50 protein-coding genes (1 of these 50 running past the window's edge) are annotated in these 57149 nt (G+C 68.7%); 27 read left to right on the top strand and 23 right to left on the bottom strand.

What is annotated here, in order from left to right; translation table 11 throughout:
- Together VLK61_RS28985 and VLK61_RS28980 are read left to right on the top strand one after the other, a co-directional pair.
- Positions 1–2384, top strand: partial view of a DEAD/DEAH box helicase gene (locus VLK61_RS28985; RefSeq protein ID WP_325426637.1) — the 3' portion only. 379 nt of this gene lie to the left of the window's left edge; only the last 2384 of its 2763 coding nucleotides appear in the window; its start codon lies off the left edge, out of view; its stop codon occupies positions 2382–2384.
- A gap of 34 nt (positions 2385–2418) precedes the next feature.
- Positions 2419–3507, top strand: a complete 1089-nt coding sequence (locus VLK61_RS28980; RefSeq protein WP_325426635.1) for an SWIM zinc finger family protein — start codon at positions 2419–2421, stop codon at positions 3505–3507.
- 67 nt (positions 3508–3574) lie between these two features.
- Here the strand turns inward: VLK61_RS28980 and VLK61_RS28975 are convergent, their stop codons facing one another.
- The 12 genes from VLK61_RS28975 to recA form a co-directional block, all read right to left on the bottom strand.
- Positions 3575–5326 (bottom strand): PglL family O-oligosaccharyltransferase, encoded by a 1752-nt coding sequence (locus tag VLK61_RS28975; RefSeq protein WP_325426634.1) that lies wholly within the window; start codon positions 5324–5326, stop codon positions 3575–3577.
- A 58-nt stretch (positions 5327–5384) separates the two neighbouring features.
- Positions 5385–6158 carry a TfpX/TfpZ family type IV pilin accessory protein gene (tfpZ, locus tag VLK61_RS28970; protein WP_325426632.1) on the bottom strand — a complete coding sequence of 258 codons (774 nt, stop codon included), beginning with the start codon at positions 6156–6158 and terminating at the stop codon, positions 5385–5387.
- Positions 6159–6296: 138 nt separating this feature from the next.
- Positions 6297–6734 (bottom strand): pilin, encoded by a 438-nt coding sequence (locus tag VLK61_RS28965; RefSeq protein ID WP_325426630.1) that lies wholly within the window; start codon positions 6732–6734, stop codon positions 6297–6299.
- Positions 6735–6919: 185 nt separating this feature from the next.
- Positions 6920–7708: a 3',5'-cyclic-nucleotide phosphodiesterase gene (locus VLK61_RS28960; RefSeq protein WP_325426628.1), complete on the bottom strand. Its 789-nt coding sequence runs from the start codon at positions 7706–7708 to the stop codon at positions 6920–6922.
- Between the two features lie 346 nt (positions 7709–8054).
- Positions 8055–8747, bottom strand: coding sequence for an FHA domain-containing protein (locus VLK61_RS28955; protein ID WP_325426623.1), 693 nt, complete (start codon positions 8745–8747; stop codon positions 8055–8057).
- 72 nt (positions 8748–8819) lie between these two features.
- Positions 8820–9605, bottom strand: a complete 786-nt coding sequence (locus VLK61_RS28950; RefSeq protein WP_325426621.1) for a Stp1/IreP family PP2C-type Ser/Thr phosphatase — start codon at positions 9603–9605, stop codon at positions 8820–8822.
- 102 nt (positions 9606–9707) lie between these two features.
- On the bottom strand, positions 9708–10559 hold the full coding sequence (locus VLK61_RS28945; protein WP_325426619.1) for a serine/threonine-protein kinase: 852 nt from the start codon (positions 10557–10559) through the stop codon (positions 9708–9710).
- A 148-nt stretch (positions 10560–10707) separates the two neighbouring features.
- Positions 10708–11415: a TerC family protein gene (locus tag VLK61_RS28940; RefSeq protein ID WP_325426617.1), complete on the bottom strand. Its 708-nt coding sequence runs from the start codon at positions 11413–11415 to the stop codon at positions 10708–10710.
- Between the two features lie 137 nt (positions 11416–11552).
- Positions 11553–12446 carry a succinate--CoA ligase subunit alpha gene (gene sucD, locus VLK61_RS28935; RefSeq protein ID WP_325426615.1) on the bottom strand — a complete coding sequence of 298 codons (894 nt, stop codon included), beginning with the start codon at positions 12444–12446 and terminating at the stop codon, positions 11553–11555.
- 9 nt (positions 12447–12455) lie between these two features.
- Positions 12456–13616: an ADP-forming succinate--CoA ligase subunit beta gene (gene sucC / locus VLK61_RS28930; protein WP_325426613.1), complete on the bottom strand. Its 1161-nt coding sequence runs from the start codon at positions 13614–13616 to the stop codon at positions 12456–12458.
- 171 nt (positions 13617–13787) lie between these two features.
- Entirely contained in the window at positions 13788–14297 is a 510-nt protein-coding gene (locus VLK61_RS28925; RefSeq protein WP_325426611.1) for a regulatory protein RecX, read from the bottom strand.
- 39 nt (positions 14298–14336) lie between these two features.
- Positions 14337–15377, bottom strand: a complete 1041-nt coding sequence (recA, locus tag VLK61_RS28920; protein ID WP_325426609.1) for a recombinase RecA — start codon at positions 15375–15377, stop codon at positions 14337–14339.
- Between the two features lie 172 nt (positions 15378–15549).
- On the opposite strand from recA, the gene VLK61_RS28915 reads away from it, so the two are divergent.
- Together VLK61_RS28915 and VLK61_RS28910 are read left to right on the top strand one after the other, a co-directional pair.
- Positions 15550–16221, top strand: a complete 672-nt coding sequence (locus tag VLK61_RS28915) for a response regulator transcription factor (RefSeq protein WP_325426607.1) — start codon at positions 15550–15552, stop codon at positions 16219–16221.
- Positions 16222–16333: 112 nt separating this feature from the next.
- Complete coding sequence (locus tag VLK61_RS28910; protein ID WP_325426605.1) at positions 16334–17827, top strand: sensor histidine kinase; 1494 nt, start codon at positions 16334–16336, stop codon at positions 17825–17827.
- Here the strand turns inward: VLK61_RS28910 and VLK61_RS28905 are convergent.
- The 6 genes from VLK61_RS28905 to VLK61_RS28880 are packed head-to-tail and all read right to left on the bottom strand — an operon-like array spanning position 17794 to position 24573.
- A complete protein-coding gene (locus tag VLK61_RS28905) occupies positions 17794–18705 on the bottom strand; it encodes an NAD(P)-dependent oxidoreductase (RefSeq protein ID WP_325426603.1) in 912 nt (303 codons plus the stop codon). The genes VLK61_RS28910 and VLK61_RS28905 overlap by 34 nt on opposite strands.
- A gap of 2 nt (positions 18706–18707) precedes the next feature.
- Positions 18708–19862, bottom strand: a complete 1155-nt coding sequence (gene rodA / locus VLK61_RS28900; protein ID WP_325426601.1) for a rod shape-determining protein RodA — start codon at positions 19860–19862, stop codon at positions 18708–18710.
- A gap of 58 nt (positions 19863–19920) precedes the next feature.
- Entirely contained in the window at positions 19921–21999 is a 2079-nt protein-coding gene (gene mrdA, locus VLK61_RS28895; RefSeq protein WP_325426599.1) for a penicillin-binding protein 2, read from the bottom strand.
- A gap of 16 nt (positions 22000–22015) precedes the next feature.
- Positions 22016–22537 carry a rod shape-determining protein MreD gene (gene mreD / locus VLK61_RS28890; RefSeq protein ID WP_325426597.1) on the bottom strand — a complete coding sequence of 174 codons (522 nt, stop codon included), beginning with the start codon at positions 22535–22537 and terminating at the stop codon, positions 22016–22018.
- Positions 22534–23484, bottom strand: a complete 951-nt coding sequence (gene mreC / locus VLK61_RS28885; protein ID WP_325426595.1) for a rod shape-determining protein MreC — start codon at positions 23482–23484, stop codon at positions 22534–22536. The genes mreD and mreC overlap by 4 nt, the downstream gene beginning before the upstream one ends.
- Positions 23485–23529: 45 nt before the next feature.
- Positions 23530–24573, bottom strand: a complete 1044-nt coding sequence (locus VLK61_RS28880; protein ID WP_325426593.1) for a rod shape-determining protein — start codon at positions 24571–24573, stop codon at positions 23530–23532.
- A 211-nt stretch (positions 24574–24784) separates the two neighbouring features.
- Between VLK61_RS28880 and gatC the strand changes: the two genes are divergently transcribed.
- Genes gatC through gatB form a run of 3 tightly spaced genes read left to right on the top strand, consistent with a single transcriptional unit; the run spans position 24785 to position 28010 of the window.
- Positions 24785–25084 carry an Asp-tRNA(Asn)/Glu-tRNA(Gln) amidotransferase subunit GatC gene (gene gatC / locus VLK61_RS28875; RefSeq protein WP_325426591.1) on the top strand — a complete coding sequence of 100 codons (300 nt, stop codon included), beginning with the start codon at positions 24785–24787 and terminating at the stop codon, positions 25082–25084.
- A complete protein-coding gene (gene gatA / locus VLK61_RS28870) occupies positions 25081–26562 on the top strand; it encodes an Asp-tRNA(Asn)/Glu-tRNA(Gln) amidotransferase subunit GatA (protein ID WP_325426589.1) in 1482 nt (493 codons plus the stop codon). Before gatC ends, gatA begins: the two co-directional genes overlap by 4 nt.
- Complete coding sequence (gene gatB / locus VLK61_RS28865; protein WP_325426587.1) at positions 26559–28010, top strand: Asp-tRNA(Asn)/Glu-tRNA(Gln) amidotransferase subunit GatB; 1452 nt, start codon at positions 26559–26561, stop codon at positions 28008–28010. Before gatA ends, gatB begins: the two co-directional genes overlap by 4 nt.
- Here the strand turns inward: gatB and VLK61_RS28860 are convergent.
- Positions 27979–28707 (bottom strand): DUF4124 domain-containing protein, encoded by a 729-nt coding sequence (locus tag VLK61_RS28860; RefSeq protein WP_325426585.1) that lies wholly within the window; start codon positions 28705–28707, stop codon positions 27979–27981. The two genes, gatB and VLK61_RS28860, sit on opposite strands and share 32 nt — an antisense overlap.
- Positions 28708–29388 carry an orotate phosphoribosyltransferase gene (gene pyrE, locus VLK61_RS28855; protein WP_325426583.1) on the bottom strand — a complete coding sequence of 227 codons (681 nt, stop codon included), beginning with the start codon at positions 29386–29388 and terminating at the stop codon, positions 28708–28710.
- 10 nt (positions 29389–29398) lie between these two features.
- Here pyrE and VLK61_RS28850 point away from each other — a divergent pair, with 10 nt between their 5' ends.
- The 3 genes from VLK61_RS28850 (at position 29399) to VLK61_RS28840 (ending at position 30951) form a co-directional block, all read left to right on the top strand.
- Entirely contained in the window at positions 29399–30190 is a 792-nt protein-coding gene (locus VLK61_RS28850) for an exodeoxyribonuclease III (RefSeq protein WP_325426581.1), read from the top strand.
- 127 nt (positions 30191–30317) lie between these two features.
- Positions 30318–30545 carry a DUF6364 family protein gene (locus VLK61_RS28845; protein ID WP_325426579.1) on the top strand — a complete coding sequence of 76 codons (228 nt, stop codon included), beginning with the start codon at positions 30318–30320 and terminating at the stop codon, positions 30543–30545.
- A complete protein-coding gene (locus VLK61_RS28840; protein WP_325426577.1) occupies positions 30538–30951 on the top strand; it encodes a PIN domain-containing protein in 414 nt (137 codons plus the stop codon). Before VLK61_RS28845 ends, VLK61_RS28840 begins: the two co-directional genes overlap by 8 nt.
- A 48-nt stretch (positions 30952–30999) precedes the next feature.
- On the opposite strand, the gene VLK61_RS28835 is transcribed toward VLK61_RS28840, so the two are convergent.
- The gene (locus VLK61_RS28835) at positions 31000–31656 is read right to left on the bottom strand and encodes a TetR/AcrR family transcriptional regulator (protein ID WP_325426575.1); all 657 of its coding nucleotides are present in this window, start codon (positions 31654–31656) and stop codon (positions 31000–31002) included.
- 127 nt (positions 31657–31783) lie between these two features.
- Here VLK61_RS28835 and VLK61_RS28830 point away from each other — a divergent pair, with 127 nt between their 5' ends.
- From VLK61_RS28830 to VLK61_RS28795, 8 genes are all read left to right on the top strand, one after another.
- Positions 31784–32635, top strand: a complete 852-nt coding sequence (locus VLK61_RS28830) for a hypothetical protein (RefSeq protein ID WP_325426573.1) — start codon at positions 31784–31786, stop codon at positions 32633–32635.
- Between the two features lie 69 nt (positions 32636–32704).
- On the top strand, positions 32705–33904 hold the full coding sequence (gene pncB / locus VLK61_RS28825; protein ID WP_325426571.1) for a nicotinate phosphoribosyltransferase: 1200 nt from the start codon (positions 32705–32707) through the stop codon (positions 33902–33904).
- Positions 33905–33980: 76 nt separating this feature from the next.
- A complete protein-coding gene (locus VLK61_RS28820) occupies positions 33981–34241 on the top strand; it encodes a hypothetical protein (protein WP_325426569.1) in 261 nt (86 codons plus the stop codon).
- Positions 34238–34663, top strand: a complete 426-nt coding sequence (locus VLK61_RS28815) for a TA system VapC family ribonuclease toxin (protein ID WP_325426567.1) — start codon at positions 34238–34240, stop codon at positions 34661–34663. The genes VLK61_RS28820 and VLK61_RS28815 overlap by 4 nt, the downstream gene beginning before the upstream one ends.
- Positions 34664–34792: 129 nt before the next feature.
- Positions 34793–35212: a VOC family protein gene (locus VLK61_RS28810; protein ID WP_325426565.1), complete on the top strand. Its 420-nt coding sequence runs from the start codon at positions 34793–34795 to the stop codon at positions 35210–35212.
- A gap of 88 nt (positions 35213–35300) precedes the next feature.
- Positions 35301–36881, top strand: a complete 1581-nt coding sequence (locus VLK61_RS28805; RefSeq protein ID WP_325426563.1) for an ABC transporter substrate-binding protein — start codon at positions 35301–35303, stop codon at positions 36879–36881.
- A gap of 30 nt (positions 36882–36911) precedes the next feature.
- A complete protein-coding gene (locus tag VLK61_RS28800) occupies positions 36912–38900 on the top strand; it encodes an OPT family oligopeptide transporter (RefSeq protein WP_325426561.1) in 1989 nt (662 codons plus the stop codon).
- Positions 38901–38935: 35 nt separating this feature from the next.
- Complete coding sequence (locus tag VLK61_RS28795) at positions 38936–40687, top strand: hypothetical protein (protein ID WP_325426559.1); 1752 nt, start codon at positions 38936–38938, stop codon at positions 40685–40687.
- 13 nt (positions 40688–40700) lie between these two features.
- On the opposite strand, the gene VLK61_RS28790 is transcribed toward VLK61_RS28795, so the two are convergent.
- Together VLK61_RS28790 and VLK61_RS28785 are read right to left on the bottom strand one after the other, a co-directional pair.
- Positions 40701–41720 carry an aldo/keto reductase gene (locus VLK61_RS28790; RefSeq protein WP_325426557.1) on the bottom strand — a complete coding sequence of 340 codons (1020 nt, stop codon included), beginning with the start codon at positions 41718–41720 and terminating at the stop codon, positions 40701–40703.
- 47 nt (positions 41721–41767) lie between these two features.
- Positions 41768–42379, bottom strand: coding sequence for a helix-turn-helix domain-containing protein (locus VLK61_RS28785; RefSeq protein ID WP_325426556.1), 612 nt, complete (start codon positions 42377–42379; stop codon positions 41768–41770).
- 192 nt (positions 42380–42571) lie between these two features.
- Between VLK61_RS28785 and VLK61_RS28780 the strand changes: the two genes are divergently transcribed.
- The 9 genes from VLK61_RS28780 to VLK61_RS28740 all read left to right on the top strand — a co-directional run.
- On the top strand, positions 42572–43294 hold the full coding sequence (locus VLK61_RS28780; RefSeq protein ID WP_325426554.1) for an SDR family NAD(P)-dependent oxidoreductase: 723 nt from the start codon (positions 42572–42574) through the stop codon (positions 43292–43294).
- The gene (locus tag VLK61_RS28775) at positions 43291–44427 is read left to right on the top strand and encodes an S-adenosylmethionine:tRNA ribosyltransferase-isomerase (protein WP_325426552.1); all 1137 of its coding nucleotides are present in this window, start codon (positions 43291–43293) and stop codon (positions 44425–44427) included. The genes VLK61_RS28780 and VLK61_RS28775 overlap by 4 nt, the downstream gene beginning before the upstream one ends.
- 168 nt (positions 44428–44595) lie before the next feature.
- Entirely contained in the window at positions 44596–46074 is a 1479-nt protein-coding gene (locus VLK61_RS28770; protein WP_325426549.1) for a sensor histidine kinase, read from the top strand.
- Positions 46064–46492 carry a response regulator gene (locus tag VLK61_RS28765; protein ID WP_325426547.1) on the top strand — a complete coding sequence of 143 codons (429 nt, stop codon included), beginning with the start codon at positions 46064–46066 and terminating at the stop codon, positions 46490–46492. Before VLK61_RS28770 ends, VLK61_RS28765 begins: the two co-directional genes overlap by 11 nt.
- 16 nt (positions 46493–46508) lie before the next feature.
- Positions 46509–49424, top strand: a complete 2916-nt coding sequence (locus tag VLK61_RS28760; RefSeq protein ID WP_325426545.1) for a response regulator — start codon at positions 46509–46511, stop codon at positions 49422–49424.
- A gap of 114 nt (positions 49425–49538) precedes the next feature.
- Entirely contained in the window at positions 49539–50669 is a 1131-nt protein-coding gene (locus VLK61_RS28755) for a WG repeat-containing protein (RefSeq protein ID WP_325426543.1), read from the top strand.
- Positions 50670–50732: 63 nt separating this feature from the next.
- Positions 50733–52367 (top strand): DUF2138 family protein, encoded by a 1635-nt coding sequence (locus VLK61_RS28750; protein WP_325426541.1) that lies wholly within the window; start codon positions 50733–50735, stop codon positions 52365–52367.
- Positions 52364–53017, top strand: a complete 654-nt coding sequence (locus VLK61_RS28745) for a DUF1175 family protein (RefSeq protein ID WP_325426539.1) — start codon at positions 52364–52366, stop codon at positions 53015–53017. The genes VLK61_RS28750 and VLK61_RS28745 overlap by 4 nt, the downstream gene beginning before the upstream one ends.
- A gap of 15 nt (positions 53018–53032) precedes the next feature.
- The coding region (locus tag VLK61_RS28740) for an MG2 domain-containing protein (RefSeq protein ID WP_325426537.1) at positions 53033–57149 on the top strand (4117 nt) is incomplete at its 3' end.

The following is a 57149-nucleotide window of genomic DNA, read 5'->3' as shown; positions in this document are numbered from 1 at the left end:
TCGGTGCGGAGTACCTGGCCACTGGCGTGCTCGAAGCCTGGTGGGGCGAACTGCTGCCGGCAGCGCGCGAGCAGATCGCCGCCCAAGGGGGCGACGTGAGCGCCTGGCTGCAGAGCCAGCACCCCAGCTGGAGCCTGGTCGGCCGGGTCTGTTTTCACCTGGCGGAGAACAAGGGCAACGAGCAGGCGCCGTTTGCTTTTCTCGCCACCTGCGCGAGCCATGTCTCGCGGGATGCGCGTGTCCAGCATGTGCCCTTGGGTCGGGCGCTGCGCCAGTATGCGGACGCCCAGGACCGCGCCGGGATGTTGAAGCTGCTGCTGCCGGTGCACAAGGCGGCCGGGCAGAGCCCCTGGCTGCAGGCGATGGTCGATGCGGGCACGGTGTTCCAGCCGCAAGCCTGGTCGCCGGCCGAGGCTCACCGGTTCCTGCGCAACGTGCCGGCGTTCGAAGCCAGCGGGTTGGTCGTGCGCATTCCGGACTGGTGGCAGCCCCGCCACCCGCCGCGCCCGCAAGTGCGGGTGAACCTCGGTCAGCAAGCGGCGGGCCTGGGGCTCGACACGATGCTGGATTTCGATGTGCAGCTCACGCTCGATGGTGAGGTGCTGACGGCCGAGGAGTGGCAGCAGTTGGCGACCGCCGGCGAGGGCCTGGTGCGCCTGAAGGGCCGCTGGGTCGAACTCGACCGCGACAAGCTCGACGCCGTGCTGGCGCATTGGAAAGAAGTGCAGCGCTCGGCCGCGGACGACGGTGTGTCGTTTCTCGAGGGCATGCGCCTGCTGGCGGGCGCCAGCCTCGAAGCGGGTGCCGATGCCACACTGGCCGAGACCACCGCCGAGTGGTCGAGCGTCGTGGCCGGTGACTGGTTGCGCAATACGCTGGCGCAGATGCGTGAGCCGGGCGAGTCGGCAGCGTCCGATCCGCAGCCCGAACTGAAGGCACACCTGCGGCCCTACCAGCGCAGCGGCGTGCACTGGCTGTGGTGGCTGCATCGCCTGGGGCTGGGCGGCTGTCTGGCCGACGACATGGGCCTGGGCAAGACGGTGCAGGTGCTGGGCCTGCTCTCGCTGGCCAAGCGTGAAGGCGACGCAGGGCCGCACCTGCTGGTCGTGCCTGCCTCGCTGATCGCCAACTGGCAGGCCGAGGCCGCGCGCTTCGCACCGCAGCTGCGCCTGCTGATCGCGCATGCCTCAGCGATGCCGGCCAAGGAGCTGGCGGCATTGCCTGCGCAGCGGCTGGCCGATGTCGATGTTGTCGTGACCAGTTACGGCAGCGTCTCGCGACTGGCCTGGCTGGCGCAGCAGCGCTGGTCGCTGCTCGTGCTGGACGAAGCGCAGGCGATCAAGAACCCCGGCGCGCAGCAGACGCGCAAGATCAAGGCGCTGAAGAGCCGCGTGCGCTTCGCGCTGACCGGCACACCGGTGGAGAACCGGCTCGGCGACCTGTGGTCGCTGTTCGATTTCATCTGCCCGGGCCTGCTGGGTTCGGCCGCCACCTTCAACGGCTTCGTGCGACGGCTGGCGGCCAATGAGCATGCCGACTACGCGCCGCTGCGCCGCCTGGTGCAGCCCTACATCCTGCGGCGCCTGAAGAGCGACAAGCGGGTCATCGCCGACCTGCCCGACAAGGCCGAGCTCAAGGCCTACTGCGCGCTGAGCAAGGTGCAGGCAAGCCTGTACCAGCAATCGGTGGACGCGCTCGCCGAGCAGATCGCAACGCTGGACGGCATGGCACGGCGCGGCGTGGTGCTGGCCTTCCTGATGCGCTTCAAGCAGATCTGCAACCATCCGTCGCAATGGCTGGGCGACGGCCGCTACGCGCCGCCGGACAGCGGCAAGTTCGCGCGGCTGCGCGAGTTGGCCGAAGCGGTCGCCGCACGCCAGGAGAAACTGCTGGTGTTCACGCAGTTCCAGGAAGTGACCGGGCCCTTGTCGGCCTTTCTGCAGGGCGTTTTCGGGCGTGCCGGCCTGGTGCTTCACGGCGGCACAGCGGTGAAGGCCCGCGCGGCGCTGGTCGAGGCGTTCCAGCGCGAGCAGGGGCCACCGTTCTTCGTGCTATCACTCAAAGCCGGTGGCACCGGCTTGAACCTCACCGCCGCATCGCATGTCGTGCATTTCGACCGCTGGTGGAACCCGGCCGTGGAGAACCAAGCCACCGACCGCGCCTATCGCATCGGGCAGAAGAAGAACGTGCTGGTGCACAAATTTGTCTGCCGCGGCACGGTGGAGGAGAGAATCGATGCACTGGTCGAGGCCAAGCTGGGCCTGTCTAAGCAGATCATCGAGGGTGGTGGCGAGGCCTTGTTGACGGAGCTGAGCAACGACGACTTGCTGCGTCTGGTCGCACTCGATATCGGCAGTGCGATGGACGAGGGCAAGGCCGCTTGAGGCCAGGCGGGGTGCGCAAACAGGAGGGCAGGCGATGGCGCGAAACGACTACTACGACGGCTGGGCGCCTTACGTTCCGGTGGCGCAGCGGCGGCAGCAAGCCCAGCAGAAGGCGGCGGCGCTGAAGAAGAAGGGGCACGAATGCCAGTCGGTGGCGATCGAAGGCCGCACCATCGCCAAGAGCTTCTGGGGCAAGGCCTGGTGCGACAACCTGGAGTCCTACAGCGACTACGCGAACCGGCTGCCGCGGGGTCGGACTTACGTGCGCAACGGCTCGGTGATCGACCTGTGCATCGAGACCGGCCGTGTGCAGGCGCTGGTGTCCGGTTCGGCGGTGTACCGCGTCGAGATCGGCGTGCAAGCCCTGCCGGCGCCACATTGGGAGGCGATCGTCCGGACCTGTTCAGGCCAGGTGGCCTCGCTGATCGAATTGCTGCAGGGCCGCTTGTCCAGCGCGGTGATGGAGACGGTAACCCGGCGCGGTGAAGGCTTGTTCCCGCTGCCCCAGCACATCAGCCTGAGCTGCAGCTGCCCGGACTCGGCATCGATGTGCAAGCATGTCGCGGCGGTGCTGTACGGCGTGGGCAATCGCCTGGACAAGGAGCCGGCACTGCTGTTCCAGCTGCGCCATGTCGACCCACTGGCGTTGACGCGACAGGTCGGCCAGCTGCCGGCACTGGCGTCGGCCGACGCGCGTGAAGCGCTGGATGGCACCGATCTGTCGGCCTTGTTCGGCATCGATCTGGTGGACGATGGGCTTGCCGCAGCGAACCCGCCGGCGCCGCCCGACGCGGCACCGGCCCGGCAGAAGCCGCCTTCCCGGCGCGCGCGGGAAGCCCAGGCTGTTGAGCTGCAGCCGGCGCCAGGGCCGGCATTGCGTCCGGCGCTGTCAGGCGCGACGGCGAAGACCCAGCCGCTTGCGCCGTCGGGTCAGCCGCGCGGCAAGACGGTGACCGCGGCCGACTTGATCGCGCGCGGGGTGGCCCGGCACATGATCCCCGGCTGGATCGCATCAGGCGTCTTGCTGCGCACCGAGCAGCGGGGCGTGTACCGGACCAGCGCGCAAACGGAAGCGCGCATCCGCGCCTATGTCGCCACGCGTTGGGCGGTCGGGTTGCCGTAGGTCTTTCCTTCCGCCGATCACCTCAGCTTGCGTCGAGCAGACGCTCCGGCCGAATTGGCCAGGCGCATCACTCTGCCGTGAACTCCCGCCAGCCATGCGGCGCCTGCGGCGGCTGGCATTGGAAGGCCTGGGTGTCGCCGGCCTGGCAGGGCGCGAAGAACTCGTCGCTGTCGGCATTGCGGAACTCACGCAGCCGCGCGGCCAGCGCTCGGGCGCGGTCGAGCTGGCCGTTGGCGGCCAGGTGGCGGGTCCAGGCCAGCATCAGCCGGGTGTCCATCAGGTAGTGCGGCGCGCGGCGAAAGGCCAGCAGGCTGCCGGGCAAGGGGTCGGCGCTGGTGGCTGCGGCGTAGTCGGCATGGTGGGCAAACAGCACGCTGTGCTGGCCACTGCCGATGCGGGCCTGCAGCGGCCCGGCGTTGGTGCCCGGCGCGTAGATCGCCACCACGCGCATGTAGTCGAGCATCGCCAGGGCGCCGCCCAGCACCAGCAGGCCTCCCACCACGGTGCCTGGCCAGGCGGTGGCCTTGGGCCGCGCGGCGCTGGCGGCTTCACCGCTCGGCGCGCCGAGCGCAAAGCCCCAGGCAAAGGCCACCGGCAACAGGAAGTAGGCGTACCACAGCGGGTACTCGAACAGGCTGTGCAAGCCGGTCAGCAGCACCAGCATCCAGGCCGAGCGCGCGGCAACGCCGGCATCGCCATCGGCGCGCTGGCTGCGCTGCCAGGCCTGCCACAGCGCGAACACCATCAGGCCGAGCACCAGCGCGGCCAGCGGCACACCAAGCTCGACGGCCAGCTGCAAGGGCAGTGTGTGCGTGTGGTCGAAGAAGGCGGTCGGCCGGCCCGGAAACGGCGTCAGCGACCAGGCCAGGTTGAACTCGCCGAAGCCGACGCCGAACCACGGCTGCTGAGCGATCAGCGACAGCGCATTGGCCCAGATGCGTGGGCGGGAGTTCGGGCTGTCGATGCCGGTGGCTTCGCCCGCGGCGATGCGTGCCTCGGCGCCGATGGCCTGGTGGCTCCACTGGCCATACAAGGCCATCGCGCCATACGACAGGCCATAGATCAGCGGCGTGGCGATCAGCAGCACGCGCGCCGTGCCGGACAGCCGACGGTCCAGCAGGCCCCACAAGGCCAGCAGCACCAGGCCCAGCGCACCGGTGCGCGAGGCGCTGAGCTCGACCGCGAACACCAGCAGCACGACCAGCGCGATCGTCGCCGCGCGGCCCAGCCCCCTTAGCTCGAACAGGCCGATCGCGCCGACCACGCCCCACAGCAGCAGGCTGCACAGATGATTCGGCTGGCGCAGGTTGCCCACCGCGCGGCCGACCAGGCCCGAGTGCGCGATGACGTTGCCGTCGGTCCAGTCCGGCGCGAACACCTGCACCAATGCGACCCCCGCGCTCAGCAGCCCGGCTGCCGCCAGGCCAGCGGCGAAGCAGCCGAAGATGGCGGGGGCATCAGGCCGGCGTGCGGCGTCGCTGCCGGCCCAGGCCAGGGCCGCGGCGCCGGCCAGAAGGGCCAGCGCGGACAGCGTCAAGGCCGAGGGCAGCGCGCCCGCGGTGCCGGACCAGAGCACGGCGGCGGCCATTACTGCAATGGCGGCGAAGAGGGCGCGGCCGCGCAGCGGCAGCCCGCCGGGCATCAGGGCGATGACAAAACCACCCCACAGGGCGACGGCCAGACACTGGTTCAGCAGCGTCGGCGAAGGTGGCAGGTTGTAGGCCAGCAGCGGCGGTAGGGTACCGGCCAGCAGGGCAGCCATCAGCCGGCCAGGCGCAGCGGCGATCATCCCGCTGCCCGTCGTGGGGGTGCGATGCATCCGCCGATTCTAGGGAGCCGCCCTGCGTGGCCCGCAGCCGGGCGGCTGAAGCTGCGGCTCAGGCAGGCCCGAAGATGGCGAAACCCAGGACATTGCCGGTTTGGGCATCGACCAGCACGACGCCGGCCACGTACCGCGATAGCAAGGGCAGGAAACGCACCTGCGCCGCGGGTGCACCGGTCTTGGCAACGGCCGCCGCGAGCACGGCCTGGGAGTGGTACTGCGGACCTTGTTCCGGCACTTGGGCCAGCGGCTTGGCGTTGGTTCGAACCTCCTGGCGGGCGATGTCGTCCCAAGGCTGCCAGTACTTCGGGCGTGTGCCGAGGTCATTGCCCGTGATGGCGCGCTTGAGGGCTTCGAACTTTGCGGCCGGATCCGTGGGCATAGTTGTGCGCAGCAGGCGCGGACCGGTCAGCGACAGTGACTGCAACGGGGCAGGCGCCAGCGGCAACTCCTCGTGGACCACATCGACGGCCGGCACCACGCGAAACCGGTCTTCTTCCAGCGCCAGGGCCACCGGGCGGGCCAGGTACATCGTGTGCAGGCCATAGGCCAGGGCCGCCAACTGCATCAGTACCACGATGGCCAGGTCGCGCCGCAATTCGGTGACCGGCTTGCGCCGGTTGAACACGGCAAAGGTGATCAAGGGGCCCATCACGATGTCGACGCTGATGATCAGCACGAACAGGCCCAGCCCGCCGGCCATGGCCTCGTACGGGTTGGGGAACCACAACAGGAAGACGAGTGCCGCAGCCAATGCAGCCACCGCGGCGCTGCCGCTGAAGTGAATCAGCGCAGCACGTGTGCGCGAATGCAGGTCGAACGAAGCCATGTCGCTGATGATGCCCGAGCTGTGCGCGGCGATGGCGGTGCCGGCGCGGGGACTGCAACGCAAAACGCCTGGAGGTCCAGGCGTTTTTGCGAGTTGTCGATCAGACCCGGCGCATTGCGCCGAGGATTGGATCAACGATCAGGGCGTGCAGGACTTCGGCACATACTTGGCGTTGGCGGCCACCAGGCTGGAAGAGCAGGCCCAGGTGACCGAGCCGGCATTCAGCGTGGGGACCATCGTGAACGTGGCGCTCTGGATGGCTGTGACGACTGGTGCGGCGGCGCCCATCGTTGCTGTGACCGAACCCGTGGCCAGAGGCGTCGCGACAGTGGAATACTTGCCGGTAGCCGCAGGCAACAAGAGGGCGTTCGTCAAGCCCGCGCAGGCGCCCAGCGTCTGGCACTCTTCGGCGATCGCCGTCTTCGAGCCTTCCATCAGCGTGAACGGCTCCGAGGTCTGGGCCTTGGCCACGTAGTCCTGGTAGGCCGGCAGTGCAATCGCGGCCAGGATGCCGATGATCGCGACGACGATCATCAGTTCGATGAGGGTGAAACCTTTTTGGATGCTGCGCTTCATGGGGAGACTCCTGACAGTGAGGGGTGGGGTGGGGGACTCGGTATCCCTTATTTGCAGGGGTCGTGCCAGGCTTCGAAACGGGCCGGATGGGGCCAAAGCCGGTGATTGTTCACGCTTGGCTGAGGGCGCCTGTCAGTTTGTGTCGACCGAAGCGGTTGGCGGGTGACGGAAATCGTCACCCGCTGTCAATCACCGACAGTGATCACCTGGCCTGCCGTCAAGGCATGGATCGTGTGGCGGTCGCCCAGCGCGCCGATCTCGCTCATCACCGGGTCCAGCTCGCCCGGCTTGATGTGCGTGATGTAGACCTGCACGCCCGCCGCCAGGTGAGCCAACTCGCGACCCAATGCAGCAGGGTGCATGTGTCGGCTGATCGTCGCCAGTTGCTGCTCTTCATTGCGGAAGGCGGTCTCGATCACCAGGCTGGCCACCGGCAGGTTCTGCAGGCGCTGCCACAGTGCCGGGTGGGGGGCCGTGTCGCCGGTATAAACCCAGGCACCACGGGCCGAGCCGGCCGGCGGCAGCACCGCAAAGCCAACCGCGGGCACGGTGTGCAGCGCCGGCAGCACCTCGATGCGTCGGCCATCGCTCAAGGCGAGCACATCGCCCAGCTCGAAAGGCTTGAGCGCCAGCACCGGGTGCTCGGCGGAGGGCAGGCGGGTGAAGTCGGGCCACAGCGCGCCGTTGAACAGGTGCGTGCGCAGCGTCTCCAGCGTGGCCGGCAGCGCATGCACCTGGATAGGCGGGCGGCCGGCGCGCCGGCGCATCACGCTGTCGGCCAGCAAGGGCACGGCCAGCACATGGTCCAGGTGCGAATGGCTCAGCAGGATGTGGTCGATGCGCTCCAACTGCTCGAGCGCCAGGTCGCCGACGCCGGTGCCGGCGTCGATGAGCACGTCGTCATCGAGCAGGAAGGCGGTTGTGCGGCAACCTGCAGCGATCGAGCCGGAACAGCCCAGGACCCGGATTTGCATGAGACGCTTGTGCGCCGGCGGGGAACACCCTCCGGTCATCGGACAAAAGCTGATGGTGGCCGCAGTGCCGCGTGGCCGCAAGCTTGCTTTTGCGCAGTTCTCTGGATGTTCGAGGTCCGCACCGCAAGCGGGCGCGTCAACTGTGAACAAGATCACACTTGATCCGGCTCAAGTTCGGTTCGCATGGCGGTGTGTCACCACCAAGTTGTGCGCTTTCCACTGCATGCGCGGCCTGAATTTGTCCCCGGAAAGGGACAGGCCGCGCAGCGTCAGTCGAAAGGCCAAACCCGATCCGGGCTTCCCGGTCGGGTTTGGTCAGCCCCTCAGGGCAGCCAGGGCGCCAGTTCTAGAACTGGATGAACTGCATCTGCGTGCCGGCCAACTCGATCAGGTCGCCGTTCTTCAGCGGCGCGATGTCGCCGGCCAAGGGCATGCCGTTCACGCTGGGACGCACCAGCCCTTCCACGTGGGCAATGACATAGCCACCGGGCCGCTTGGTGATCGAGGCCACCTGCACGCCGGGTTTGCCGACGGTGGTGACCACCTTGGTCAGTGTGACCTCGCGGCCGGCGGCCGCGCCGCTGAGCACCTTGATCGAGGCCGGCAGTGTGCTGACCGGGGTGGCGCCCGCCATCGGCATCGGCCGCGGCGTGGTGGCGGTCGCATTGAACGGTGCATGCGGCGCGGGCGCGTGATGCGTCGGAGCCGCGGCGCCGGGCCGCATGATCATGGTCTTTTCGTAGTCGCCGCTGTCTTCGACCAGGTACTTGATCTTGTACTTGCCGATCTCGACCGTGTCGTTGTGCGCCAGCAACTGCTTCTTGATGGCCTTGCCATTGATGTAGGTGCCGTTGGTGCTGTTCAGGTCTTCGATGAAGACATCCTGGCCCACCATCTGCAGCACGGCATGCTCGCCGCTGACGGCGAGGTTGTCGATGACGATGTCGTTGTAGGGTCGACGGCCAAGGGTGGTCTTGTCCTTGGTGATCTGGACTTCCTTGATGACCACACCATCGAGCGACACCACCAGTTTGCCCATGCTTGCCCTTATCTTGTCTGTCGGACCATCCCCCAGTCCGGAGCTTGGTCTGTGCTTTTTTACGCCGGGTCGCTAGCGTCCGAAACGCCACCAGGGTTTGTTCGCGGAAACCGGGTTGCCTGCCACGCGCACAAGAACCAGCGCAATATTATCCTTTCCGCCTGCATCATTGGCGGCATCGATCAGCGCCTGCCCCGCAAGAGGTAACGCGTCGTGCATCTGCAACAGCTGCGCCAGCGTCGCGTTGTCGAGCATGTCCGACAGGCCGTCGGAACACATCAGGTACAGGTCGCCGGGCTGCACGTCGTGCACGTGGGTTTCCAGCAGCACGGTGTCCTCGACACCGACCGCGCGTGTCACCAGGTTCTTGTTGGCCGAGAACGCCGCCTGTTCGGGCGTGATCAGGCCGGCGTCGATCTGCTCCTGCAGCAGTGAATGATCGCGGGTGATCTGCACCAGCTGGCCGCTGCGCCAGCGGTAGGCGCGTGAATCGCCGACATGGCCCAGGCGCAGCTGGCCTTCGCGGAACACCGCCACCACCAGTGTGGTGCCCATGCCGGCGTATTGCGGGTTGGCGTTGGCGGCGTTGAAGATCGCGCGGTTGGCGTTGTCGACACAGATGTCCATCGCGCGGCGCACTTCGGCATCGTTGGCCTTGCCGCCGGCTTCGTGCAGCCAACGGCCGAGTTCGCTCTTGATGAACGAGGTGGCCATGTTGCTGGCCACCTCACCGGCGTTGTAGCCGCCCATGCCGTCGGCGAGCACGGCCAGCGCATTGGCGTCATCGACTGCCACTGAGTCTTCGTTGTTCGAGCGCGCGCGGCCCGTGTCCACGGCGTGGAAGAACTCGAAGCTCATGCGGCGTGAGGGCTCGGTGGCAAGGTTCGGAAGGGTGGCAACTGATTGTGCCTTGTTGCGCAGCCGCTTCGTGCTGGGGATCGACCCCAGCCGTGGGGGAGATCACGCATGCGAAGAATCCTGCAGTGCAAGGGCCCAGCGCTCCAACTCCGTCGCCAGCGCGAGCAGATTCTGCGGGCGCAGGCCGGGCGCGCGCTGCAGGATCTGGGCGATCAGCGCGTCCAGGCCGGCGGGCAGCTCGGGCCGCCAATGCCGCAGCGGCGCGGGGTCACCCGCGGCCACGGCACGCAGCAGTTCGCCCAGGGTGGTGGCCGGGAACGGCAGCCGGCCGGTCAGCAGTTCATAAAGCATCACGCCGAGCGCGTAGGTGTCGGTGCGTGCATCGGCCGGCTCGCCGGTCAGCTGCTCGGGCGCCATGTAGGCAGGCGTGCCCAGCGTCACGCCGGTGCGGGTGACCGCAGCATCCTGCAGGCGTGCGACGCCGAAGTCGACGAGCTTCAAGCGGTCGGTGGCCAGATCGATGCGCACGTTGGCGGGCTTCAAGTCGCGGTGCACGACGCCATGGCCATGGGCATGCGCCAGTGCCCGTGCGATGCGTGCGCCGAAGCGCAGCACCAGCGGTTCGGGCAGCAAGCGTTGTGGGCGGGTGTAGCGCGACAGGTCGGTGCCGGGCGCCAGCTCCATCGCGATCCAGGGCTCGCCGTTGCGCTCGCCGCCGTCGAGCACCGCCACGATGTCCGGGTGCGACAGGCTGCGCAGCACTTCGGCCTGGCGCAGGAAGCGCTGCCGCTGGTCGGCCTGTTCTGCCGCAGGCAGTGTGGCGGCCAGGGTCAGCGTCTTGATCGCGACCTGCTGCGCACCGGCCTGCGCCAGGAACACCGGCCCGGATGCGCCCTGCCCCAACACCGCGCTGGCCAGGTAAGGACCGAAGCGCAGTTCAGGCGCCGACGCCACGGGTGGCGACGCAGCGCTGCGTCGCCACCAACGGTGCCACAAACGGCGCCACAAAGGCGTTGCGGCAGGATGCATCGGGCGAGGGCCGGGGTGGGTGGATCCACCGCAAGCTATCACATCCCGCGCGTGGCGCGGCGATCGCGGGAAACTACGCGGCGGTGCGACGTTTCTTCACAGCCCAGCCGATGGCCAGCACCAGCAGTGCGCCGGCGATGCCGGCCGAGTAGTGCCAAGCCGCCGGCGCCGCACCGGCCGCCTGCGGGATGGTGCTGCCCAGCGCCGGATCCGACACCGCCATCGTGCCGGCAATCCATCCCAGCAGCATGCCGCCGAGCGTGATGACGACCGGGAAGCGGTCCATCAGCTTGATCACGAACTGGCTGCCCCAGACGATGATCGGGATGCTGACCAGCAGGCCGAAGATCACCAGCGGCATCTTGTGGTCACCGCCCGCGCCTTCGGCCGCTCCGGCGATCGCGATGACGTTGTCCAGGCTCATCACGAAGTCGGCCACGATCACGGTGCGAACCGCGGACCACAGCTTGTCGCTGGCCTTGATCTCGTGATCCCCTTCTTCATCGGGGGCGAGCAGCTTGACGCCGATCCACAACAACAGCGCCGCGCCGACGATCTTCAGGAACGCGATCTTCAGCAGGGTCAAGGCAAAGAAGATCAGCACGACGCGCAGCACGATGGCGCCAACCGTGCCCCAGATGATGCCCTGGGTGCGCTGCTTGGCGGGCAGCTGCCGGCAGGCCAGCGCGATTACCACCGCGTTGTCGCCGCCGAGCAGGATGTCGATCATGATGATCTGGCCAACGGCAACCCAGAATTCGGCACTCAGAAATTGATCCATTGAACGGTCCCTCTAACGAGCGCAGCGAGTTTAGGTCGACGGCGCCCGCTGTTTGCTGCGGAAACTACATAACGGGCCCCGGAAACACAGCAGGCCACCGTGAGTGGCCTGCTGAACCGCGCGGTCGGGGGGAAGGATCAGAGCATGGACTTCAGCAGCCTGGCCATCTCGCTGGGGTTGCGGGTGACGGTGAAGCCGCACTCTTCCATGATCGCCAGCTTGGCATCGGCCGTGTCGGCACCGCCTGAGATCAGTGCGCCGGCGTGGCCCATGCGCTTGCCTGCCGGCGCCGTGACGCCGGCGATGAAGCCGACGATCGGCTTCTTCATGTTGGCTTGGCACCAGCGCGCCGCTTCGGCTTCATCGGGGCCGCCGATCTCGCCGATCATGATCACCGCGTCGGTGTCCGGATCGTCGTTGAACAGCTGCATCACATCGATGTGCTTCAGCCCATTGATCGGGTCGCCACCGATGCCGACTGCACTGGATTGGCCGAGGCCGATCTCGGTGAGCTGCGCCACCGCTTCATAGGTCAGCGTGCCCGAGCGCGAGACGACGCCGATGCGGCCCTTGCGGTGAATATGGCCGGGCATGATGCCGATCTTGATTTCTTCCGGCGTGATCAGGCCCGGGCAGTTGGGGCCTAGCAGCAGGGTCTTCTTGCCGCCGGCGGCTTCCTTGGCCTTCATCTTGTTGCGCACTTCCAGCATGTCGCGCACGGGGATGCCTTCGGTGATGCAGATCGCTAGGTCCAGGTCGGCTTCCACGGCTTCCCAGATCGCGGCTGCGGCGCCGGCGGGCGGCACATAGATCACGCTGACGGTGGCGCCGGTGTTGGACTTGGCGTCCTTCACGCTGGCGTAGATCGGGATGCCTTCGAAATCTTCGCCGGCCTTCTTCGGATTCACGCCGGCGACGAAGCAGTTCTTGCCATTGGCATACGCGACACAGCCGCGCGTGTGGAACTGACCGGTCTTGCCGGTGATGCCCTGGGTGATGACCTTGGTGTCCTTGTTGATCAGGATGCTCATGACGGTTCCTTACTTGACGGCTGCGACGATCTTGGTGGCCGCCTCGGCCATGGTGTCGGCTGCGATGATCGGCAGGCCGGATTCAGCGAGCATCTTCTTGCCCAGGTCTTCGTTGGTGCCCTTCATGCGCACCACCAGCGGCACGCTGAGGTTCACCGCCTTGCAGGCCGTGATCACGCCTTCGGCGATGGTGTCGCACTTCATGATGCCGCCGAAGATGTTGACCAGGATGCCCTTCACGGAGCTGTTCTTCAGCATGATCTTGAAGGCCTCGGTGACCTTCTCGGCGGTGGCGCCGCCACCGACATCGAGGAAGTTCGCCGGCTCGCCGCCGAACAGCTTGATGGTGTCCATCGTCGCCATCGCCAGGCCGGCACCGTTGACCAGGCAGCCGATGTTGCCGTCCAGGCTGATGTAAGCCAGGTCGAACTTGCTGGCCTCGATTTCCGCCGGGTCCTCTTCATCGAGGTCGCGGTAGGCCACGATCTCGGGGTGTCGGAACAGCGCGTTCGAGTCGAAGTTGAACTTCGCGTCCAGTGCCTTGATGCCGCCGCCGCCTTCGAGGATCAGCGGGTTGATCTCGGCCAGCGACGAATCGGTGTCCATGTAGGTCTGGTACAGCTTCTTCAGCACGTCCACCGTCTGCGCCTGCGAACCTTCGGGCACGCCGATGCCCTGGGCCAGTTGCAGCGCCTGCGCGTCGGTGAGGCCGGTCGCCGGCTCGACGAAGACCTTGATGATCTTCTCGGGGGTGGCGTGCGCGACCTCTTCGATGTCCATGCCGCCTTCGCTGCTGGCCATCATCGCGACCTTCTGCGTCGCGCGGTCGGTGACCGCGGCGACGTAGTACTCCTTCTTGATGTCGGCGCCTTCTTCGATCAGCAGGCGGCGCACCTTCTGGCCTTCGGGGCCGGTCTGATGGGTCTTCAGCTGCATGCCGAGGATCTGGCCGGCGAGCGTCTTGAGCTCGTCCAGCGAGCGCGCCAGCTTCACGCCGCCGCCCTTGCCACGGCCACCAGCGTGGATCTGGGCCTTGACGACCCAGACGGCGCCGCCGAGCTTTTGTGCGGCTTCGACCGCTTCCTGCACGGTGAACGCAGGATAGCCCCGCGGTACCGGCACGCCGAATTGGCGCAAGATTTCTTTGCCTTGGTATTCGTGGATCTTCATCGGGGGCTCACTGCGAAGGGTCAGAAAAATTCTGCCGCCCGGCAGCAAGCCGATGCGGCGGCGAGCCGGAACAGCCGGCGGGGGGAAGCAAACCTTCGCAATTTAGCATGTTGCGCTGCGGCAAAGCGGACAGGACCTGCGCAGGCCTTCCCAGGCCCTTGCGCCGGCGGCTCAATCGTCGGGGTCCTGGCTCGACGATTCTTCCGGCATGTCGCCCTCTTTCACGACGCGCCGGATCACCTCGGGCGTGAAGCCGCGACCGCTCAAATAGCGCATCTGCCGCACGCGGGCGGCGGCATCGGCGGGCACCTGGCCGCCGGCCATAGCGCCGTATTTCTTGCGCCAGACTTCGCGGGCGCGGTCCAGTTCGGTGTCTCGCAGCGCCTGCCTGGCCGATGCATCGAGCGAGGCGCCGTGCATCTGCAGTTCGCGCTGAATGCGCAGGTTGCCGAAGCGCGATTGCCGCGCGTTCACCCGGCTCTCGACAAAGCGCTCTTGCGAGAGGTGGCCGTGCGTGGACAGCCAATCGAGCAGCGCATCGACTTCCGATGCTGCTTCCGCAGGTTCGGTGTCCTCGGGCATCAGGCGCAGCAGCTTGCCGCGCAACTCGATGCGGCTGTGCTCCCGCTGCGCCAGCCACTGCAGCGCTCGCACCTTGATCGACGCCGGCTTGGGCGCCATGCCGCGTGACCTGATGTGCTTCAGCCGCTAGGGCGCCAGTTACTCGGCCGTCGCCGCGCCCGGCAACAGCGGCACGCCCATGGCGGCGCGCACCTTGTTCTCGATCTCGAACGCCAGGTCGGGGTTCTCGCGCAGGAACTCGCGTGCGTTGTCCTTGCCCTGGCCGATCTTCTCGCCGTTGTAGGCGTACCAGGCGCCGGACTTGTCGAGGATCTTGGCCTCCACGCCCATGTCGATGATCTCGCCATGGCGGCTGGTGCCTTCGCCATAGAGGATGTCGAACTCGGCGGTCTTGAACGGCGGTGCGACCTTGTTCTTGACGACCTTGACCTTGGTTTCGCTGCCGATCACTTCTTCACCGCGCTTGATGCTGCCGGTGCGGCGGATGTCCAGGCGCACTGACGAGTAGAACTTCAGCGCGTTGCCGCCGGTGGTGGTTTCGGGGTTGCCGAACATCACGCCGATCTTCATGCGGATCTGGTTGATGAAGATGATCATCGTGTTGGTCTTCTTGACCGTGGCGGTGAGCTTGCGCAGCGCCTGGCTCATCAGCCGGGCTTGCAGGCCGGGCAGTGAATCGCCCATCTCGCCTTCGAGTTCGGCCTTGGGCGTGAGGGCCGCGACCGAGTCGATGATCACCAGGTCCACCGAGCCGGAACGCACCAGCGCATCGACGATTTCCAGCGCTTGTTCGCCGGTGTCGGGCTGGCTGATCAGCAGTTCCTGCAGGTTGACGCCGAGCTTCTGCGCATAACCGGTGTCCAGCGCGTGTTCGGCATCAATGAAGGCGCAGGTGCCGCCGAGCTTCTGCATTTCGGCCACCACCTGCAAGGTCAGCGTGGTCTTGCCCGAGGACTCCGGGCCGTAGATTTCGACCACCCGGCCGCGGGGCAGGCCGCCGACACCCAGCGCGATGTCCAGGCCCAGCGAGCCGGTGGAGACGACCTCGATGGCTTCGACCACCTCGCCATCACCCAGGCGCATGATCGAGCCTTTGCCGAACTGCTTTTCAATCTGTGACAGGGCGGCCTGCAGGGCCTTGGCTTTTTCGGTGTTCAGCGCTTTGACGGGTGCATCCATGGGGCTCTCCTCGGGGTGGGCGAACTATAAGATGAAAGCTGGATGTTTGTACAGTTGCTTCACGGTCCCGGCGCGCTTGAGATTCATCAAGCGGAGGGATGCGGCGGCTGCCTAGAATGCATCACCCCCAGCACCCGTTCGAGGCTGCATTGCGCTGCGCCAGGAGACAGACATGCGGATTCTGATCGCCGAAGACGACCAGGTGCTGGCCGATGGATTGCTGCGTTCGCTGCGGGCTTCGGGCTATGCGGTCGACCAGGTGGGCAGCGGCAGTGAAGCCGATGCGGCGCTGTCCTCGCATGAGTTCGACCTGCTGATCCTCGACCTCGGCCTGCCGAAGATGCATGGCTTCGAGGTGCTGCGCAAGCTGCGCAGCCGCGGCTCGTCGGTGCCGGTGCTGATTCTCACCGCGGCCGACAGCGTCGAGCAGCGCGTCAAGGGCCTGGACCTGGGCGCCGACGACTACATGGCCAAGCCCTTCTCGCTGCAGGAACTCGAAGCCCGCGTCCGCGCACTCACGCGGCGCGGCCTGGGCACGGCGTCGAGCCTGATCAAGCATGGCCCGCTGACCTTCGACGCCACCGGCCGCGTGGCCTACATCAGCGACCAGATGATCGAACTCTCGGCACGTGAACTGAGCCTGCTCGAAGTGCTGCTGCAGCGCGCCGGCCGCCTGGTCAGCAAGGACCAGTTGGTCGACCGCCTGTGCGAATGGGGCGAAGAGGTCAGCAACAACGCCATCGAGGTCTACATCCATCGTCTGCGCAAGAAGATCGAACAGGGCCCGATCCGCATTGCCACCGTGCGTGGCCTCGGATACTGTCTGGAGAAGATCCAGGCGTGAGGCATGCGTAGAGACCCCGGTCGGACACACTTGACTGTGGGTGCCTGGCGAAGGGCCGACCGCCGGCGGTCGGCGCGGCCTGCAAGGCGCCGCCAGACGGCCGGGGGTCCACATGGCCCATGAACAGAGATCGCTGTTCGGCGAGATCCTCGACTGGATGCTCGCACCGCTGCTGTTGTTGTGGCCAATGAGCGTAGCGCTGACCTGGCTGGTGGCGCAGAGCATCGCCAACCGGCCCTTCGACCGCGACCTGGCGGAGATGGCCCGCACCATCGCGCGACAGGTGGTCGTGGAGCCCGGCGAGCCAGGCAAGCCATCGCGCATCCGCCTGCGGCTGCCCGAGGTGGCGACCGAAGTGCTGCGCGCCGACGATGCCGACCACGTGTACTTCCAGGTGCTCGGTGCCCGCGGCGAGTACGTGGCCGGCGACCGCTCGCTGCCGGTGCCCGACGAAGCACCGGCACCGGCCCAGGAGCTGCGCTACCGCGACGACGACGTGCAGAGCGATGCCGTGCGCGTGGCCTACCTGTGGCTGCCGCCCACCGGCGTGCCCGGCGAACTGCCGCCGCTGGTGCAGGTGGCCGAGACGCTGGACAAGCGCTCGCGCCTGGCCACCGAGATCATCAAGGGCGTGATCGTGCCGCAGTTCGTCGTGCTGCCGCTGGCCGTGCTGCTGGTCTGGTTCGCACTGGCCCGCGGCATCAAGCCGCTGAGCGAATTGCAGCAGCGCATCCGCCGTCGCGAGAGCCATGACCTGAGCCCGCTGGAGGAGCGCGACGTGCCCGAAGAAGTCGCGCCGCTGGTCGGCGCGATCAACGACCTGCTGGCGCGGCTGGACCGTTCGATGAGCACGCAGAAGCACTTCCTGGCCGACGCGGCGCATCAGCTGAAGACACCGCTGGCGGGCCTGCGCATGCAGGCCGAGCTGGCGCAGCGCGAGATCGACGCCGGCGAGCAGGACCCGAAGGCGCTGAAACGCTCGCTGCAGCACATCGCCCATGCCAGCCAGCGCGCCGCGCACATGGTGAACCAGTTGCTGGCGATGGCGCGGGCCGAGGACAAGGAGAGTGCGCGCCAGGAGCAGGAGGTGAACCTGGCCCGGTTGGCGCGCGAGACGGTGCGCGACTTCGTGCCCAAGGCCTTGGACAAGCGCATCGACATCGGCTACGAAGGCCCGGACGAAAAGCAGGCGCTGCATGGCCGCCTGTTCGGCCAGCCGCTGCTGATCCGCGAGCTGATCCGCAACCTGGTCGACAACGCGCTGCAGTACACGCCGGCCGGCGGCAGCGTCACCGTGCGGGTGATGGACGATCCCTTCGGGCAGGTGCTGGTACTGCAGGTCGAAGACACCGGCCCCGGCATCGTCGAGGCCGAGCGTGAACTGGTGTTCCGGCCGTTCTACCGCTCGTTGGGCACCGATGTCGACGGCAGCGGCCTGGGCCTGGCCATCGTGCAGGAGATCGTGCAGCGCCACCGGGCGACGATTTCGATCGCCGACGCGCGGGCGCGGGCCAGCGCATCGGCCCAGGGCCAGGGGCCGGGCGCGCTGATCACGGTGCGTTTCACGCTGCTTCAGCGCACAGAAGACCAGCAGCCGGCGACGTAGTTCAGCAGGCTGCCATCATCTTCGTCGGCATGGCCGGCTTCGCAGGCGGCGCGGAACATCGCCGCGGCCTGCGTGCCGAGTTGCGGATCGATGCCGGTTTGCTGCGCCATCGCGATGGCCAGCGCCGAATCCTTGGCCAGCAGCGTGGTGTGGGCCCGTGGCGCCAGGTCGCCGGCCAGCGCGCGCGCCATGCGGTCGCTGCCGATCCAGCTCTGGCCGCTGGACTGCTCGATGACCTGCAGCGTCTTCACGGCGTCCAGCCCCAGGCGCTGCGCCAGCGCGATGGCCTCGGCCGCGCCGGCCAGGTTCACCGCGGCCAGCAGGTTGTTCACCAGCTTGGTCCGCGCGCCATCGCCAGGCTTCGGGCCGACATGGAACAGCTGCGCACCCAGGGCTTGCAGCAGGACGCGATGTTGTTCGAACAGCGCCTGCTCGCAGCCCACCATCAGGCTCATGCTGCCGTCGCGTGCCCGTGCCGGGCCGCCGGACATCGGCGCGTCGATGCAGGCGATGCCGTGCTCGGCCAAGCCGCACGCCATCTGCTCGACATCGGCGGGGGCGATGGTCGGGCACAGCAGCACGGCCTGCGGCCGCCGCGCCGCCTGCACGACACCGGCGGCGCCGAACAAGACCTCGTGTGCCTGCGCTGCGTTCACCACCACCACCGCGACGACGCTGCAGTGCTGCGCCAGCGCGGCCGCGCTGGCTGCCCGTGAGGCACCGGCCTGCACGGCCAGCACTTCGCGCTCGGGCAGCAGGTCGTGCACACGCACCGCATGCCCGGTGTCGAGCAGGCGCAGCGCCATGCCCAGCCCCATGTTGCCGACACCGATCACACCGACGCTGGGCTGCGTGAGGCCGCCGCTGCCGTCGCTCATGGTCAGCGTTGCATCAAGCCGCGGCTGCGCGCGATCGACATCAGGATGCCCAGCGCCAGCCCCAGCGTCACCATCGCCGTGCCGCCGTAGCTGATGAAGGGCAACGGGATGCCGACCACCGGCAGGATGCCGCTGACCATGCCCATGTTGACGAAGGCGTAGGTAAAGAAGCTCAAGGAGATGGCACCGGCCAGCAGCCGCGAGAACACCGTCGGCGCCTGCGAGGCGATCAGCAGCCCGCGCAGGATCACGAAGGCAAAGGCCACCATCAGCAGCGCCGCGCCGAGCAGGCCGAACTCCTCGGCATAGGCCGCGAAGATGAAGTCGGTGGTGCGTTCGGGAATGAACTCCAGGTGCGTCTGCGTGCCGTTCATGAAGCCCTTGCCGGTGAGGCCGCCGGAGCCGATGGCGATCATGCCCTGGATGATGTGGAAGCCCTTGCCCAGCGGATCGGTGCTGGGGTCCAGCAGGGTGCAGACGCGGTGCTTCTGGTACTCGCGCAGCAGCGGCCAGACCACATCGGGCTCGCAGATGCGATCGGCGCTGATCACCATCGCGGCCAGCGCCACGACAGCGGCCAGCAGCACCGGCACGATGAGCTTCCACGACAGCCCGGCGAAGAAGATCACGTAGAGCCCGGCCGACAGGATCAGGATCGCCGTGCCCAGGTCCGGCTGCTTGACCACCAGGCCTACCGGCAGCAGCAGCAACAGCCCGGCGATCAGGAAGTCCGGCATGCGCAACTGGCCTTCGCGCTTCTGGAACCACCAGGCCAGCATCAGCGGCATGGCCAGCTTCAGGATCTCGCTGGGCTGGATCACGATGCCGACATTGAGCCAGCGCGTCGCGCCCTTCTTGGTGACGCCGAACAGCGCGGTGGCCACCAGCAGCGCCACGCCGAAGACATACAGCGGCACGGCCAGCCGCATCAGTTTCTGCGGCGGCACCTGGGCCATCACGAACATCACGATGAAGCCCAGCGTCATGTTGCGCGCATGGTCGACGAAGCGCGTGCCATGGTCGAAGCCGGCCGAGTACATGATGGTCAGGCCGATCGCGCACAACAGCAGCAGACCGCCGGCCATCGCACCGTCGAACACGGCGAGCACCGGCCGCACGCGGCGCCACAGGGTCGGCTGCTCGACGATCGCGCTCACTGGACTACCCTCCGCGCTGCGCGCTGCGGGATTCGCCCTTCGGAGCGGCCGTTCGGGCTCATGGCCTGGCCCTCGAAGCCGGGCTGCCGAGGATGACCGGCATCGCGGCCGGTGCGACGGCCGGAGCGGCCACCGGCACCGCCACGGCCGGCGATGCCGCCGTGGGCACCGATGCCGCCATGGCGGCCAGACCGACGGGCGGGCGCTGCGACACCGGCACCGGCGGCTTCACCGGCACTGGCGCCTGGCCCTGCTGCACCGCGGCGATGTCGTCGTCGGTGGGGTACAGGCCCTGCAGCCAGTAGTCGAACACGCGGCGCACGATGGGCGCGGCCGATTGCGCGCCGAAGCCGGCGTTCTCGACCACCAGCGCCACGGCGATGCGCGGGTTCTCCGCCGGCGCATAGGCCACGTACAGCGCGTGGTCGCGCAGGTGCTCGGCCATCTTCGAGGCGTTGTACTTCTCGTTCTGCTTGATGCCGACGACCTGCGCCGTGCCGGTCTTGCCGGCCGCGACATAGCCGGCACCACGGAATGCCGTCGCAGAGGTGCCTTCGATATTGACCCCCACCAGCGCATGGTGGACCACCGCCAGGTGATCGGGCTGGATCACCACCGGCTCCAGCGGCTGCGCCGCCACCGGCCGCTTCTGGCCCGAAACCACGTCCAGCACCTCCTTCACCAGGTGCGGCTTGTGACGCTGGCCGCCGGCGGCCAGCGTGGCCATGGCCTGCGCCATCTGCAGGATCGTGAAGCTGTTGTAGCCCTGGCCGATGCCCAGCGAGATGGTCTCGCCGGCATACCAGCGCTGCTGCTCGGGCTTGCGGTAGGCGCGTTTCTTCCACGCGGTGGAGGGCAGGATGCCGCGTACTTCGCCTTCCAGGTCGATGCCGGTGATCTGCCCGAAGCCGAAGGGCGCCAGCTGTTGCGCCATCACGTCCACGCCCAGGTCGTTGGCCAGCAGGTAGTAGTAGGTGTCGCAGCTGTGCACGATCGAGCGGTACATGTCGACCATGCCGTGCCCGCCCTCCTTGTCGTCGCGGAACTTGTGGTTGCCGAACCAGAAGTAGCCGGGGTCGGAGATGGCCTGTTGCGGCGTGCGCTTGCCGGTGGCCAAGCCGACCAGCGCCATGAAGGGCTTGTAGGTCGAGCCCGGCGGGTAGGTGCCGCGCAAGGCCCGGTTCAGCAGCGGCTTGTCGATCGATTCGTTCAGCTCGCGCCAGCTGTCGACATCGATGCCGTCGACGAACAGGTTCGGGTCGAAGGTCGGCTTGCTGACGAAGCTGAGCACCTCGCCCGTGCGCGGGTCGATGGCCACCAGCGCGCCGCGCCGCTCGCCATAGAGCTGCTCGACCAGCTGCTGCAGCCGCATGTCCACCGACAGCACCAGCGTGTTGCCCGGTGTCGCGGCATGGCTGCGCAGGCGCCGCACTGCGCGGCCGCCGGCGCTGGTCTCGACTTCCTCGAAGCCGGTCACGCCATGCAGTTCCCGTTCGTAGCTCTGCTCCAGCCCGAGCTTGCCGATGTAGTCCGTGCCCTTGTAGTTGGCCTGGGCGTCTTCGTCCCACTCGTCCATCGCCTGCTTTTCGGCGGTGTTGATGCGGCCGATGTAGCCCAGCAGGTGGCTGGCCGATTCGCCGGCGGGATAGTTGCGGAACAGCCTCGCGCGCACGTCGACGCCCGGGAAGCGGAAGCGCTGGGCCATGAAGCGCGCCACTTCTTCATCGCTCAGCTTGGTGCGGATCGGCAGCGATTCGAAGCTCTTGCTCTCGTCCATCAGCCGCTTGAAGCGGCGGCGGTCGCGTGGCTGGATGTCCAGCACCTGGCCCAGCGCGTCGATCATCGGCTCGAGATCGGCTTCCACCTTGGACGGCGTGATCTCCAGCGTATAGGCCGAGTAGTTGGTGGCCAGCACCAGGCCGTTGCGGTCGACGATCAGGCCGCGGTTCGGCACGATGGGCACGACCGTGATGCGGTTGGCCTCGGCCTGCAGGGCCAGGTCGTCGTGGCGGTAGACCTGCAGCCACACCAGCCGCGACGCCAGCAGGCCGAAGGCCAGCAGCACGAACAGCGCGGCAGCCAGCAGCCGGCCGCGGAAGCGCCTGAGCTCGCGTTCGAGGTTCTTGAGCTCCGTCATGATCATCCGCGCAGGCTCACAGCGGCCGGTTCACGTCGGGATCCGGCGCGCGGCGTTGCGGCGCGAGCAGCAGCCACACCACCACCGGCCACAGCGCGGCCTCGAACAGCGGCGCCAGCATCACGGCCCAGCCCGGGAACATGCCGCCGGCGATCAGCCGCGCCGCCATCGACACGCCATGCGCGGCAAAGAACAGCGGCAGGATCTGCAGCGCCTGCGCCGGCACCGAGAACCACAGCAGCCGGCGGTGGATGGTGATCGCGAAGTAAGCCAGCAGCGTGTAGGCCAGCGCATGCTGACCGAGCACGGCGCTCTCGTGCACGTCCATCACCAGGCCGAAGACGAAGCCCAGGCCTACGCCGACGCGGTGCGGCTGGTGCACGATCCAGAACACCAGCACCAGCGCCAGCAGGTCGGGCGATGCGGCGTGTCGGCCCACCGGCAGCATCTCCAGCGCCAGCGCCAGCAGCAGCGACAGGCCGATGAACAGCGGGTTGACCGGCAGCAGCAGTTGGTCGGAGCCACGGGGCATGATCATGGCGCGGCTCCCGAGGCCGGCGCGGCCTTGCGATCGCGACCCTTGCCCTTGCCGCCCTTGACGGGTTCGGGCGCAAGTTCCGGCAGCGGCGGCAGTTGCGCCGACAGCGGCTCCAGCACCAGCACATGGCGCACGCCGTCGATCGGCGCGGCCGGTGCCAGCAGGATGCGCGCAAAGCCCGAATCCACCTTGCGATCGACGCGCACGACACGCGCCACCGCCAGCCCCACCGGGTAGACACCGTCGACGCCGCTGGTCGTCAGCGCGTCGCCCACCTGCACATCGGCATTGCCGGCCATGAAGCGCAGTTCCAGGCCACCGCCCTCGGCACCGCCGAAGGCCGCGCTGCGGGCCTGCGAGCGGCTGTTGAGCACCGGGATCGCCGCGTCCTTGTCGGTCAGCAAGGTGACCACCGCATTCAGCGGATAGACCCGCGTCACCTGGCCCAGCACGCCGGCCTCGTTGATCACCGGCGCGCCCAGCGCCACGCCATGCGTCGCGCCGCGGTCGATGAAGACCTTGCGGGAATACGGATCTGCCGCTTCGTACATCACCTCGGCGGACAGCGATTTCACCTGCAGCGCCGGCCGCAAGTCGAGCAGCGCGCGCAGGCGGGTGTTCTCCAGCGCCAGCTGCTCGGCGCGCTCCGCGCGCTCGGCCTGGCGCGCGAGCTTGGCGCGCACCTCGTTCTGCGCGGCCAGGGCCTGCTTCAGGCCTTGCAGGTAGTCGCTGCCGGCCTGCGTCAGCTGCACCGGCGCCATCAATCCCCGCTGCACCGGCAGCAGCACCGTGGCCATCGCCGAGCGCAGCGGCTGGGTCAGCTTGAAGCGGCTGTCGGCGGCCATCAGGAACACCGCCAGTGCCGAACACAGCGCAAGCTTGGTCAGCGCCGGTGTTCCTTGACGGAAGAACGGCGGCGGGGTGCGGTCCAGGGTGCCGAGGGGCATGGCAATCGCCGCGTGTGCCGGGCGCACGCGGCGCCAGGCCCGACCTTACTCCGAGGTGAAGATGCTGCCCAGCCGTTCCATGCGCTCCAGCGCCATGCCGCAGCCACGCACCACGCAGGTCAGCGGGTCTTCGGCCACCAGCACCGGCAGGCCGGTTTCTTCGGCCAGCAGGCGATCGAGGTCGCGCAGCAGCGCGCCACCGCCGGTCAGCATCATGCCGCGCTCGGCGATGTCGGCGCCCAGCTCGGGCGGGGTTTGTTCGAGCGCGTTCTTCACGCTCGAGACGATCTGGTTCAGCGGATCGGTCAGCGCTTCGAGGATCTCGTTGGACGAGATCGTGAAGCTGCGCGGCACGCCTTCAGAGAGGTTGCGGCCCTTGACCTCCATCTCCTTGACTTCGCTGCCGGGGAAGGCCGAGCCGATGCTCTTCTTGATGCTCTCGGCGGTGGGCTCGCCGATCAGCATGCCGTAGTTGCGGCGAATGTAGTTGATGATGGCTTCGTCGAACTTGTCGCCGCCGACGCGCACGCTGCCCTTGTAGACCATGCCGCCGAGCGAGATCACGCCGACCTCGGTGGTGCCGCCGCCGATGTCGACGACCATCGAGCCGGAGGCCTCCGACACCGGCAAACCTGCGCCAATGGCCGCAGCCATGGGTTCTTCAATCAAGTAGACCTGCGAGGCGCCGGCGCCCAGCGCCGATTCGCGGATGGCGCGGCGTTCCACCTGCGTCGAGCCGCAGGGCACGCAGATGATGATCCTCGGGCTCGGCCGCAGGATGGACTGCGGGTGGACCATCTTGATGAACTGCTTGAGCATCTGCTCGGTGACGGTGAAGTCGGCGATCACGCCGTCCTTCATCGGCCGGATGGCCTCGATGTTGCCGGGCACCTTGCCGAGCATGGCCTTGGCCTCGGCGCCGACGGCCTGGATGGTCTTCTTGCCGTTGGGGCCGCCTTCGTGGCGGATGGAAACAACCGAGGGTTCATCGAGCACGATGCCTTTGCCACGCACGTAGATGAGCGTGTTGGCGGTGCCGAGGTCGATGGCCAGGTCGGTGGAGAAGTAGCGACGCAGGGATCCGAACATGGGGAGCGGGAAAAACGGTCAGCGCGCAACGTGGCGCGCGGCAGCAGCGCTTGGGGCCCCTAACGGGCGTCAACGGCGCGGCAGGCGGGTTGTTGGGGGGAATTCGGGCCGGCTGGCTGCAGGCTGTCAGCAGCAGCTGGATAGCCGGCGATAATACCCGATCACCCTCGTGTTTCCTCTCCAGGAAACCCGCTGCAGGACGTAACTCCCGATGGCCTTGACACCCCACGACGTGAGCCGCATCGCGCATCTGGCGCGGCTTGCCCTCTCTCCCGCTGAAGAGCAGCTGCTGCTCGGGCAGCTGAACGGTTTTTTCTCGATCGTCGAACAAATGGGCGCGGTGGACACCAGCGGCGTCGAGCCGCTTTACACGCCGCTGTCGGCGGTGCAGCAGGTGCAGCTGCGCTTGCGCGACGACATGGTGACCGAAAGCAATCAGCGCGAAGCCAACCAGCGCAGCGCGCCGGCCGTGGAAGATGGGCTGTTCCTGGTGCCGAGGGTCATCGAATGAGTGGTCTGCACGAGAAGGGCGTGGCCGAACTGGGCCGCGCACTGGCCGCGCGCGAGGTCTCCAGCGCCGAACTGACGACACATCTGCTGGCCCGCATTGACAGCCAGGCACCGTTGGGCTGCTTCCTGCATGTGGACGGCGAGGGCGCGATGGCGGCGGCCCAGGCCGCCGATGCGCGCCGCGCCGCAGGGGAGGCCTCGCCGCTGCTGGGCGTGCCGGTGGCGCACAAGGACATCTTCGTGACCCGCGGCATGCCGACGACGGCCGGCTCGAAGATCCTGGCCCGCTACCAGAGCCCCTTCGACGCCACGGTGGTGGCACGGCTCGAGGCCGCCGGCACCGTGAGCCTGGGAAAACTGAACTGCGACGAGTTCGCGATGGGCTCGGGCAACGAGAACTCGGCCTTCGGCGCGGTGAAGAATCCCTGGGACGCGACGCGGGTGCCCGGTGGTTCGTCCGGTGGCTCGGCCGCGGCGGTGGCCGCGCGCCTGGTGCCCGCGGCCACAGGCACCGACACCGGCGGCTCGATCCGCCAGCCCGCCAGCTTCACCGGCACCACCGGCATCAAGCCGACCTATGGCGTGTGTTCACGCTACGGCATGATCGCCTTCGCGTCGAGCCTGGACCAGGCCGGTCCGCTGGCCCGATCGGCCGAAGACTGCGCCTTGCTGCTGTCGGCGATGAGCGGCTTCGATGAACGCGACGCCACCAGCGCCGAGCGCCCGCCACAGGACTTCCATGCGCAGATGCTGTTGCCGCGTGCCGGTGCGACGGCTGCACGGCCGCTGCAGGGCCTGCGCATCGGCCTGCCGACTGAGTTCTTCCCCGACAACCTGGGCGCCGACGTGAATGCCGCGGTGCGCGCCGCGCTGGCCGAGCTGGAGAAGCTCGGCGCCACGCTGGTCGATGTCAGCCTGCCGCGCACCGAGCTGTCGATTCCGGTGTACTACATCATCGCGCCGGCCGAGGCCAGCTCGAACCTGTCGCGCTTCGACGGCGTCAAGTTCGGCCACCGCGCGCAGCAGCACGGCGACCTGCTGGACATGTACAAGCGCACGCGTGCCGAAGGCTTCGGCGCCGAGGTCAAGCGCCGCATCATGATCGGCACCTATGTGCTGAGCCACGGCTATTACGACGCCTACTACCTGCAGGCGCAGAAGCTGCGCCGCATGATCGCCGACGACTTCCAGCGCTGTTTCCAGGGCTGCGATGTCATCGCCGGCCCGGTGGCGCCCAGCGTTGCATGGAAACATGGCGAACAGGGCGACGACCCGGTCAAGGCCTACCTGGCCGACATCTTCACGCTGCCCGCCAGCTTGGCCGGCCTGCCCGGCATGAGCCTGCCGGCGGGCTTCGGCGAGCACCACATGCCGGTAGGCCTGCAGCTGATCGGCAACTACTTCGCCGAAGGCCAGCTGCTGCACACCGCACACGCCTTCCAGCAGGCGACCGACTGGCATCGCCGTTCCCCGACATGAGCACCGCACCCCCCCTGATCCGCGGCTACGAGGTCGTCATCGGCCTCGAAACCCATGCCCAGCTCTCGACGCAGAGCAAGATCTTCTCCGGCGCCTCCACCTCTTTCGGCGCCGCACCGAACACGCAGGCCTGCGCGGTCGACCTGGCGCTGCCAGGCACGCTGCCGGTGATGAACCGCGCTGCGGTCGAGCGCGCGATCCGGCTGGGGCTGGCGGTGGGCGCGAAGATCGCGCCGCTGTCGATCTTCGCGCGCAAGAACTACTTCTACCCCGATCTGCCCAAGGGCTACCAGATCAGCCAGTACGAGATCCCCGTGGTGCAGGGGGGCACGGTGAGTTTCCTGCTCGGCGAGCAGCGCAAGACGGTGCGCCTGACCCGCGCGCACCTCGAAGAAGACGCGGGAAAAAGCCTGCACGAGGACTACCAGGGCCAGACCGGCATCGACCTGAACCGCGCCGGCACGCCGCTGCTGGAGATCGTCACCGAGCCGGACATGCGCTCGGCCGCCGAAGCGGTGGAATACGCCAAGGCCTTGCATGCGCTGGTGACCTGGCTGGGCATCTGCGACGGCAACATGCAGGAAGGCAGCTTCCGCTGCGATGCCAATGTCTCGGTGCGGCGGCCCGGCGCGCCCTTCGGCACGCGGCGCGAGATCAAGAACCTGAACTCGTTCCGGTTCATGCAGCAAGCGATCGAGTTCGAGATCCACTGGCAGATCGACCAGATCGAAGATGGCCTGGCCATCGAGCAGGCCACCGTGCTGTTCAATCCAGATACCGGCGAAACCCGCGCGATGCGCAGCAAGGAAGACGCGCACGACTACCGCTACTTCCCGGACCCGGACCTGCCCCCGCTGGTGATTGCGCCGGAGTGGATTGAACGTGTGCGCAGCGAGTTGCCCGAGCTGCCCGAAGCCATGGCGGCCCGCTTCCAGCGCGACGACGGCCTGCCGGCCTACGACGCGGCGATGGTCACGCAGAGCTTGCCCTTCGCGCGCTACTACGAAGCCGCGCGCCAGGCCTGCGGCGAACCCAAGCTGGTCGCCAACTGGCTGATGGGTGAACTGTCGCGCCGGCTCAACACCGAAGGCCGCGAGATCGACGCGAGTCCGGTGCCGGCCATCACGCTGGCCACGCTGATTCGCCGCATCGTCGACGGCACGATCTCGAACAACGCGGCGCGTCAGGTCTTCGATGCGCTGTGGGGCGGCGAGTCAACGGATGTCGATGCGCTGATCGAGGCCAAGGGCCTGAAGCAGATGAACGACAGCGGCGCGCTGGAGAAGATCGTCGACGAGGTGGTCGGCGCGAACCCGAAGTCGGTCGAGGAATACCGCGCCGGCAAGGACAAGGCCTTCAATGCGCTGGTCGGCCAGGTCATGAAGGCCAGCCGCGGCAAGGCCAACCCGGCCCAGGTCAACGAACTGCTGAAGAAGCGCCTCGGCTGACCACGGACGGTACCGACCCCAGCGAGCCCGGCTGCGCGCCGGCCCACAGCTGGCGCAGGTGGGCCAGTTCGACGTCGTAGAGCCGGTTGATGCGCACCATCTCGGCTTCCTGGTTCTGCGTGGCCGAGCGCTGCGCATCCACCGCCGCATCGTTGGCGTCGATCTGCTGGCGCAGCCGCAGCGGCAGGGTCTTGCCCTTGTAGAACTCGGCTTCCTCGTCCAGCGGTTTGCGTGCGGCGTTCAGTTCGACCTGCCGCGCTTCGGTGGCCTTGTTGGCCACGCGCACGGTGTCGAGCGCGGCTTCGCGGGCCTTGCGGTGCGCGGCTTCGTTCGGAAAGCGCGACATCAGATTGCGATCGCGCCGCACCGCATCGGCCTGCGCGGCGCGGGCCGCGGCAGCACGGCGCTCGATGGCTTCCTGCTCGGCGCGCTCATCTGCGGTCAGCGTTGGCGGCACCACGCGGCGCAGCGAGCCGTCCTTGTTGAGCACGCGCTGCTCCTTGCCCACGCAGGCCGGAATCGGCCGGTCGGAGGTGAGCTTGCTGCCCTTGTCGTCCACGCAGGTGTAGATGCCGGCGGCCGAGGCGGCGTTGTCGGCCCCCCGCGGCTGCGCCCCGGCGGCGCCAGCAGCCACGGCCAGTGCCAGCCCCAGGGCCCATGGCTTCACGACAGGTTGATGCAAGAGCACGGCCGGCATTCAGACTCCGTAGCGGTCCCGGTAGGCCGCCACGCGCTGGGTGTGCGGGGCCAAGGCCGGATCCTGGGTCGACGCCAGGTAGTGCAGCAGATCCTGCAGCGCTGCAATGGCCACCACCTCCAGCTGCCACTGCTGACGCACCTGCTGCACGGCGGACAGCGGGCTGTCGACGCCGTTTTCGGCGGCCTTCTCCTGGCGGTCCAGCGCAATGGCCACGCCCGCCGGCGTGGCGCCGGCCGCCTGGATCATCTGGATCGATTCACGCACCGAGGTTCCTGCGGAAATGACGTCGTCAATGATCAGAACGCGCCCGGTCACCGGTGCGCCGACCAGCGTGCCGCCCTCGCCATGATCTTTCGCTTCCTTGCGGTTGTAGGCAAACGGCACATTGCGGCCCAGCCGTGCCAGCTCCACGCTCACCGCCGCGGCCAGCGCAATGCCCTTGTAGGCCGGGCCGAAAAGCATGTCGAAGGCCAGCCCTGAATCGAGCAGGCGCCGTGCATAAAATCCCGCCAGGCGCCCGAGTTTGGCGCCATCGTCGAACAAGCCGGCGTTGAAGAAATACGGCGACAGCCGCCCGGCCTTGGTCTTGAACTCACCGAAGCGCAGCACACCGGCATCGACCGCGAAGCGGACGAAGTCCTGCGCCAGCGCATCGGTATCAGCCCCTTCAGAACGCATTGAGGTCACTTTGGCATTCCGTCTTGTCACGCTGAATCTGAACGGCATCCGCTCCGCGGCCAACAAGGGCCTGCTCGCCTGGGCGGAAACAGTGGGCGCCGATTGTATGGGTGTGCAGGAGGTCAAGGCCCAGGCCGCCGACGTGGCCGGCCGCTTCGAGCAGCTGGCCGGCATGCAGGGCCATTTCCACTACGCCGAGAAGAAGGGCTACTCCGGCGTCGGGCTGTACGCGCGCAAGAAGCCCAGCGAGGTCATCGTCGGCCTGGGCAACGCCGAGTTCGATGCCGAGGGGCGCTATGTCGAAGCCCGCTTCGACGCCCCCCAACGCAAGCTCAGCATCATCAGCTGCTATTTCCCCAGCGGCTCATCGGGCGAAGAGCGCCAGGCCGCCAAGTTCCGCTTCCTCGACATCGTCTACCCGCACCTGCTGGCGATGAAGGCCGAGGGCCGCGAGTTCATCCTGGTCGGCGACATCAACATCGCGCACAAGGAAATCGACCTGAAAAACTGGCGCAGCAACCAGAAGAATTCTGGCTTCCTGCCCGAGGAGCGCGCCTGGATGACCCGCCTGCTCGACGAGGCCGGCCTGGTGGACGTGTTCCGCACGCTGAACCCGCACCCCGAGCAATACACCTGGTGGAGCAACCGCGGCCAGGCCTGGGCCAAGAACGTGGGCTGGCGGCTGGATTACCACCTGGCCACGCCCGGCATCGCCGCCAAGGCCACGCGCGAGGCCATCTTTCTGGACCAGCGCTTTTCCGATCACGCGCCGCTGATCGTCGACTACGACTTTCAGCTCTGAACTTCCCGCTTCGCCTGGCGGTGGCCGGACCGTCGGGCGTGAATCCCGGGGCATGCGATAGCCATGTCGCCATTGCCATCGAGGATGAATTGCACATAATATGTGCACACGCATCCAGGCCGCTGCCATGAACATCACACTGTCCGTCGACGAACGCATTGCCGAGCAGGCTCGCGCGGCCGCTGCCACCCTGGGCAAGAGCCTGAACCAGGCCGTTCGGGACTATCTCGAACAACTGGCTGGCAGCGAGCAACTGGCGTCGGAGTTGCGCGCCTTCGAGCAGTCGGCACTCGATACGCCCGGCCGCCTGGACGGCTGGCACTTCGACCGCGAGGAAGCCAATCGCCGTGCGTAGCCTGCTGGACACCAACGTCCTGGTCTATGCCGACGCCGCCGACGAACCGGTGAAGCAGCAGCGTGCCATTGCGCTCATCACCGAGTTGCGCCGCGCAGGAATGGCCGTGTTGGCCACCCAGGTGCTGCAGGAGTACGTGAACGTCGCGGTCCGCAAGCTGCACCTGCCTCCTGACCTGATCCGCGAGCGGATCGGCTTCTACCGTCGCTTCGAGATGGTCGCGACCTCGGCGGACCTGATCGCCGGCGCGTTGGACCTGCATGTCCTGCGCAGCGTGTCCTTCTACGACGCGCTGATCATCCAGGCCGCCGCCGTCAGCGGCTGTCAGCGCGTGCTGAGCGAGGACATGCAACATGGCGCCATCTTGGGCGGTGTGCGCATCGAGAACCCGTTCGCCGGTGCATGAGGACGGGTGAACGGTGTCGCGTGCTCGCCGCGAGCGCTCCTTTGGCGATCAAGGCACTTTTGCCAGGGCCAGCAGTTGCTGCTCCAGCAAAGGGCCGAGCGTCTGGGCCAGCAGGGCTTCGCGCCCGGCGGCCCCGGTGAAGGCATCGAACTGACCCGACAAGGCCAGGTGCGCGAAACCGTGCACGACCGACCAGATCGCCAGCAACGCATGCGATTGAGCCGGCGACAGCGGTGTCGGCTGCGGCAGGCCGAAAAGATCGCGCACACCGCGCTCGAGCACCTCGAACGCGGCATGCGCGCTGCGCTCCAGCGCGTCGTCCTTGTGCAGGCCGCAGCGGAACATCAGGCTGAAGCGGCCCGGGTAGCGCATCGCAAAGCCGACGTAGCCCACGCCCTGCTCGCGCAGCCGCGCCACCGGGTCATCGCCGCCGCGGGCATTGCCGGCCTCCAGCGCCGCGGTAAGGCCGTCGAAGGCCAGTGTCGCCACGGCTGACAACAGGCCTTTCGCGTCACCGAAGTGGTGGGCCGGCGCTGCCGGCGACACGCCGGAGCGGCGCGCCACCTCGCGCAGCGAAAAGCCTTCCAGCCCGCGCTCGGCCAGCACGGCCTCGGCGCCTTCGATCAGCGCTTCGCGCAGCGCGCCATGGTGGTAGGCGTCGCGTGGGCTGGCCGCGGGGGCGGGCGGGCGGGTGGGCTTGGTCACGGGCGGTGGGTGAGGGAGAACGGCGACAGGCGGATTGAACTTGACACTGTTCAAATTCTAGCTTAGCGTCACATCTGAACAATGTTCAGATGAATCGCTGCAGCGCGATCGCTGCGCCGGAGATCCCATGCCAAGCCTTGCCGCCCTCACCCCCGACCTGACCTTGACGCCGCGCCAGCCGACGCGCGCTCTTGCCCTCCTGCCGCTGCGCGCCTGGCCTGCCGAGTTGCTGTCGCGCGAACGCCGCCTGGCGCTGTACGGCGCCCTGCTGCTGGTGCTGCTGCTGCCGATGGCCCTGGCCTGGGGCCTGGACGATCGGCTGCTGCGCGGCGCCAACGTCTGGATCAAGCCGATGAAGTTCGCCGCGTCCATCGGCCTGATGGCGCTGACCACGGCCTGGTTCATCGGGCACCTGCCGGCCGAACGGCGCAGCAGCCGGGCGGTCGCAGGGATCGTGTGGCTGCTGATCGGCGCCGGCAGTTTCGAGCTGGCCTACATCACGCTGCAGGCCGGTCTGGGCCAGGGCTCGCACTTCAACGTCGGCGATGTCTGGCACGCCACGATGTACACGCTGATGGGCATTGGGGCCGTCGTGCTGGCCGCGACGCAGCCGATGCTGGCCTGGCAGCTGCTGCGTCACCCGGACGGCCATCGGCCGGTGGCTTACCGCCAGGCCGTGATGCTCGGTCTGCTGCTGAGCTTTGTGTTCGGGGCCGGTGTCGGCGGTCTGCTCTCCAGCCAGCAGCCGCCCGATGGCGGCGCCACCGTGCCGCTGCTGGGCTGGGCCCTCGGCGGCGGCGACCTGCGGCCGGCGCACTTCGTCGGCATCCACGCTGCGCAATTTCTGCCGCTGATCGGCTTTGGTGCCGTCATGCGGGGCGGGCGGCGCGCGCAGGGCGTGGTGTGGCTGGCCGCTGCGCTGTATGCGCTGCTGTTCGCCGCCCTGGTGGCCTGGGGCCTGGCGGGGCCTGCCGGGTGAGCGAGCGCCTGCAGCCCGGCTCCTATACTCGCCCACCGGCTGCAACGCTGATCCCCGACCCGCCCGCCCATGCAACCCGTGCTGCGCAGCCTGCTCGAGACCGACCTCTACAAGTTCACGATGTGGCAGGCCATGCTGCATCGGCACCCGGCGGCGCAGACCGAGTACGTCTTCATCTGCCGCAATGCCGGCAGTTACCCGCTGACCGACCTGATCGCCGAGCTCAACGAGCAACTCGATCACCTGTGCAGCCTGCGCTTCACGCACGACGAGCTGAGCTACCTGCAAGGCCTGCGCTTCATCAAGAGCGATTTCGTCGACTTCCTGCGCATCTTCCAGTTCCAGCGCGACTTCATCGAGGTGCGCAACAACGACGGCGTGCTGGAGATCATCGCCCGCGGCCCGCAAGTGCATGTGATGGCCTTTGAGATCCATGTGCTGGCCATCGTCAACGAGTTGTACTTCCGCCGTTTCGATGCTGCCGCTGCACTGGCTGAAGGCCGCCGCCGGCTGGCCGAGAAGGTGCAGATGCTGCGTGCCTTTGGCCGCGAGCCAGCGCGCCGCAACCCCTTCGAGTTCTTCGATTTCGGCGTGCGCCGGCGCTTCTCGGGCAGCTGGCACCGCGAAGTGGTGGCCACCCTGCAGCGCGAGGTGCCCGAGTACTTCAAGGGCACTTCCAACGTGCTGCTGGCGCGCGACCTGAACCTGGTGCCCATCGGCACCATGGCCCACGAGTACCTGCAGACCTACCAGGCGCTGGGTGTGCGGCTGCGCGACTTCCAGAAGGCCGCGCTCGAATCCTGGGTCCAGGAATACCGTGGCGACCTGGGCGTGGCGCTGACCGATGTGGTCGGCATGGACGCCTTCCTGGCCGACTTCGACCTCTACTTCGCCAAGCTCTTCGACGGCCTGCGCCACGATTCCGGCGACCCGGTGCTGTGGGGCGAAAAGGCGCTGGCGCATTACGCGAAGCTGCGCATCGACCCGAACACCAAGCGCCTGGTGTTCAGCGACGGGCTGGACCTGCCGCGGGCGTTTGCGCTTTACCGCCATTTCGCCGACCGCGTGCAGCTGGGCTTCGGCATCGGCACCAATCTCACCAACGACATGGGCCTGCACACGCTGCACATCGTGATGAAGCTGACCCACTGCAACGGCCAGCCGGTGGCCAAGCTGTCGGACAGCCCCGGCAAGATCCTCTGCGACGACCAGACCTTCCTGGCCTACCTGCGGCAGGTGTTCAGGCTGCCGGACAGCCACCCAGCCTGAGTCAGTCAATCAGTCAGTCTTGACGCGTTGGGTGACGCGGCGCATCATGACAGCAAGCAACTGATGCTTTGATGCCATGAGAACGACCGTCACGCTGGATCCCGATGTCCAGGCCTTGCTACAGAAGGCCATGCGCGAGCGAGATGCCTCGTTCAAGCAGGTGCTCAACGATGGCCTGCGGGCCGGCTTGGCAGCGCGCCGGGCCAAAACCGTCGCGCCTTTTAGCCAGCAGGTGTTTTCGATGGGCACGCCGCTGGTCGAACTGACCAAGGCCACCGCCTTGGCCGCCGAACTGGAAGACCAGGTGCTGGCAGCGAGGCTGCGCGAAGGTCGATGAAGCTGCCCGATACGAATGTGCTGATCTACGCGGCCAACCGCGACGCGCCCCAGCAAGCGGCTGCGTCACGCTGGCTTGGCGAGGCCTTCGATGACGGCGGTGGCGTGGGACTGAGCTGGCAGGCGCTGCTCGGCTTCATCCGCATCTGCACGCGCCACGGCATCCTGAGTCGTCCGCTGACGGTCGAGCAGGCGCTGCAGGCGGTCGACGGCTGGCTCTCGCATCCCGCCGCGCGCGTGCTCGAGCCCGGCGCGAAGCATGCCGCCTTGCTGGGCCGGCTGCTGATCGGCGCAGGCACTGCCGGCAACCTGACCAGCGATGCCCATCTGGCGGCGCTGGCCATCGAGCACGGCGCCATCCTCGGCTCCTTCGATCGTGACTTCGGTCGCTTTGCCGGCCTGGGCTTCGAATGGCTGCAGTAGTCCGCACCAGGCCGTGGGCCGCACCCACGGCACGCTAGGCTGCGGCTGAATTTTTTCCGCGGCAAGATCGACCCCTTGCCTGTCCAGACAAGCTGCTCCACACCCGTCCACACAAGGGGGAACCCGACGATGAAATACCTGCACACCATGGTGCGCATCACCGACCTCGAGGCCTCGCTGCGCTTCTACCGCGACGCGCTGGGCCTGGAGGTGATCTCGCAGAAGGAAGTGCCGCAAGGCCGCTACACGCTGGTGTTCCTGGCCGCGCCGGGCGACAGTGCCGCCCAGGTCGAGCTGACCTTCAACTGGGACCCCGAGGCCTACACCGGCGGCCGCAACTTCGGCCACCTGGCCTATGCGGTGGACGACATCTACGCCACCTGCCAGCGGCTGATGGACCATGGCGTGACCATCAACCGTCCGCCGCGGGACGGCCGCATGGCCTTCGTGCGTTCACCCGACAACATCTCGATCGAGCTGTTGCAGGCCGGCGGCGCGCGGCCTCCGGTCGAACCCTGGGTCTCGATGCAGAACGTCGGTTCGTGGTGATCCGCGCGCCACAATCGCCGCACTCTTGCCACCCCAGCCGGTCGCCTGCACGCACCGGCGCCGAGCATTCGCCGAGGAGATCTGCCGCATGAAGATTCGCCAACTCGCCACGCTGCTCGCCGCAGCCGCGCTGCTGACGCTGGGCGCCGCCGCGCAGGCCGTCACGCTGCGCGTGTCCAACGTCGGCGATGCCGTGTCGATGGACCCGCACTCGCTGAACGAATCGCTGCAGCTGAGCTTCACCGCGTCGTTCTACGAGCCCCTGGTCGGCCGCGGCAAGGACATGGGCATCGTGCCCCTGCTGGCCAAGAGCTGGAAGCGCAATGCGCCGACCGTCTGGCGATTCAGCCTGCGGCCGGGCGTGAAATTCCACGACGGCACGCCGTTCACGGCCGACGATGTGGTGTTCAGCTTCAAGCGCGCCGCCGGCGATGGCTCGGACCTGAAGGCGGCGATCTCGTCGATCAAGGACGTGCGCAAGATCGACGACTTGACGGTCGAGCTGGAGACCAGCGCGCCGAACCCGATCCTGCCCGAGGCGCTGACCACGGTGTACATCCTCAGCAAGAAGTGGTGCGAGGAGAATCGCGCCGAAAGACCGGTGGACAAGCGCAAGGGCATCGAGAACCAGGCCAGCTTCAAGGCCAACGGCACCGGCCCGTTCCGACTGCGCGAGCGCCAGCCCGGCACGCGCACCGTGCTGGTCCGCAACGGCAGCTACTGGGACAAGATCGAGAGCAACGTCGACGAGGTGGTGTACACGCCGATCGGCAATGACGCCACGCGCGTGGCCGCGCTGCTGTCCGGCGAAATCGACCTGATGGAGCCGGTGCCGGTGCAGGACGTCGAGAAGCTCAAGAGCGCCGGCTTCACCGTGATGCAAGGCCCCGAGCTGCGCACCATCTTCCTCGGCATGGACCAGAAGCGCGACGAGCTGCTGTCGTCCAGCGTCAAGGGCAAGAACCCGTTCAAGGACAAGCGCGTGCGCCAGGCCTTCTACCAGGCCATCGACATCGAGCCGATCCGCTCGCGCGTGATGCGCGGCGCGGCGCTGCCCACCGCGCTGATGGTCGGCCCCGGCGTGCGCGGCTTCGCGCAGGACATGAACAAGCGCCTGCCCTACGACACTGAAAGCGCGAAGAAGCTGCTCGCCGAAGCCGGCTACCCGCAGGGTTTCGAGGTGACGATGAACTGCCCGAACGACCGCTATGTCAGCGACGGGCCGATCTGCCAGGCGGTGGCCGCAAGCCTGGCGCGCATCGGCGTCAAGATCAACCTGCAGGTCGAATCGAAGGCCACGTACTTCCCGAAGATCCTGCGCCGCGACACCAGCTTCTACCTGCTGGGCTGGACACCGTCGACGACCGATTCGCACGACGCGCTGTTCAACCTGATGGCCACGCCCACCGCGGCCGGCCAGGGCCAGTTCAACCTCGGCGCCTACAGCAACCCCAAGCTCGACGAGCTGACGCTGAAGATCCAGAGTGAACTCGACGAAACACAACGCAACGCGCTGATCCGCGAGGCTTTCAAGGTGCATGCCGACGATGTCGGCCACATCCCGCTGCACCAGCAGGCTTTGGCCTGGGGCATGAACAAGAAGGTCAAACTCACCCAGTTGGCCGACAACCGCATGTTCTTCAAGTGGGTAGTGCTTTCGCCGAAGTGAGCCGGTGATCGTTGAAGGGGAGGCCCCGGGATGGCGCTGCAGCAACTCACCGACGAACAGGTCCGCGACTGGAGCCGCCAGCAGAAGGACGAGTGGTGGTTCAAGAATGTGTTCCGCGGCGACATGCCGCAGCTCACCTTGCGCTCGGGGCTGACGGGATTTTTACTCGGCGGCATCCTGGCGGCCACGGCGCTGTACATCGGCGCCAAGACCGGCATCGGCATCGGTGTCGGCCTGACCTCGGTGATCCTGGCCTTTGCGATCTTCCGCATCCTGCACAGCGCCGGGCTGGCGGCGGACTTCACGATCCTGGAGAACAACTGCACGCAGTCCATCGCCACCGCGGCCGGCTACATGACGCAGCCGCTGATCTCCAGCCTGGCGGCCTACATGCTGGTCACCGGCATCGTGATTCCGTGGTGGCAGATGATGATCTGGCTGATCGTCATCGCGCTGATCGGCGTGCTCGTCGCCTTCCCGATGAAGCGCCGCTTCATCAACGACGACCAGCTGCCCTTCCCCGAGGGTCGCGCCAGCGGCGTGGTGCTGGATTCGCTGTACACCGGCGCGGCCGCGGCCGGCATGTTCAAGGCCCGGCTGCTGGGCTGGACGGCGGCGGGCACGGCGGTGTGGCAGGCGCTCGTCAGCGACGGCTGGATGAAGCTGCTGCAGTTCAAGCTGCTGCGCCTGCACCAGTGGGCCGGCCTGAAGGAACCGTGGGCCATCCACGAGCGGCTGGACACCTACTACTACCAGTTCGCCGCCAAGGCCGGCGCGATGATCCCGAGCATCGGCGGCGTCGACATCCGCCAGCTCGGCCTGCGCCTGACGCTGGACGCCGCGATGCTGGGCGTCGGCGGGCTGATGGGCATTGCGGTGGCCACCAGCTGCGTGCTGGGCGCCTTCATCAACTTCGTCGTGCTGGCGCCGATGATGATCAATGCCGGCGACATCGTCGCGCGCATCGGCCCCACCGGTGCGCCGGTGCCGATCTCGCGCGCCGAGATCGTCAACCAGTGGTCGCTGTGGTGGGGCGTGGCGATGATGGTCGTCGGCTCCATCGTCAGCCTGCTGGCCAAGCCGGAGCTGTTCAGCTCGGCCTTCAAGTCGGTGGCCGGCAAGCGGGCGCCGGCCGGGGGCGGTGCCGATGTGCTGCGCCACATCGAGCTGCCGCTGATCGTGTCCTACATCGGCGTGCCGCTGCTGAGCCTGCTGGGCGCCTGGATCACCCATGTGTTCTTCGGCGTGCCGATGCTGCTGGCGCTGGTCTCGCTGCCGCTGATCTTCGTGCTCACGGTGATCTGCACCAACTCGATGGCGCTGACCTCGTGGACGCCCACTGGCTCGCTGTCGAAGATCACGCAGTTCACGATGGGCGCGATCGACCGCAGCAACCCGGCCAGCAACCTGCTGCCGGCCGGCATGACGGCGGAGATCGCATCGAACGCCGCGAACCTGTTGTCAGACATCAAGCCCGGCTACATGCTCGGCGGCAAGCCGCGCCATCAGGCGGTCGGCCATGTCATCGGCATCGTCTCCGGCGTGCTGGCCTGCGTGCCGCTGTACTTCCTGCTGTTCCTGCCGGCCGATGCCAACGGTGTGCGCTCGGCCGGCACGATCGTCTCCGACCAGTTCGCGATGCCGGCCGCGCTGCAATGGAAGGGCGTGGCCGAGATCATCGCCAAGGGCCTGAAGGGCCTGCCGGCCTCGGCGCTCATCGCGATGGGCGTGGCCGCGGTGTCGGCGCTGGTGATCGAGCTGGCGCGGGTGGCCACCAAGGGCCGCTTCCCGCTGTCGGCGGTGTCGATCGGCCTGGGCGTGGTGCTGCCGCCCGAATCGACGTTTGCGATGTGGGTCGGCGCGCTGATCTTCTGGGGCATGGCCGCGCGCCACAAGCAGGCCGGCACGCGCGGCCACACCGTGTGGGTTGAAGGTTATGAGGCCATCTGCGCCGGCCTGATTTCCGGCGCGGCGCTGATGGGCATCGGCAACGCGATCATCAATGTGCTGATCGAGTAGCGGCAGCGCCCCGTGGCGCAACAGGAGCGAAGATCATGGCGATCCAGATGAGCTACCGGGTACTGACAATGGGCGCACTGGCCCTGCCACTGACCCTGCACGCACAGGTCAGCAGTTATGACCCGGCGACCAGCGTGCTGACGATCCCCACGGTCAGCGTCGGAGCCGCCACCTTCAGCAACGTGAGCTTGCTGAACACCGGCAACTACAGCTTCTCGCTGACCGGCGCCACGGCCCAGCTGCCCGCCGGCGTGGCGGTGGCCCGCTTCGACCCCGCCACCAACCTGCTGACGCTGCCGGCGGTCAAGGTCGGCGCGGTGACTTTCCTGAACGTCACGCTGCTGAACGACGGCAACTACAACTTCGCACTGCAGACCGCCGAGGCGCTGCCGGCCGACACCCTGGCCGGGGTGACGGCCTTGCTCCAGGCCGCCGACGGCCTGTATGCCACGGCCATGCCCGCGTCCGGCGCGGCCCGCATGCAGCTGGTCGATGCCTGCTACCTGCACGACGGCCGCAACCGCGACTGGCTCGTCAGCGACACCGACAGCAGCGTCGCCGACTACCAGGCCCGCGAGGGCTACAGCGTCGGCCGCAGCAGCACCAACCTGCAGGTGCTGGCCTCGCGCCACAGCCACAACGCCGACGGCAGCATGCGCACCGAAGTGGATCTGCAGTACGACATCCACTACCCCGACGGCTCGACCGACATCGGCCTGAAGTCCACGCTGATCAGCGGCAGTTCCAGCGGCACGCCCTACTGCAACACCGCGCAGACCGGCAGCAACTGGCGCTTTCTCGGCAACCAGAAGGTCGTGCACACCTCCGTGCGGGCCCGCAACATCCGCGACGAGCGCTACAGCCTGAGCACCGGTGCGGCGCAGTCGCCGGCGGTGACCTACCGGCGCGAGCTGCGCTGGTTCATCACCGATCCGCTGGGCCATGCCACCTATGTGATCGTCAAAGGCCCCGGACCGACCGGTCAGATCAACGGCGTCAGCACGCCGTTTTCGCTGAAGCTGCTGTCGCCGCGCGTGATGCGCAGCGCGCCGGAGCTGCTGGGCAAGGCCGGCAACTACCTGAACTGGCGTGACGACGACAGCTTCCGCTACTGCCAAGCCAGCGGCGGCGCCAGCTCGGTGCCGCCGGTGGTCGGCGCCGCCGACTGCGCCGGCCAGGGCACGGGCGGCGACAACTGGGGCTTCACGACCTCGACACCGAATGCCGCGGCCGACAGCAGCTACGCGGCCCAGGGCTTCGTGGCCGGCGGCACCTATGTCTTCTCGGTCTACAACGACGACGGCTGGAAGACCGTCAACGGCCATGTCGGCCGCACGCCGATCGCCACCTACAGCGCGACGCTGGACAAGCTGTCGTACAGCTTCGTCGAGATGGCCGGCAGCGGCACCAGCGCCGACAAGTTCCCGCGCCTGAGTTTCGGCGGCCAGTCAAAGGTCCAACTGCGCAACAACGTGATGAGCGCCGCGCCAGTGCCGGTGAACCTGAGCTGGACCGCGCTGGGCGGCGTGTCGGACACCCGTGCTTTCCGCCTGTACCAGGCCTGGGAGTACTTCTCCGGCGCCAAGCTGGGCAACCTGGCCGGCGCCAGTTTCCCGGCCTACCGCTACATCCGGTTCGCCTACCCCGGTAGCACGGCCGTCAGCTATAGCGGCCTGCCGGTGTCGGCCCGGCCGTCCGAGCTGAACATCAAGACCTACACCGAGTTCAACCTGCAGTACCTGGACCGCAATGACAGCGAGATCTTGAGCCGCGTGTCGTTCTTCTGACGGTGGGGCGAGGCTAGCGCGGCACCCGTCCGGTCACCGGGTAGACCGGATCGGTGTAGCCCGGCGTCGAGGCATGGCCGGCCGGCACCAGGGCGCTGACAAAGGCTTCATCTTCCGCCGACAAAGTGAGCGTCCAGGCGCCGAGATAGTCCTGCCACTGCGCGGCGGTGCGCGGGCCGCCGATGACGCCGTTGACCAGGCGGTTGTTCAGCACCCAGGCGATGGCCAGCTGGCTGGGGGTCCAGCCGCGCTGGCGGGCATAGTCCGCAAAGTGCTGGGACAAGGCCAGCGACTCGGCGCGGTATTCGGTCTGCAGCAGGCGCTTGTCGGCCCGCGCGGCGCGGCTACCGGGTTCGGGGCGCGCATCGGGCGCGTACTTGCCGGTCAGCACGCCGCGCGCCAACGGGCTGTAGGCCACCACGCCCAGGCCGTGGTGCGCGCAGCAGGGCAGCAGCTCGGTCTCGATCTGGCGGCTCATGGCGTTGTAGGGCGGCTGGCAGGCGATGGGCGCGGGCACGCCCATCTGCCGCGCGGTCTCGACCAGCTGCGCCACGCGCCAGGCACGGAAGTTCGAGACGCCCCAGTAGAGGATCTTGCCGGCCTCGATCAACCGGCCGATGCCGTGCACGGTTTCCTCCATCGGCGTGCTGTCGTCGTCGCGGTGCAGGTAGTACAGGTCGATCCAGTCGGTGCCCAGCCGGCGCAGGCTGCGCTCGGCCGCCTGCATCAGCCAGCGGCGCGATGTGCCGCGCTCGTTCGGGTCCTCGCTGGCCGGGTTGGCAACCTTGGTGGCCAGCACCCAGCGCGAGCGCTCGGCCTTCAGCAGCCGGCCGACGATGCGTTCCGATTCACCGCCGGCATAGACGTCGGCCGTGTCGATGGCGTTGAGCCCGGCCTCACGCGCGGCGGCGACGATGCGCGCCGCTTCGGCTTCGTCGGTCTGGTCGCCGAACATCATCGTGCCCAGCCACAGCGGCGAGGTCTTCAGGCCGCTGTGGCCGAGGGGTTGGTAGGCAGGCAGTGGCGTGGTCATGGCGGGAGGGAGGGGTAGGGGCAGGTCGATGTTCATCGGGACAGGGATCAGACGCCGGCTTTGGCCAGCACGACAACGGAGACACCGCGCGCCGGGCGCAGCGCATCGGCGTTCTGGTAGGAATGCGGCAGGTTGCCGGGGAAGGCCAGCACTTCGCCGGCCTGCAGCGCGTAGCGCTCGCCCGCTACCATCAGATGCACGCGGCCATCGAGGCAGCTGAAGAACTCGCGCGTGCCCGGCAGGTGCGGCGTGCCGCCCATCACCGCGCCGGGCTCGAAGTCCATCAACTCCATCATTTCGTCGGGCACCGGTTCGGGCACCAGGTCGCGCACCTGCACGCCGCGGCCCTTGCTGCGCGCGGCCACTTCGTCGGCCGGCCAGTGGCGCACCAGCGCACGGGGTGCGGCCAGCAGCTCGTCGATCGGCACGCCCAGCGCGGCGGCCACCTTCACCAGCACCGCCAGCGAGGGGTTGCCGGCGCCGGATTCGAGGTTGGCGATGGTCGAGCGCGGCAGCGTGGTGCCGCGGGCCAGCTGCTGCTGCGTCAGCCCGCGGGCGTGGCGCAGGCTGGTGAGGTTGCGGGCCAGGTGCGTGGCGGTGCGGTCGGCGGCCGGCGGCGTTGCCGATGTTGGCGGATCAGGGGAAGGCAGGGCGACCATGCTGCCATTCTGCGCGCCCCGGGTCAGCCGAAGGCAGCCGCACGCGAGGGGATGCAGGCAAGTGGCAACGCCAGGTTTCACTGCGCGGCCGGCCGTGTCCAGCGCATCGAGCAAACGCCAAGCGGCTGGACATCGCGCTGGCCGCGCCGGCGTGGCGCGCCTACCGTGGCAGCACAGCCACCGGAGACCCACATGAACCACCCTGCCCCCACCTTCACCGGCCTGCGCGTCGCGCTGACCGGCGGCACCTCGGGCCTCGGCCTCGCCCTCCTGCAGGCCTTGCGCCAGCGTGGTGCCGAGCTCGCCTTCGTCGCCCGCACGGCCGCCCAGGTGGCCCGTGTTGCGGCCGCCCACCCCGGCAGCCACGGCATCGCCGGCGACGTCGCCGACAAGCAGCAGACGCATCCGATCGCGCTGCAGCTGAGTGCCGCGCTGGGCGGCATCGACCTGCTGATCCACAACGCCTCCAGCCTGGGACCGGTGCCCTTGCGGCCGCTGGCCGACACCGAGTGCGAAGCGCTTGAGCTGGCCCTGGCCACCAACCTGCTCGGCCCGTTCCGCCTGACCCGTGCGCTGCTTGGCGCGCTGGCCGCGTCGGTCCGCGAAGGCCGGCCGGCGGCCGTGCTGCACATCGGCAGTGACGCGGCCCTCACGCCTTACGCCGGCTGGGGTGCGTATGGCGCCAGCAAGGCCGCGGCACGGCATCTGGCGGCGATCTGGGACGCCGAACTCGCGGCCTCGGGCATCCGCGTCTTCGAGCGCGACCCCGGCGACATGGACACGCCCTTGCACGCGCTGGCCGTGCCCGATGCCGACCCAGCCACGTTGCAGCCGCCGGCGCGCGCCGCCGAGGCCTTGCTGGGCTGGCTGGCCGAGGCCTGGCTCGCCCCCGCTGTACCGGAGGCCACACGATGAAAGCCGCGACGCACCCGATCCAGCGCCCGCACGACGCCCGGCTGCTGCAGATCGACGAACACGGCCGGCTGCAGCACCACGCACGCAGTGCGCTGCCCGACCTGCTGCGCCGCGGCGACCTGCTGGTGGCCAACGACGCCGCCACGCTGCCGGCCAGCCTGCACGGCCAGCATGGCCGCAGCGGCACGGCGATCGAAGTGCGGCTGGCCGGCCGCCCCACGCTGGCGGTGGACGCGGTGCGCGACTTCAGCGCGGTGGTCTTCGGCCCCGGCGATCATCGTCAGCGCACCGAAGAGCGCCCGCCGCCGCCGCCGCTGGAACCTGGCGATGTGTTGTTGCTGGGCCCTTTGCGCGCCCATGTGCGCCGGCTGCTGGGCCACCCGCGGCTGATCGCGCTGCGCTTCGAGGGTGTGCCCGACACCATCTGGGCCGGCATCGCGCGCCATGGCAGGCCGGTGCAGTACGCCTACCTGGCGCAGCCGCTGGCGCTGTGGGACAGCTGGACCCGCATCGCCGCGCTGCCGGTGGCCTTCGAGCCGCCGTCGGCCGGTTTCCTGCTGGACTGGGCGCTGCTCGATGCGCTGCGTGCCGCCGGCATCGGCTTCGCGACGCTGACGCATGCCGCCGGCCTGTCGTCCACCGGTGATGCCGCGCTGGATGAGCGGCTGCCGCTGGACGAGCCCTACCGCATCCCGCCGGCCACGGTGGCCGCGATCGAGCGCACCCGTTCGGCCGGCGGCCGCATCGTCGCGCTGGGCACCACCGTCACGCGGGCGCTGGAGCACGCGGCCGAACAGGGCGCGCTAGAGCACCCTGCCGAACAGGGCGCGCCGGCGCACGCCACCGGATCCGGCGCGCTGCAGCCCGGCGAAGGCCTGGCCACCAACCGCCTGTCGCGGCACACGCCGCTGCGCATCGTCGATGGCCTGGTCAGCGGTGCGCATGAGCCGGGCAGCAGCCACCATGCGCTGCTCGGCGCCTTCACCGACGGGGCCACGCTGGCGCGCATGGACGCGGCGCTGCACACCGCCGGCTACCGCGGCCACGAGTACGGCGACTCGGTGCTGCTGTGGCGTGTTGGCCGCAGATCGCAGTGCACTGTGTCGCAAACAGGACTCAGCCACACGTCGTAAGTAGGGCTGCTCGGGCTGGGCTTGACGGGCCGGCGCTATATTGGCGGGGCTGTACGTCGCCACCAGGCATCACAAGAGTCAAGGGAGCCGCGCCATGCGCGCACGACAGTGGGAGTGGGGCCCTGGGCCCCAGCCATGCACCGACGCAGCCTGGCGTCGCGCGCAAGCATGAGCACAAGCACGACACCGGCGAGCCCTTCGTCCGAGCTGCTGGCGCGGGCCTTCAATGCCGCGCCGAACGGCTTCGTGCTGGTCAGCCGCGACGGCGTGATCGTCGCCGCCAACACCGCGCTCGAGGCCATGTTCGGCCACGCGCCCGGCACGCTGGTCGGCCAGACGCTGGAAAACCTGCTGCCCGGCGCGCTGCGCGAAGCCCATGTGGCGCTGCGCGATGCCTTCTTCGAGCGGCCCGAGCCGCGCGCCATGGGCGCCGGCCGCGTGCTCTACGCGCGGCGCGCCGATGGCCATGAATTCCCGGTCGAGATCGGCCTGAACCCGCTGTCCGGCCCGCAGGGGCCGCTGGTGCTGGCCTCGGTGGTCGACATCAGCGAACGGCTGGCGCTCGAATGGGCCTTCCGCGGGCTCTTCGATGCCTCGCCCTATGGCCTGCTGATCGTCGACGATGCGGGCCGCATCGTGATGGCCAACCGCGTGATCGCCGAATCGCTGGGCCACACGTCGCCGGCGCTGGTCGGCCAGCCGCTGGAGCGCCTGCTGCCCGAGCGCTACCGCGGCGCGCATGGCGCGCTGATGGCGGGTTATCGCCGCACCGGTGAAGCGCGCATGATGGGCCGCGGCCGGGACCTCACCGCGCTGCATGCCGACGGCAGCGAGCTGCCGGTGGAAATCGGCCTGTCGCGCGTGCGCTGGCAGCGCCAGACCATGACGCTGGCGGCGGTCAGTGACATCAGCGTGCGCAAGCGGCTGGAGCTGGAGCTGCGCCAGGCCAACGCCAACCTGCAGGAGTTCACCTACGTCGCCTCGCATGACCTGCGTTCGCCTTTGCGCGGCATCGCCGACCTGGTGGAGTGGATCAATGCCGACCTGGTCGAGCCGCCGCCCGAGGTGCAGCGCAACCTCGATCGCATCAGCCAGCGCATTGGCCGCATGGAACGGCTGATCGACGACCTGCTCAGCTACGCCCGCGCCGGCCGCGCGGCCACCGAGTTCACGCAGGTCGACCTCTCCGCGCTGGTGCGCGGCATCCTCGAGATGCAGCCCTTGCCGGCGGGTTTCGAGATCACGCTGGACCTGGCCGTCGCACCCTTCCCGGCCACGCGCACGCCGCTGGAAACGGTGCTGCGCAACCTGCTGAGCAATGCCGTGAAACACCACGACCGCGCCCACGGCCACATCCGCGTCAGCGCGCGCAACGACGACAGCTTCTGCGAACTGAGCGTCACCGACGATGGCCCCGGCGTGCCCGAAACCGCGAAGGAGCGCATCTTCAAGCTGTTCCAGACCCTCACCGCGCGTGAACGGGGCAGTTCCGGCATCGGCCTGGCGCTGACCAAGCGTCTGGTCGAAGTGCATGGTGGGCGCATCGAGCTGGTGTCGCCGGTGCAGAGGACGGCAGAGGGCGAGCGGGGCACCAGCCTGCGATTCTGGTGGCCGCGCTTCCCACGGAGAACAAGTGATGAAAACTGAGACCCCGCTGACCGTGCTGCTCGTCGAGGACGACGACGTGGCCGCTGAATCGGTGCTGCGCAGCCTGAACCGCATCAGCGCGCCGTTCCCGGTGGTGTGGGCCGAAGACGGTCTGGTGGCGCTGGCCGCGCTGCGCGGCGAGGATGCGGCACGCCGTGTGCCCCGCCCCCGCGTGATCCTGCTGGACCTGAACATGCCGCGCATGAACGGATTCGAGTTCCTGCAGCAATTGCGCAACGACCCGGCACTGGCCGACGACGTGGTGTTCGTGCTCACCACCTCCGACGCCGACAGCGACCGCACCCGCGCCTACCACGCGCACATCGCGGGTTACATGGTCAAGGCGGCGGTCGGGCCGCAGTTCTCCAAGCTCGCGCAGCTGCTGACCGACTACCACACCGCGGTGCAACTGCCGTGATGCCGGGCCGGCATTGATGACCGCCCCGCTGCCCCTGAACCTGCTGGTCGTCGACGATGATGACGTCGACCGTGAGCGTGTGCTGCGGCTGCTGGTCGGCTCACCGTTCGCGGTGCATGCCGAACAGGCCTCGTCCGGCGCCGAGGCGCTTGAAATGGTGCGCAGGCAGCACTTCGACTGCGTGGTGCTCGACCAGAACCTGGGCGACACGACCGGCGCCGAACTGCTGACGCTGCTGCGCCGCGAGGCGAATGCCGATTGCCCGGTGATCATGGTCACCGGCGCCGGCAGCGAGGCGCTGGCGGTGCACGCGATGCAGGAAGGCGCGGCCGACTACCTGGCCAAGCCGCAGCTCAGCGCCGAGGGCCTGGTGCGCTCGATCGAGCGCAGCCTGGAACGCCAGCACCTCAAGCGCGAGGTCCAGCTGCTGCAGCAGCAGCTCGAGCAGCGTGTCGACGAGCAGGCCGCCACCATCCGCCAGCGTGAACGCGATCTGCGCAACATCCTCGACAACGCGCCGGCGATGATGGGCTACTGGGATGCCGACCTGCGCATCCGCTTCGGCAACCGCGCCTACCAGGAGGGCTTGGGCATCCGCAGCGAGCAGATCCCCGGCCTGCCGATCCAGCAGGTGCTGGACAGCGCGCAGCTGGACGAAGCCTGGCCGCACCTGCAGGCCGCGCTGCGCGGCGAGGCGCGGCGCTATGAGCGCGAAACGCCGGCGTCCGACGGCCAGCCGGCGCGGCATGCGCAGGTCGAGTACCGGCCCGATGTCAACGAACAAGGCCAGGTGCAGGGCTTTTACGTCACGGTGATCGATGTCACGCTGATCAAGGCCGCGCAGGCCCGCGCCGAGGAGCTGCTGCGCTTCAGCGAGGCGGTGATTCACAACGCGCCGGTCGGCATCTCGGTCTACCAGGCCGATGGCCGCTGCGTCATCACCAACGCCGCGGCGGCGCGCAACGCCGGCCTCACGCTGGAGAACATGCGGGGGCGCAATTTCCGCAGCGGCCTGGCCTGGCAGGAAACCGGCCTGCTGCAACAGGCCGAGGCCACGCTGGCCGATGGCCTGCCGCGTCAGATGGACGCGCAGTGGCCGCTGGCGGACGAACGCATCACGCACCACGCGCTGTCGTTTGCGCGGGTGGACCGCGGCGGCCAGCCGCATTTGCTGGTGATGGGGCGCGACACCACCGAGCAGCGCACCGCGCACGACGCGCTGGTGGCCGCCCGCAATGCGGCCGAGGACGCGGCGCGCACCAAGAGCGCCTTCCTGGCGAACATGAGCCACGAGATCCGCACGCCGATGAACGCCATCATCGGCCTGTCGCGCCTGGCGCTGGACGCCACGCTGCCCGAGCCGGCCGCCACCTACCTGGACAAGGTGCATGCCTCGGCGATGGCGCTGATGGGCATCCTCGACGACGTGCTCGATTATTCGAAGATCGAAGCCGGCCAGCTGCGCTTCGAGCAGCTGCCGCTGGACCTGCCCGAGTTGCTGCAGCGGGTGCAGGGCCTGTTCATCGCGCGCATCGAACAGAAGGGCCTGGCCTTCGCCGTCGAGCTGGCGGCGGGCCTGCCGAGGGGCTTGCGCGGCGATGCCTTGCGCGTGTCGCAGGTGCTGAACAACCTGGTTGGCAATGCCGTGAAGTTCACCGACCGCGGCCGCATCACCGTCTCGGTCGCGTTGGCAGAACCTGTGTCCGAACTGCCGGCCGAATCGCAGACGGACGCCGCCGATGATTGCCTGCTGCGCTTCGTCGTGCAGGACACCGGCATCGGCATCCCGCCCGAACAACGCGCCGCGCTGTTCGAGGCCTTCGCGCAAGGCGACAACTCCATCACCCGCCGCTTCGGCGGCAGCGGCCTGGGCCTGGCGATCAGCAAGCGCCTGGTCGAGATGATGGGCGGCCAGATCGGGCTGGACAGCACGCCCGGCGTCGGCAGCCGGTTCTGGTTCACCGTGCGGCTGGGCCGCATGCCGGCCTCGGCCATGGCCGCGCAGGCCGCCTTGGTCATGCCGCGGGCGGCCGCGCCGCAGCCCGCGGCCCGGCTGCCTGCCGGCCTGCGCCTGCTGGTGGTCGAGGACAACGAGACCAACCAGCTGGTGGCCATGCAGTTCCTGCGGCGCATGGGCGTGGAAGTGAGCATGGTGGCCGATGGCGCGCAGGCCGTGGCGGTGGTGGCGCGCGCCGGTGCCGGCCACTTTGCCGCCGTGCTGATGGATCTGCACATGCCGGTGATGGACGGCCTCGAAGCCACGCGCCGCATCCATGCGCTGACCGGCCATGCGGGGCTGCCGGTGATCGGCATGACCGCCGCGGCGATGCCCGAAGACCGCGCGCGCTGCTTCGCGGCCGGCATGGTCAGCCATGTCGCGAAGCCGGTGATGCCCGAGCGGCTGCTGCAGGTGCTGCAGCAGCACCTGGGGGCGCCGGTGCCGGTCGACACGTCGGCACCAACCTTGGCACAGACACCGGCACAGACGTCGACACGGGCGCCGACACAAACGTCGGCGGACACGCCGGCGCAGCCGCCGGATGCGGCGTCGGCCGGCGTCCCGGCTGCGATTGACGGCGCTGCCGCCGGGGCCGTCAGTTTCGACCTGCCGGCGCTGCGCAAGCGCCTCGCCGGCAACGAGGCGCTGATCTGGCGCCTGCTGGACATGTTCGCCAAGCGTGAAGCGGACACGCCCGCGACGCTGCGGGACTTGATCGAACGCGGCGACCTGCATGCGGCGCGCCTGCGGGCGCACGACCTCAAGGGCAGTGCCGCGACGCTGGGAGCCACTGGCGTGGCCACGGCCAGCGCCGAACTGGAAGCCGCGCTGCGCCACAACCAGCCGGTCGAGGCACCGCTGGCGGCGCTGCAACAGGCGCTGGACACGGCCATCGGCGCGCTGGCCACGCTGCGCACCTCCGGCCCGTCCTGAAGCGCAGGGCCGGCCGCCGGCGCCGCTACAAACGAAACACCTGAACCACCTGCCCTGCAGCGGCCGTGAAACCGCGGCCGCGCAGACTGCGGGTCGATTCAGGAGCCCCTTGCCATGAAGCGCCAATCCCTTTCCACGATCGGCTGGTGCGCTCGCGCCGCCGCGCTGCTGTCGGCGCTGCTGCCGCCGCTGGGCGCGCAGAGCCAGGCGCTGCCGCCGCTGTTCCCGATCCGCAGCGGCGACCTGCACGGCCTGATCAACCTCGAAGGCCGCGTGGTGCTGCCGCCCGAATACGCCGAGCTGCGCATCGGCCAGCCGCTGATCATGCTGCGCAAGGGCCACCGCACGGCTTATGCCGACGGCGAGGGCCGACTGGTCATCGAGCCGCAGGACGAACTCTCGCTGCCCTTTGCCGACGGGCTGGCGCCGATGCGCGGCAAGGACGCCCAGGGCAAGCCGCGCTGGGGTTATGCCGATGCGAAACGGCAGCTGGTCATCGCCCCGGCCTTCGACGATGCGCAGCCCTTCGTCGATGGCCTGGCCGTCGTCGGCATTGCCGATGCCTGGGGCGCGCTGAAATACGGCGCCATCGACCGCAGCGGCAAGCTGGTGCTGGCCGCCGCGCACGACAAGCTGCTGACACCCGGCGGCGGCCTGGTGCGCGCCGAGTCGAAAGAGCGCACGCACCGCGTGTTCGATGCCAAGGGCCGCGACATCACGCCGGCCGGCGTCGACTTCGTCGGCCTCAGCAGCGACGGCATGGTGCGCGTGTGGTCCGGCCGCCAGCAGGGCTTCATGACGGTGGCCGGCGAGCTGGTGGTGGCGCCGCGCTACGCCCAGGCCAGCGACTTCAGGGAAGGCCTGGCGCGGGTGTGGGTCGACGGCAAGTACGGCTACATCGACAAGCGCGGCACGCTGGTGATCGCCGCGCGCTACGACACGGCCGAAGACTTCGCCGACGGCCTGGCGCTGGTCAAGGACAACGGCAAGCCGCAGTTCCTGGACAGAACGGGCAAGCTGGTGCTGCAGCCCGAGGCCGAACGCGTGTGGCCCTTCTCGCAGGGCCTGGCGGTGGTCAAGGTCGGTGGCAAGCATGGCTACATCGACAAGCAGGGCCGCATGGTCATCACGCCGCAATACAGTTTCGCGCGGCCCTTCGGCAACGGCCTGGCCTTTGTCGGTGCGGGCCGCATGTCGGGCTACATCCGGCCCGACGGCCAGTTCGTCTGGAAGAACGAGTCCTGACACCAGGACGTGAAACCGGTGCGCTAGAGTCCGCGCGCACATCGAATTCGAGGGGGAGGCGGCGTGAACCGCAAATGGATCATCGGCCTGGGCGCACTGGCGCTGGCGGGCACGGTTGCGCTGGCCACCGTGGCGCTGCAATGGAACCGTTTCGACGGCCGCATCAACGCGCTGGGCGTCGACCTGCGCCAGCCCATGGCCTATATCGGCACCGCGTCCTTGTCGGCGCTGCCGCGCGACCTCGTCAAGGCCCCGGTGCTGCGCGAATTCCTCACCGAGGACTTTGCGTTCTATTACGAGGAGCATGAAGACCGCCTGGGCCTGGGCGGCGCGCTGCGCCGCATCGCCTTCGAGCACCAGCCGACGCTGGCCGACAACCTGATCGAGCTGGCGCTGGACGAACCCGCCGAAGTGGCGCTGTGGACCGACGGCAAGGGTGCGCCGCGCCACTGGGCGATGGCGATGACGCGCGGCAGCGTGGCCCGCGCACTGCAGGGCCTGGCCGCGGTCGCCGCGAAGGACAAGCAGCTGACGCTGATCGGCGCTCTGAAGTCGTCGTTGTTCGGCTGGTCGTCGCAGCCGGTTTATGCGCTGGCCCTGTCGCCGCGCCGCACGCTGGCGATTGCCACGCGCGGCAACCGGGTGGTCGTGCTGTCCGACCCCGGCCTGCTGTTCAACGCCGAGCGCCAGGCCGACCCGCAAGCCGCGCAGGTGCTCGAGAGCCTGCTGTCCGGCGACGACGGCGCGCAGGCACTGTGGCGCCAGCACTTCGGCCTGGGCGCGCCCGGCGCCGGCCACACGCTGGTGGCCGGCGGCACGCTGCTGTCCTTCGGCTACCAGCATTTTTTCCCCTCGCTGCAGGCGCTGCGCGTCGATCTGGCGCCCGGCGGCCGCAACCTGCGCAGCTTCGTCAGGCGCAGCGCGGCCGCACCGGCCGGCCCGGCACCCTGGCCCGCGCTGCCGGCGCAGGCCGCGGCCTGTGCGCTGCTGCCGGTGGACTGGGCGCGCACGAAGGCGGTGTTGTCCGACACAGCCACGGCGGCGCCTGCCGCCTCGGCCGCAGGCAGTGAGCCGGCGCCGGATCGCAAGGCCGCACTGAGCGCGATGGCCGATGCCTTCGACGGTCCCGCGGCCATCTGCTGGTACGAGCGCTCGCAGTTGCACACGCCCCTGCTGGTGGCGCATGCCAAGGGCGCGGCGCCGGGCGCGGCGGTGCTGGCGAACTTCGCGCAGTGGTGGTTGCCGACGGCGGCCGAGCTGTCCGGCGAAGCAGCCAGCGGCACCCAGGCGCGCGTCAACGCACCCTACGGCGCGCTGCGCGAGGGCGACAACTCGGCCTATCAATCCCGCTTTGCACGGGCCGGCGACTGGTGGGTGTTTTCGCCCGATGGCGAGCTGGTCGAGCAGGCCCAGGCCAGCATCGCGCGCCGCTATCCCAGCCTGGCCGACACACTGGGCGAACGCCCCGGCACGCTGGCGCTGGTGGCGCCGCAGCAGGTGGCCGAACTGTTGCGCCGCGAAGCGCTGGCGGTGATCACGCCGCAGCAGGCCAGTTTCCGGCAGGCGGCTGACCAGCAGCTGTTGCCGCGCCTCGCGGCCTTCGGCAAGCTGCCTGCGTCGCATGCGCTGCCACAGGGCGCCGCCGACGCTCAAGGCTGGCAGGCGCTGGACTGGCAGCCGCTGAAGGCGGCGCGATGAGTTCGTCCACCGGGTTCACACGCCGGCATTGTTTGCTGGCAGCAGTGGCCGCGCCTTTTGCAAGTCAGGCCGAATCTGAAGCTCCGCCGTCGCTGGACCGCGAACAGAGCCGGCGCTTCCGCGACTGGCTGCTGGTGCTGATCCATGCCCAGCTCGAACAAGGCCCCAGTCCGCGCTGGACCCACCGCGATTGCGCCGGCCTGGTGCGTTTTGCCGTGGCCGAGGCCCTGCGCGAGCACGACCTGGCCTGGAAGCGTTCCATGGGACTGCTCGGCAAGCGCCTGCCGCCGGCGCTGGATGCCGCACCGGCCCAGGCCTTGCGCCATGCCTGGCGCCGCGTCGACGGCAGCCGCGCGGCCTATGTCGGCGCGCTGGAGCTGGTGCAGGAAAACACGCGCTTCGTCGCGCGCCAGCTCAGCCAGGCCGAACCCGGTGACCTGCTGTTCTACGACTTCGGCGACGAGCAGCACCTGATGGTCTGGATGGGCCCCTACATCGCCTACCACACCGGCCGCCACGAACCCGGCGACACGGGGCTGCGCGCGCTGCGTGCCGCGCAGCTGATGAACTGGCAGGACACGCGCTGGCGCCCCGCCACCGACAACCCGAATTTCAGCGGCCTGTACCGCTTGGCCTTCCTGGCGCGCTGACACGCTGTGCACACGATGATCTCCTTCTGCAAGTTCTTCACCGCGATGCGCGGATTCAGCAGTGCCGCACTGGTGGCCGTGCTCATCGCCACCCTGCCTGCCGGCCATGCCGCCAAGCCCGCGACGGCCGAACCGGCGCCGCTGTCCAATCACCGCGAACCCTTCGTCGGCGAGCCCTTCTTCCTGCTGACCGATGCCACCTACGGCTCGGCCGACAAACCACGCGTGCGGCTGGAGATCAACGCGCCGCAGCAGCTGGAGACGGTGGGCGGTGTCGACGTGGTCGTCTACCGCGTCCCTGATCCCTTGGGATTCCTGCAGAAGCAGCGCAACCTGCACCGCATCCAGGTCGAGGCGCAGCCGGCCGGCGACGGCCTGGCCAACACGCTGACGCATGTCTGGGACAACTGGGTCGTCAAGGCCCGGCTGGCCTGGCAGCAACTGTTCTCCAGCGAGGCACGGCGCGCCGTCACCACGCAGGCGCCGGTGCTGAAGACGCCGAAGGACCTGCTGAAGCCCTCCACCTTCGAGGAACCGCGCCAGTTCCGCACGCTGCCCGGGCTGCCGGTGGTCGAGCGCTTCCGCTACCCGGTGCATGTCGCGCAGCCGATCGCACCGCCCAAGGACCTGAAGCTCGCCGGCAGCAGCAGCGAATTCATCAAGCCCACCGAAGGTAATGTGCAGGTGCCGCTGGCGGCCAAGAAGCCGGGCCTGTACCTGATCGAAGCGACGGCCGGCCAGCACCGCGCGACGACGCTGCTGTTCGTCAGCGACACGGTGGCGCTGACCAAGGTCTCCGGCGCGCAGATGCTGGTGTGGGCCGCGCAGCGCGGCAACGGCGCCGCGGTGCCGGCCACGCGCGTGGTGTGGACCGACGGCATCGGCGTGCTCAAGAGCGGCAGCACCGATGCCCAGGGCCTGCTGCGCATGGAACGCACGTCGCCCGAGCAGACTTATGTCTTCGGTGTCGATCCCGCCGGCGGCGTCTTCATCTCGGAGAATTTCTACTACGACAGCGAGATCTACAACGCCAAGGTCTATGCCGTGACCGACCGGCCGCTGTATCGGCCGGGCGATGCGGTGATGGTCAAAGTCAGCGCCCGCGAGTTCAAGTCCGCGCGTGAATCGGTGCCGCTGGCCGATGGCGAGATCACGCTGAGCGCGCTGGACCCCGCCGGCCAGGTGGTGGCCACACAGGCCCTGGCGTTCTCTGGTGCCACAGGTGCCGACGGCCGCTTCCTGCTGCCCGACAACGCGGCGGCCGGCGGCTATGAACTGCGCCTGGCGCTGCGCGACCAGGTCTACACCGCGGCCTTCCGGGTTGCCGACTACCAGAAGCCGCACTTCGAGATCCTGCTGCTGCCCGACAAGAGCGACTTCGCCACCGGCGACAAAGTCAGCGGCAAGCTGCAGCTGGCCTACCCGGACGGCAAGCCGGTGGCCAACGCGCGCATCAGCTTGAGCGCGCGGGTGCAGGCACTGAGCATGGTCGAGGGCGAGCTGGACTACACCGGCGCCTTCGCCGCCAAGCTGGCGCAGGACGAACTGGTCACCGACAGCGCCGGCATCGCCGCGTTCTCCTTCCCCGAGGCCGCGCAACCCAGCCGTTATGTGCTGACGGCGCTGGCCACCGACGGCGCGGCCTACCGCGTGCGCAGCTCGCGCGAGATCCTGGTCGAGCGCGGTGCTGCCGCATGGCGCCTGCAGCCCCAGGCGCAGTTTTCGCGGCCCGGTGAAGCAGTCGCCTTCCGCCTGGCGCCCAGCCAGCGCACGGCCGCCGGCAGCACGGCGGCACCGCTGCGTCCGGTCAGCTGGGAGTGGCTGCGCCTGGAAGACCGCAGCAAGGACAGCGGCAAGCTGAGCGCTGCGGACACCGTCTCGCTGAGCTTCAAGCAACCCGGCTCCTACACCGTGACCTTGCGCGACGAGCAGCACCGCATCGTCGCCGCGACCAGTCACTGGGTCAGCGGCGACGGCCAGAAGGCGCCGGCCGGCAGCATAGGCATCGTCTTCGACAAGCCGGCCTACAACGCCGGCGACAGTGCCGAAGCGCTGATCACCTTTCCCGAGCCGGTGGACCAGGCGCTGCTGACGCTGGAGCGCGACCAGGTCGAAGCGGCCAGCCTGATGGCCGGCGCTGGCAGCGGCTTCAGCAGCGAACGCCTGAACCCGACCCAGTGGAAGGTGCGGCTGCGTGTTGCCGAGGCGATGAGCCCGAACATCACGCTGTCGGTGGCGTATGTGAAGAACGGCGATGCGGTGTTCCAGAACCAGGGCCTGCGCATCACGCAGCCGCGCATCACGCTGGCCTTCAAGCCCGAGCGCGAGGTCTATGCACCGGGCGAGACGGTGACGGTCGAGCTCAGCACGCTGGTCAACGGCAAGCCGGCGCCGGCCGAAGTGGCGGTGGGCGTGGTCGACGAGATGATCTACGTGCTGCAGCCCGAGATCGCACCGAGCATCGATGAGTTCTTCTACCACCCGCGGCGCAACAACGTGCGCACCAGCGCCTCGCTCAGCTTCATCGGCTACGACCTGGCCACGCGCAAGCTCGGCCAGCTGCCGGCCAAGCGCCAGGTCAACGAGCGCGCTATCAAGGTATTGGAGCGGCCGAGACGCGACAACGTCGACACTGCCGCCTGGCTGCCGAACCTGCGCACCGATGCCAGCGGCCGCGCGCGCTTCAGCTTCACGATGCCCGACTCGCTGACGCGCTGGCGCATCACCGGCCGCGCCATCGAGGCCGGTGGGCTGGTCGGCCAGCAGACCGCCTGGCTGCGCAGCGACAAGGCCTTCTATGCCAAGTGGACCAGCCCCGACTGGCAGCGCGAAGGCGACAAGGCGCTGGCCAGCGTCGCGCTGTTCAACCAGGGCAAGGAAGAGCGCCCCGTCGAATGGGCGGTCACCGGCCCGGGCGTGAATGTCCGCGAGACCGTCAAGCTCAAGCCCGGTGCGAACTTCGTGACGCTGCCCTTGAATGCCGAGGGCGCCGGCCAGGCCGGCACGAATGCGGCAGGCGCCGGCGCCGTGGACCTGGCGTTGAGCCTGCGCGCCGATGGCAAGCTGGTCGACAGCCTGCGCACGCCGCTGCGCCGGCTGCCGCAGGCCTGGGCCGCGCCACGTGAGCAGCAGCTGGACCTGAGCAGCGGCAGCGCGACACTGGCCTTGCCGGCCGACGCCCGCCGTGTGCGCGTGACGCTGGCGGCCGATGCCGCGGCCGGCGCCTTCAGCCGCTGGCTGGACGAGCTGGCCGACTACCCCTATGGCTGCGTCGAGCAGACCGCCAGCCGGCTGCTGCCGTTGAGCCTGGCGCTGCAATCGCTGTCGGTCAATCAACAAGCCCTGGCGCCACAGCTGACGCAGCGTGTGGCGACGGCGCGGCTGTCGCTGGCGCAGATGGCCGGGCCGCAGGCGCAGTTCGGCTGGTGGGGCCGCGGCATGCCCGACGATGCCTTCCTGACCGCCTACGCCTATTACGCCGACTGGCGCGCCACGCAGGCGCTGAAGGCCACATTGCCGGACGCGCATTGGCAGCGCCTGCTCGATGTCTATGCCAAGAACGGCGTGAAACAGCCGCCGCTGCAGCGCGCGTTGGCCTTGCACTGGATGCAGGAGATGGGGCTGCCGGTGAACTCGCTGCTGGCCGCCTTGCTCGATGAACTGGCCGCCGCGCCGGCCGGCGATGCTTCGGCGCTGGCTGCCCGCCGCGGCAGCCTCGTGATGGTGCCGGCGGGTGAGCTGAATGCCCGCGACATCGCGCTGGTGCTGGCGGTGCACACCCGTGCCGGCCAGGCCACGCCCGTGCAGCGCAGCGAGGCGGACGCGGCAGCGCAGCGCATCGCGAGCTCACCGTCGCCCCTGGTGCAAAGCCTGCTGGTGCTGGCGCAGCGCGGCGGTGGCGAACGCGCCAAGGCGCTATTGGCCCAAGTGCGCGGCGAACAGCCGACCTTCGACCGCGCCCAGGCCCTGGTCTGGCTGCACAAGGCGCTGGGCGCACGGCCCGAGTTGCGGGTCGAGGCCAACGCGTTGCCCGCCCCTTGGGTGGCGGGCCGCAGCACCGGCGGCGACGTGATCTGGAGCCTGCCGGAGGGCGCGCCGCGGCCGGCGTCGCTGACGCTGGCCGGCGGCGCCA

Origin of the sequence: Aquabacterium sp. (assembly GCF_035476535.1) — a bacterium.
In the GTDB taxonomy this organism is placed as follows: Bacteria; Pseudomonadota; Gammaproteobacteria; order Burkholderiales; family Burkholderiaceae_C; genus Pseudaquabacterium.
The sequence above is the reverse complement of the archived record's forward strand: the minus strand, read 5'-3'. Positions and strand labels throughout refer to the sequence as shown.

Bases quoted from the DNA above. Each gene is read 5' to 3' on its own strand.
- gatC (WP_325426591.1), top strand. From the start codon at position 24,785: ATGGCCTTGACACCCCACGACGTGAGCCGCATCGCGCATCTGGCGCGG.
- VLK61_RS28925 (WP_325426611.1), bottom strand. From the start codon at position 14,297: ATGGCGCCCAAGCCGGCGTCGATCAAGGTGCGAGCGCTGCAGTGGCTG.
- VLK61_RS28745 (WP_325426539.1), top strand. From the start codon at position 52,364: ATGAGTTCGTCCACCGGGTTCACACGCCGGCATTGTTTGCTGGCAGCA.
- VLK61_RS28820 (WP_325426569.1), top strand. From the start codon at position 33,981: ATGAGAACGACCGTCACGCTGGATCCCGATGTCCAGGCCTTGCTACAG.
- VLK61_RS28905 (WP_325426603.1), bottom strand. From the start codon at position 18,705: ATGAGCGACGGCAGCGGCGGCCTCACGCAGCCCAGCGTCGGTGTGATC.
- VLK61_RS28955 (WP_325426623.1), bottom strand. From the start codon at position 8,747: ATGGGCAAACTGGTGGTGTCGCTCGATGGTGTGGTCATCAAGGAAGTC.
- VLK61_RS28950 (WP_325426621.1), bottom strand. From the start codon at position 9,605: ATGAGCTTCGAGTTCTTCCACGCCGTGGACACGGGCCGCGCGCGCTCG.
- VLK61_RS28775 (WP_325426552.1), top strand. From the start codon at position 43,291: ATGAAAGCCGCGACGCACCCGATCCAGCGCCCGCACGACGCCCGGCTG.
- VLK61_RS28755 (WP_325426543.1), top strand. From the start codon at position 49,539: ATGAAGCGCCAATCCCTTTCCACGATCGGCTGGTGCGCTCGCGCCGCC.
- gatB (WP_325426587.1), top strand. From the start codon at position 26,559: ATGAGCACCGCACCCCCCCTGATCCGCGGCTACGAGGTCGTCATCGGC.
- VLK61_RS28845 (WP_325426579.1), top strand. From the start codon at position 30,318: ATGAACATCACACTGTCCGTCGACGAACGCATTGCCGAGCAGGCTCGC.
- VLK61_RS28805 (WP_325426563.1), top strand. From the start codon at position 35,301: ATGAAGATTCGCCAACTCGCCACGCTGCTCGCCGCAGCCGCGCTGCTG.
- pyrE (WP_325426583.1), bottom strand. From the start codon at position 29,388: ATGCGTTCTGAAGGGGCTGATACCGATGCGCTGGCGCAGGACTTCGTC.
- VLK61_RS28780 (WP_325426554.1), top strand. From the start codon at position 42,572: ATGAACCACCCTGCCCCCACCTTCACCGGCCTGCGCGTCGCGCTGACC.
- VLK61_RS28980 (WP_325426635.1), top strand. From the start codon at position 2,419: ATGGCGCGAAACGACTACTACGACGGCTGGGCGCCTTACGTTCCGGTG.
- recA (WP_325426609.1), bottom strand. From the start codon at position 15,377: ATGGATGCACCCGTCAAAGCGCTGAACACCGAAAAAGCCAAGGCCCTG.
- VLK61_RS28815 (WP_325426567.1), top strand. From the start codon at position 34,238: ATGAAGCTGCCCGATACGAATGTGCTGATCTACGCGGCCAACCGCGAC.
- VLK61_RS28910 (WP_325426605.1), top strand. From the start codon at position 16,334: ATGGCCCATGAACAGAGATCGCTGTTCGGCGAGATCCTCGACTGGATG.
- VLK61_RS28790 (WP_325426557.1), bottom strand. From the start codon at position 41,720: ATGACCACGCCACTGCCTGCCTACCAACCCCTCGGCCACAGCGGCCTG.
- VLK61_RS28940 (WP_325426617.1), bottom strand. From the start codon at position 11,415: ATGGATCAATTTCTGAGTGCCGAATTCTGGGTTGCCGTTGGCCAGATC.
- VLK61_RS28770 (WP_325426549.1), top strand. From the start codon at position 44,596: ATGAGCACAAGCACGACACCGGCGAGCCCTTCGTCCGAGCTGCTGGCG.
- pncB (WP_325426571.1), top strand. From the start codon at position 32,705: ATGCAACCCGTGCTGCGCAGCCTGCTCGAGACCGACCTCTACAAGTTC.
- VLK61_RS28960 (WP_325426628.1), bottom strand. From the start codon at position 7,708: ATGCAAATCCGGGTCCTGGGCTGTTCCGGCTCGATCGCTGCAGGTTGC.
- mreD (WP_325426597.1), bottom strand. From the start codon at position 22,537: ATGATCATGCCCCGTGGCTCCGACCAACTGCTGCTGCCGGTCAACCCG.
- VLK61_RS28800 (WP_325426561.1), top strand. From the start codon at position 36,912: ATGGCGCTGCAGCAACTCACCGACGAACAGGTCCGCGACTGGAGCCGC.
- VLK61_RS28915 (WP_325426607.1), top strand. From the start codon at position 15,550: ATGCGGATTCTGATCGCCGAAGACGACCAGGTGCTGGCCGATGGATTG.
- gatA (WP_325426589.1), top strand. From the start codon at position 25,081: ATGAGTGGTCTGCACGAGAAGGGCGTGGCCGAACTGGGCCGCGCACTG.
- VLK61_RS28760 (WP_325426545.1), top strand. From the start codon at position 46,509: ATGACCGCCCCGCTGCCCCTGAACCTGCTGGTCGTCGACGATGATGAC.
- mreC (WP_325426595.1), bottom strand. From the start codon at position 23,484: ATGCCCCTCGGCACCCTGGACCGCACCCCGCCGCCGTTCTTCCGTCAA.
- sucD (WP_325426615.1), bottom strand. From the start codon at position 12,446: ATGAGCATCCTGATCAACAAGGACACCAAGGTCATCACCCAGGGCATC.
- tfpZ (WP_325426632.1), bottom strand. From the start codon at position 6,158: ATGGCTTCGTTCGACCTGCATTCGCGCACACGTGCTGCGCTGATTCAC.
- VLK61_RS28810 (WP_325426565.1), top strand. From the start codon at position 34,793: ATGAAATACCTGCACACCATGGTGCGCATCACCGACCTCGAGGCCTCG.
- VLK61_RS28765 (WP_325426547.1), top strand. From the start codon at position 46,064: ATGAAAACTGAGACCCCGCTGACCGTGCTGCTCGTCGAGGACGACGAC.
- VLK61_RS28880 (WP_325426593.1), bottom strand. From the start codon at position 24,573: ATGTTCGGATCCCTGCGTCGCTACTTCTCCACCGACCTGGCCATCGAC.
- VLK61_RS28975 (WP_325426634.1), bottom strand. From the start codon at position 5,326: ATGCATCGCACCCCCACGACGGGCAGCGGGATGATCGCCGCTGCGCCT.
- VLK61_RS28785 (WP_325426556.1), bottom strand. From the start codon at position 42,379: ATGGTCGCCCTGCCTTCCCCTGATCCGCCAACATCGGCAACGCCGCCG.
- VLK61_RS28830 (WP_325426573.1), top strand. From the start codon at position 31,784: ATGCCAAGCCTTGCCGCCCTCACCCCCGACCTGACCTTGACGCCGCGC.
- mrdA (WP_325426599.1), bottom strand. From the start codon at position 21,999: ATGACGGAGCTCAAGAACCTCGAACGCGAGCTCAGGCGCTTCCGCGGC.
- VLK61_RS28965 (WP_325426630.1), bottom strand. From the start codon at position 6,734: ATGAAGCGCAGCATCCAAAAAGGTTTCACCCTCATCGAACTGATGATC.
- sucC (WP_325426613.1), bottom strand. From the start codon at position 13,616: ATGAAGATCCACGAATACCAAGGCAAAGAAATCTTGCGCCAATTCGGC.
- VLK61_RS28795 (WP_325426559.1), top strand. From the start codon at position 38,936: ATGGCGATCCAGATGAGCTACCGGGTACTGACAATGGGCGCACTGGCC.
- VLK61_RS28860 (WP_325426585.1), bottom strand. From the start codon at position 28,707: ATGCCGGCCGTGCTCTTGCATCAACCTGTCGTGAAGCCATGGGCCCTG.